Annotated in this window: 46 protein-coding genes, 1 tRNA gene and 1 CRISPR repeat array (2 of these 48 cut by a window edge); of the genes, 24 read left to right on the top strand and 23 right to left on the bottom strand. The window is 45.2% G+C overall.

All coding sequences use genetic code 11. The features are described from left to right. Window positions 1–664: the 3' portion of a 3-dehydroquinate synthase gene (aroB, locus tag BN3912_RS08900; protein WP_023983633.1), read on the top strand. 386 nt of this gene lie to the left of the window's left edge; only the last 664 of its 1050 coding nucleotides appear in the window; its start codon lies beyond the left edge, outside the window; the stop codon is at window positions 662–664. 168 nt (window positions 665–832) lie between these two features. Here aroB and BN3912_RS08895 read toward each other — a convergent pair whose 3' ends face one another. From BN3912_RS08895 to BN3912_RS08870, 6 genes are all read right to left on the bottom strand, one after another. Beyond that, window positions 833–1819 carry an AMP-binding protein gene (locus BN3912_RS08895; protein WP_023983634.1) on the bottom strand — a complete coding sequence of 329 codons (987 nt, stop codon included), beginning with the start codon at window positions 1817–1819 and terminating at the stop codon, window positions 833–835. Continuing rightward, a complete protein-coding gene (gene menC, locus BN3912_RS08890) occupies window positions 1798–2835 on the bottom strand; it encodes an o-succinylbenzoate synthase (RefSeq protein ID WP_023983635.1) in 1038 nt (345 codons plus the stop codon). The genes BN3912_RS08895 and menC overlap by 22 nt, the downstream gene beginning before the upstream one ends. Before the next feature lie 34 nt (window positions 2836–2869). Further along, a complete protein-coding gene (menB, locus tag BN3912_RS08885) occupies window positions 2870–3697 on the bottom strand; it encodes a 1,4-dihydroxy-2-naphthoyl-CoA synthase (RefSeq protein WP_023983636.1) in 828 nt (275 codons plus the stop codon). 74 nt (window positions 3698–3771) lie between these two features. Further along, window positions 3772–5418 carry a 2-succinyl-5-enolpyruvyl-6-hydroxy-3-cyclohexene-1-carboxylic-acid synthase gene (menD, locus tag BN3912_RS08880; RefSeq protein ID WP_023983637.1) on the bottom strand — a complete coding sequence of 549 codons (1647 nt, stop codon included), beginning with the start codon at window positions 5416–5418 and terminating at the stop codon, window positions 3772–3774. Beyond that, entirely contained in the window at window positions 5411–6457 is a 1047-nt protein-coding gene (locus tag BN3912_RS08875; protein ID WP_023983638.1) for a chorismate-binding protein, read from the bottom strand. The genes menD and BN3912_RS08875 overlap by 8 nt, the downstream gene beginning before the upstream one ends. Continuing rightward, complete coding sequence (locus BN3912_RS08870; RefSeq protein ID WP_004369857.1) at window positions 6450–6869, bottom strand: PaaI family thioesterase; 420 nt, start codon at window positions 6867–6869, stop codon at window positions 6450–6452. The genes BN3912_RS08875 and BN3912_RS08870 overlap by 8 nt, the downstream gene beginning before the upstream one ends. 324 nt (window positions 6870–7193) lie before the next feature. Between BN3912_RS08870 and BN3912_RS08865 the strand changes: the two genes are divergently transcribed. The 3 genes from BN3912_RS08865 (at window position 7194) to BN3912_RS08855 (ending at window position 10315) form a co-directional block, all read left to right on the top strand. Then, window positions 7194–8471, top strand: a complete 1278-nt coding sequence (locus BN3912_RS08865; RefSeq protein ID WP_036859043.1) for a BaiN/RdsA family NAD(P)/FAD-dependent oxidoreductase — start codon at window positions 7194–7196, stop codon at window positions 8469–8471. A gap of 154 nt (window positions 8472–8625) precedes the next feature. Further along, window positions 8626–9753, top strand: a complete 1128-nt coding sequence (locus BN3912_RS08860) for an AAA family ATPase (RefSeq protein ID WP_036859046.1) — start codon at window positions 8626–8628, stop codon at window positions 9751–9753. 19 nt (window positions 9754–9772) lie between these two features. Then, window positions 9773–10315, top strand: a complete 543-nt coding sequence (locus tag BN3912_RS08855; protein ID WP_023983641.1) for an NUDIX hydrolase — start codon at window positions 9773–9775, stop codon at window positions 10313–10315. 138 nt (window positions 10316–10453) lie between these two features. Here the strand turns inward: BN3912_RS08855 and BN3912_RS08850 are convergent, their stop codons facing one another. Continuing rightward, window positions 10454–11389 (bottom strand): DMT family transporter, encoded by a 936-nt coding sequence (locus tag BN3912_RS08850; RefSeq protein WP_023983642.1) that lies wholly within the window; start codon window positions 11387–11389, stop codon window positions 10454–10456. Between the two features lie 268 nt (window positions 11390–11657). Between BN3912_RS08850 and lysS the strand changes: the two genes are divergently transcribed. The 5 genes from lysS (at window position 11658) to BN3912_RS08825 (ending at window position 17809) form a co-directional block, all read left to right on the top strand. After that, the gene (lysS, locus tag BN3912_RS08845; RefSeq protein ID WP_023983643.1) at window positions 11658–13394 is read left to right on the top strand and encodes a lysine--tRNA ligase; all 1737 of its coding nucleotides are present in this window, start codon (window positions 11658–11660) and stop codon (window positions 13392–13394) included. 204 nt (window positions 13395–13598) lie between these two features. After that, window positions 13599–14594 (top strand): NAD(P)H-dependent glycerol-3-phosphate dehydrogenase, encoded by a 996-nt coding sequence (locus BN3912_RS08840; protein ID WP_004369849.1) that lies wholly within the window; start codon window positions 13599–13601, stop codon window positions 14592–14594. Window positions 14595–14654: 60 nt separating this feature from the next. Next, window positions 14655–16010 carry a glucose-6-phosphate isomerase gene (locus BN3912_RS08835; RefSeq protein ID WP_023983644.1) on the top strand — a complete coding sequence of 452 codons (1356 nt, stop codon included), beginning with the start codon at window positions 14655–14657 and terminating at the stop codon, window positions 16008–16010. 13 nt (window positions 16011–16023) lie between these two features. Beyond that, complete coding sequence (locus BN3912_RS08830; protein WP_004369847.1) at window positions 16024–16761, top strand: inorganic diphosphatase; 738 nt, start codon at window positions 16024–16026, stop codon at window positions 16759–16761. A gap of 193 nt (window positions 16762–16954) precedes the next feature. Next, on the top strand, window positions 16955–17809 hold the full coding sequence (locus BN3912_RS08825; RefSeq protein WP_064972301.1) for a GYF domain-containing protein: 855 nt from the start codon (window positions 16955–16957) through the stop codon (window positions 17807–17809). 58 nt (window positions 17810–17867) lie between these two features. Here the strand turns inward: BN3912_RS08825 and BN3912_RS08820 are convergent, their stop codons facing one another. Continuing rightward, window positions 17868–19163, bottom strand: a complete 1296-nt coding sequence (locus BN3912_RS08820; RefSeq protein WP_023983646.1) for a pepsin/retropepsin-like aspartic protease family protein — start codon at window positions 19161–19163, stop codon at window positions 17868–17870. Between the two features lie 253 nt (window positions 19164–19416). Between BN3912_RS08820 and BN3912_RS08815 the strand changes: the two genes are divergently transcribed. After that, a complete protein-coding gene (locus tag BN3912_RS08815) occupies window positions 19417–20244 on the top strand; it encodes a hypothetical protein (protein WP_023983647.1) in 828 nt (275 codons plus the stop codon). A gap of 215 nt (window positions 20245–20459) precedes the next feature. Here the strand turns inward: BN3912_RS08815 and BN3912_RS08810 are convergent, their stop codons facing one another. Beyond that, entirely contained in the window at window positions 20460–20777 is a 318-nt protein-coding gene (locus tag BN3912_RS08810) for a heavy metal-binding domain-containing protein (protein WP_016665240.1), read from the bottom strand. Window positions 20778–20878: 101 nt separating this feature from the next. On the opposite strand from BN3912_RS08810, the gene BN3912_RS08805 reads away from it, so the two are divergent. Continuing rightward, window positions 20879–21727, top strand: a complete 849-nt coding sequence (locus BN3912_RS08805) for a patatin-like phospholipase family protein (protein WP_023983648.1) — start codon at window positions 20879–20881, stop codon at window positions 21725–21727. Here BN3912_RS08805 and BN3912_RS08800 read toward each other — a convergent pair whose 3' ends face one another. Together BN3912_RS08800 and mnmA are read right to left on the bottom strand one after the other, a co-directional pair. After that, window positions 21728–22105 carry a rhodanese-like domain-containing protein gene (locus BN3912_RS08800; protein ID WP_004369841.1) on the bottom strand — a complete coding sequence of 126 codons (378 nt, stop codon included), beginning with the start codon at window positions 22103–22105 and terminating at the stop codon, window positions 21728–21730. It abuts the gene before it with no gap. Between the two features lie 104 nt (window positions 22106–22209). Next, complete coding sequence (gene mnmA / locus BN3912_RS08795; RefSeq protein ID WP_036859050.1) at window positions 22210–23289, bottom strand: tRNA 2-thiouridine(34) synthase MnmA; 1080 nt, start codon at window positions 23287–23289, stop codon at window positions 22210–22212. 538 nt (window positions 23290–23827) lie between these two features. Between mnmA and BN3912_RS08790 the strand changes: the two genes are divergently transcribed. Both BN3912_RS08790 and BN3912_RS08785 read left to right on the top strand, forming a co-directional pair. Next, window positions 23828–24754 (top strand): magnesium transporter CorA family protein, encoded by a 927-nt coding sequence (locus BN3912_RS08790; RefSeq protein ID WP_023983651.1) that lies wholly within the window; start codon window positions 23828–23830, stop codon window positions 24752–24754. A gap of 118 nt (window positions 24755–24872) precedes the next feature. Next, entirely contained in the window at window positions 24873–26741 is a 1869-nt protein-coding gene (locus tag BN3912_RS08785; protein WP_023983652.1) for a DUF349 domain-containing protein, read from the top strand. Between the two features lie 109 nt (window positions 26742–26850). Here BN3912_RS08785 and BN3912_RS08780 read toward each other — a convergent pair. Next, window positions 26851–26921 (bottom strand) — tRNA-Gln (locus BN3912_RS08780). Between the two features lie 174 nt (window positions 26922–27095). Between BN3912_RS08780 and rsfS the strand changes: the two genes are divergently transcribed. Genes rsfS through BN3912_RS08765 form a run of 3 tightly spaced genes read left to right on the top strand, consistent with a single transcriptional unit; the run spans window position 27096 to window position 30419 of the window. After that, complete coding sequence (gene rsfS / locus BN3912_RS08775; protein WP_023983653.1) at window positions 27096–27458, top strand: ribosome silencing factor; 363 nt, start codon at window positions 27096–27098, stop codon at window positions 27456–27458. 56 nt (window positions 27459–27514) lie between these two features. Further along, the gene (gene ftsH / locus BN3912_RS08770) at window positions 27515–29551 is read left to right on the top strand and encodes an ATP-dependent zinc metalloprotease FtsH (RefSeq protein ID WP_036859052.1); all 2037 of its coding nucleotides are present in this window, start codon (window positions 27515–27517) and stop codon (window positions 29549–29551) included. Window position 29552: 1 nt separating this feature from the next. Continuing rightward, entirely contained in the window at window positions 29553–30419 is an 867-nt protein-coding gene (locus BN3912_RS08765) for a phosphatidate cytidylyltransferase (RefSeq protein ID WP_023983655.1), read from the top strand. A gap of 73 nt (window positions 30420–30492) precedes the next feature. Here the strand turns inward: BN3912_RS08765 and BN3912_RS08760 are convergent, their stop codons facing one another. Both BN3912_RS08760 and BN3912_RS08755 read right to left on the bottom strand, forming a co-directional pair. After that, window positions 30493–32847 carry a TonB-dependent receptor gene (locus BN3912_RS08760; RefSeq protein WP_023983656.1) on the bottom strand — a complete coding sequence of 785 codons (2355 nt, stop codon included), beginning with the start codon at window positions 32845–32847 and terminating at the stop codon, window positions 30493–30495. A gap of 677 nt (window positions 32848–33524) precedes the next feature. Next, a complete protein-coding gene (locus tag BN3912_RS08755) occupies window positions 33525–33875 on the bottom strand; it encodes a MerR family transcriptional regulator (RefSeq protein WP_004369796.1) in 351 nt (116 codons plus the stop codon). A gap of 99 nt (window positions 33876–33974) precedes the next feature. On the opposite strand from BN3912_RS08755, the gene alaS reads away from it, so the two are divergent. Further along, window positions 33975–36596: an alanine--tRNA ligase gene (gene alaS, locus BN3912_RS08750; RefSeq protein ID WP_023983657.1), complete on the top strand. Its 2622-nt coding sequence runs from the start codon at window positions 33975–33977 to the stop codon at window positions 36594–36596. A gap of 269 nt (window positions 36597–36865) precedes the next feature. Here the strand turns inward: alaS and BN3912_RS08745 are convergent, their stop codons facing one another. The 3 genes from BN3912_RS08745 to rbr form a co-directional block, all read right to left on the bottom strand. Next, on the bottom strand, window positions 36866–38353 hold the full coding sequence (locus BN3912_RS08745; protein WP_036859214.1) for a subtype B tannase: 1488 nt from the start codon (window positions 38351–38353) through the stop codon (window positions 36866–36868). A gap of 503 nt (window positions 38354–38856) precedes the next feature. Continuing rightward, window positions 38857–39231, bottom strand: coding sequence for a hypothetical protein (locus BN3912_RS08740; protein ID WP_023983660.1), 375 nt, complete (start codon window positions 39229–39231; stop codon window positions 38857–38859). A gap of 571 nt (window positions 39232–39802) precedes the next feature. Further along, window positions 39803–40456 carry a rubrerythrin gene (gene rbr / locus BN3912_RS08735; protein WP_023983663.1) on the bottom strand — a complete coding sequence of 218 codons (654 nt, stop codon included), beginning with the start codon at window positions 40454–40456 and terminating at the stop codon, window positions 39803–39805. Between the two features lie 436 nt (window positions 40457–40892). Here rbr and BN3912_RS08730 point away from each other — a divergent pair, with 436 nt between their 5' ends. Next, a complete protein-coding gene (locus tag BN3912_RS08730; protein WP_023983664.1) occupies window positions 40893–41495 on the top strand; it encodes a glutathione peroxidase in 603 nt (200 codons plus the stop codon). 43 nt (window positions 41496–41538) lie between these two features. Here the strand turns inward: BN3912_RS08730 and BN3912_RS08725 are convergent, their stop codons facing one another. Next, entirely contained in the window at window positions 41539–42186 is a 648-nt protein-coding gene (locus BN3912_RS08725; protein WP_023983665.1) for a SprT-like domain-containing protein, read from the bottom strand. A gap of 217 nt (window positions 42187–42403) precedes the next feature. Here BN3912_RS08725 and cas9 point away from each other — a divergent pair, with 217 nt between their 5' ends. Genes cas9 through cas2 form a run of 3 tightly spaced genes read left to right on the top strand, consistent with a single transcriptional unit; the run spans window position 42404 to window position 47859 of the window. Then, window positions 42404–46579, top strand: a complete 4176-nt coding sequence (gene cas9, locus BN3912_RS08720; RefSeq protein ID WP_023983666.1) for a type II CRISPR RNA-guided endonuclease Cas9 — start codon at window positions 42404–42406, stop codon at window positions 46577–46579. Between the two features lie 12 nt (window positions 46580–46591). After that, a complete protein-coding gene (gene cas1 / locus BN3912_RS08715; RefSeq protein ID WP_023983667.1) occupies window positions 46592–47527 on the top strand; it encodes a type II CRISPR-associated endonuclease Cas1 in 936 nt (311 codons plus the stop codon). Beyond that, a complete protein-coding gene (cas2, locus tag BN3912_RS08710) occupies window positions 47527–47859 on the top strand; it encodes a CRISPR-associated endonuclease Cas2 (protein ID WP_023983668.1) in 333 nt (110 codons plus the stop codon). The genes cas1 and cas2 overlap by 1 nt, the downstream gene beginning before the upstream one ends. 111 nt (window positions 47860–47970) lie before the next feature. Further along, window positions 47971–51398: a CRISPR direct-repeat array (repeat unit 47 nt; unit sequence GATGTTTCCAATATTGCAAAGATACTAATTTTAAAGCAAATCACAAC). Window positions 51399–51423: 25 nt separating this feature from the next. Here cas2 and BN3912_RS08705 read toward each other — a convergent pair. After that, complete coding sequence (locus BN3912_RS08705) at window positions 51424–51627, bottom strand: hypothetical protein (protein ID WP_023983669.1); 204 nt, start codon at window positions 51625–51627, stop codon at window positions 51424–51426. Window positions 51628–51985: 358 nt separating this feature from the next. On the opposite strand from BN3912_RS08705, the gene BN3912_RS08700 reads away from it, so the two are divergent. Both BN3912_RS08700 and BN3912_RS12000 read left to right on the top strand, forming a co-directional pair. Further along, window positions 51986–52351, top strand: a complete 366-nt coding sequence (locus tag BN3912_RS08700; protein ID WP_154665152.1) for a hypothetical protein — start codon at window positions 51986–51988, stop codon at window positions 52349–52351. A 96-nt stretch (window positions 52352–52447) separates the two neighbouring features. Continuing rightward, window positions 52448–52759, top strand: a complete 312-nt coding sequence (locus tag BN3912_RS12000; protein ID WP_023983671.1) for a hypothetical protein — start codon at window positions 52448–52450, stop codon at window positions 52757–52759. A gap of 21 nt (window positions 52760–52780) precedes the next feature. Here the strand turns inward: BN3912_RS12000 and BN3912_RS08695 are convergent, their stop codons facing one another. Further along, the gene (locus BN3912_RS08695) at window positions 52781–53872 is read right to left on the bottom strand and encodes a metallophosphoesterase (RefSeq protein WP_023983672.1); all 1092 of its coding nucleotides are present in this window, start codon (window positions 53870–53872) and stop codon (window positions 52781–52783) included. A gap of 393 nt (window positions 53873–54265) precedes the next feature. On the opposite strand from BN3912_RS08695, the gene BN3912_RS08690 reads away from it, so the two are divergent. Continuing rightward, window positions 54266–54610: a DUF4357 domain-containing protein gene (locus tag BN3912_RS08690; protein ID WP_023983673.1), complete on the top strand. Its 345-nt coding sequence runs from the start codon at window positions 54266–54268 to the stop codon at window positions 54608–54610. A gap of 72 nt (window positions 54611–54682) precedes the next feature. Here the strand turns inward: BN3912_RS08690 and BN3912_RS08685 are convergent, their stop codons facing one another. The 3 genes in view from BN3912_RS08685 to BN3912_RS08675 are tightly spaced (at most 33 nt apart) and all read right to left on the bottom strand, a layout consistent with a single transcriptional unit that may run on beyond the window. Continuing rightward, a complete protein-coding gene (locus tag BN3912_RS08685; protein ID WP_023983674.1) occupies window positions 54683–56410 on the bottom strand; it encodes an acyl-CoA dehydrogenase family protein in 1728 nt (575 codons plus the stop codon). Between the two features lie 5 nt (window positions 56411–56415). Beyond that, window positions 56416–57438 carry an electron transfer flavoprotein subunit alpha/FixB family protein gene (locus BN3912_RS08680; RefSeq protein WP_023983675.1) on the bottom strand — a complete coding sequence of 341 codons (1023 nt, stop codon included), beginning with the start codon at window positions 57436–57438 and terminating at the stop codon, window positions 56416–56418. A gap of 33 nt (window positions 57439–57471) precedes the next feature. Next, on the bottom strand, window positions 57472–57671 hold the 3' portion of the coding sequence (locus BN3912_RS08675) for an electron transfer flavoprotein subunit beta/FixA family protein (RefSeq protein ID WP_023983676.1). It continues 670 nt past the right edge of the window; only the last 200 of its 870 coding nucleotides appear in the window; the start codon falls outside the window, past its right edge; its stop codon occupies window positions 57472–57474.

The following is a 57671-nucleotide window of genomic DNA, read 5'->3' as shown; positions in this document are numbered from 1 at the left end:
AAAAACAGGCATCAACTTCAACGGTCTGAAGAACGAAATCGGAACATTCTGCAATGCTCGCTTCGTTATTCTGAACACGAAATTCCTGCAAACACTCGATCATGAGAACATATACAGCGGATATGCCGAAATGATCAAGCACGGACTCATCAGCAATCGAGCCATGTGGGCGCAGCTGATAGACTTCGATATCGCCGACAGAAACCTCGGACAACTGCAACGGATGGTTGCCGAATCGGTAAAAATTAAGGAAACAATAGTAACAAAAGATCCGCTCGAAAAGGGTATCCGTAAGGCATTAAATCTCGGACATACCTTCGGACATGCCTTTGAGGCGTGGTCTCTCCATCGTAAACCTATACTCCACGGCTACGCGGTGGCCTACGGACTGGTTTGCGAGCTGTATCTAAGCGCTGTAAAAGCCGGCTTTCCCGCCGATAAAATGCGACAGACCGTTAATTTTATCAAGGAATATTACGACAAGTTAGACTTTACGTGCGACGACTATGCCGAACTTATCGAACTGATGCACCACGATAAGAAGAACACTACGGGCTCTATCAACTTCACACTGCTAAGCGATATCGGAAAAATAAAAATCGATCAAACGGCCACGGAAGACGAAATAAAAGAGACATTCGACTTCTATCGCGAAGGCGAATAGTGCACTTTCCTCAAACATTTCCCGCACAAAATTTCCGCAAACCATGCACCCGTTAAACCCAGACAGGCATTCCAACGGGCATAGATAAGCAATGTAAGAAAGGCATTTGCAATATCAGCCTTCCTCCAACTCCCTCTACAGGGGAGAGTTAGAGGAAGACCATCGTCCCTACTCCTCCCCTCGAGAGGCCATACATTCCGCTCGCGCACGGTCGAGCTTGCCCGTCTGTGTCATGGGAATGGCACTTACAGACAAGATACAGCGCGGCTGCCAGTATTTCGGAAGCGCCCTCCGGCATACCTCACGTACCTGTTCAACGTCGGCAGACTGCACAAGCAGCACCACCGCCTCGCCGAACTCGCCGTCATGCCGCTTGGTTATTAAATAAGGTTCCGGCATGTATGGGCGCAACAGACGTTCCACCTCTTCGGCTTGAATTTTGATGCCGCCGCTGTCGATCACGTTGTCTTTCCGTCCTATGATACGGAAATGTCGCCCGTCTTCGGCCATCTCGGCAACATCATTGGTCGTCAGAACGGCGTTACATACCCGTGGCGCATCTATCACCAAGCAATTATCTTTGTTCAAGCCCACCCTTACACTCTCGAAAGGCGTGTACCACAGGCTTGCCTCTGCACCGCTCAACCGTCGCAAGGCAATATGCGAAAGCGTTTCGGTCATACCGTACGTGCTCCATACAGCGTTCGGAAACGTGCGCAACTGCTGCTCCATAGCATCGTCTATCGCACCGCCTCCGATAATCAGATGGCGTATTGTCTGCAACAGTTTGCATTCCTCGGACACCTGCAAGCTATTATATACCTGCATAGGAACCATAGCTGCAAAGTCTATGTGCCGCCCCTTGCCGACCAAGCATGCCAGCGGATGGCCCGCAGGGGGTACTTCTATCAGCTCGAGCCCGCATGTCAAAGCACGCACAACCATCATCTTTCCGGCAATATAGTCTAACGGCAGGCACAACAGCGCCGTATCGTCGGGCTGCAATCCCAAGAAGTTACAGGTGATGCGCGCACTCTCTTCCATACGTTTCTTCTCCACCTGTATGAGCTTGGGCTTACCGGTGGAACCGCTTGTATGCACAAGCAATGTTGCCGAACGGCCGTTCCATTCGTCTAAGAACTCGCTGAGAACCATAATTTATCGCCTTTCATCGCAATCGGCATTTCTATATTGTCAGTAAAAAGCGCCCCTGTACCTAAGCCCTGCGGCAGGTCTATCGCCGGTCCATACAGCTTGGCGGCCAGATGGGCGACGGCATTAAGGCCGACATTGCTTTCGAGTGCGCTCGTTATCCATGAACCTATGCCTCGTTCCCTCGCCATTCTGATCCATTCTTCCGTACCGTACATACCTCCGTGAAGCGAGGGCTTCAACACGATGAAAGCCGGCCTGATGGTGTCGAGCAGTGCTTCTTTCATTGCCGGAAGGTTCACTCCGATGAGTTCTTCGTCCAAGGCAATAGGCAAAGGCGACTCTCTGCACAGCCTTGCCATGTCGTTCCACCGGTGCTGACGGATGGGTTGTTCGATGGAATGAATATCGTATCGGGCCAACAGTTCGAGCTTCTTCAAGGCCTCATCGGGTATAAAACCGCCGTTGGCATCCACACGCAATTCTATTTGCTCCTTAGTGTAACGCTCGCGTATGTGGCGGATAAGTGCCATTTCCTTATCGAATTCTATCGCTCCAATCTTCATTTTAATGCAACGGAAGCCCATCCGCAGCTTTTCTTCAATGCGTGCAAGCATCTCATCGTATGTGCCCATCCATACCAGACCGTTAATCGGAATGCCCTCCTCGCCGCGGCCGAAAGGGGTATCAAACAGTTTCGTGCCACCTGCATGCAGGCTCTGCCACGCCGTTTCCAGCCCGAAAAGCATCGAAGGATACGGGCGCAACATGTTTACGTCTATCTTTCCGGTCCGGCAAACCATCCTGCAGACATCTTTCAATATACGTTCATATTCCGGTATATCATCGCAACTCAACTGCGGAAGGGGCGCACATTCGCCGATACCTCTCACCTCCGGCAGCTGCGGAGAGGTCATCTTCAAGAACCAACTACGGCGTGTAGTGTACACACCCCGCGAGGTTCCCGCCGGTTGTTTGAAGTGAAACGTGCGTTCCGAAACGGATATATCGTAATTCATCGGCATTTCTATAAGCTCCGTACCAAATGTTTATCTATGGAAACTGCGGGTATTGATCGAAATCGGGCTTACGTTTTTCCAAGAAAGCCCTACCGCCTTCCTGTGCTTCGTCCATGGTATAATAAAGCATGGTGGCATCTCCGGCAAGCTCCTGTATGCCGGCTTGTCCGTCTAACTCGGCATTCAATCCGGCTTTGATCATACGCAGAGCGAGCGGACTCCGTTCGATCATCGTCTCTGCCCATGCCACGCATTCGTCTTCCAAGTCCTTATACGGCACCACTTTGTTAACCATACCCATACTCTCTGCCTCATGTGCCGTATATTGACGGCACATGAACCATATTTCCCTCGCCTTCTTTTGACCGACGATACGTGCCAGATACGACGCTCCGAAGCCTGCATCGAACGAACCCACCTTAGGTCCGGTCTGCCCGAAGACGGCATTTTCGCTCGCTATCGTAAGGTCGCACATCACGTGGAGCACGTGCCCGCCGCCGATAGCATAGCCGTTTACCATAGCTATAACGGGTTTCGGCAGGCGTCGTATCTGCATCTGTACGTCCAACACGTTCAGTCTGGGCACACCATCCGTACCCACATAGCCACCTCTACCTTTCACATGCATGTCGCCTCCGGCACAAAAAGCCTTGTTGCCGGCACCGGTCAGCAACACCACCCTTACATCCTGCGCCTCTCGGCAATACGAGAAAGCACGGCTCATCTCCCATGTCGTGAGCGGTGTAAAGGCATTGCGGTAACGTTCTCTGTTGATTGTAATCTTCGCAATACGGCCGTATTGCTCGAACAGGATTTCCTTAAAGTCGAAACCTTCTATCGGTTTCCATTCTCTATGTGCCATATCTGTTTCTATTATGCTGTATGTCTATTTACGTTATGCCATAGGCCTATCGGCGTTATACCATAAGTTTGTCTCTATCCGCCGAACGATATTTCCAACACGATCGGACGGTCTGCCGTCGGTTGCATGAATGTTTTCAGCGCCTCGTCCATCTCTTTGTAAGAGCCGGCCCGCAGGTATGTCACGTTATTTTGCATGCAAATGCCCTGCGCGGAGGTATGGTGAGCGCCGACAACATACGGCTCTTTCGCCGCACTTTCGTCCAAATGGGGCAATCGGTCGAATATTCCACCGCGGCCGTTGTTCAGCAATAACACGCGCAGGTTGCCCCTTAAATTGCCGTTCCACAGTGCATTTTGGTCGTAAAAGAAGCTCAAATCGCCGATTACACAGAACACAATCCGCCCTGATACCACCGACATACCGGCCGCAGTAGACAGGCTTCCCTCTATTCCGTTTACTCCCCGATTGCAACAAACGTGCTCCTCGGCAAACTCATTCACCAGTCTCACCGCCATGCTGTTGCCCGCCTGAAGTTCGTAGTCTATGGATGTATGCAGATAAAGTTCATCGAAGAAGCACTCTAAAGCGCCGCGTTCCGAGAACGGAGAGGCCGTGTTATGCGCATGGAGATAGGCTTTGTCCAAGACAGTCTTCCAACGTTCGAGAAATACTCTTTGTTCCTGATGGGGACAGATCGACTTATCCGACTGCAAGGCGGTACGGATAACGCTTAAAACCTCCCAAGATTTGCCTTCGATAACGCCCGTCTGCGCCATGAAAGAATCGTGTATGTCGCCGTCGGGCGATACCGCCCACACCTCCAGACCTCTGCCCTTGCGCAAGAAACTTTTCAGTCTGTTGCTGATGAGCGCATCGCCCATGTACAGAACAAAGTCGGGCAGATAGGGCTCTTCGTTGCCTTTTATCAAATCCAAAGCGCCTTCTATGTGCAGATCGAGCAACGAAGAAGAGGGCATTCCCAAGCATTCGTAAAGCACAGGCAGCAAGGATTGCAGTTCAACAAGCAACTCCTCGCAAGCATCGGCAGCCGCTCTGTCTTGCTGACCTATAACGATCATCGGGCGCAGAGCATGACTGAAAGCCCGAACAACATCGCCCATAGCGCCGGTATCCGCTACGCTTTCGATACGTTTTATTACCCTCTGTCGGGGTAATTCGGACGTTGTAAACTCGAACAAAGGCTTTCCGATGGGCACATTGATATGTACCGGCCCGCCTCCACGGTGCATCGAGGCGAGCAAGGCCTCGTTTACAAGCCTGTTACACAGCCATCTGTCATCGTTATTCTGCGGTTCCGGCAGCGATACAGCCTTGCACACAAAGCGCCCGAAGGCATCTTTTTGCGGCATAGTCTGCCCGTCAAGCTGGCCTATCCATGCCTCCGGACGGTCGGCAGAGATAACGATAAGGGGCAAATGCTGATAATATGCCTCGGCTACGGCAGGCGACAAATTGAGCAAGGCTGTACCCGAAGTAACGCAAACCGCCACGGGCATGGCCAGCGCCTGTGCCATACCGAGGGCATAGAAGCCCGCCGAACGTTCATCGGTAACGGCATAACAGGTTATCAGAGGGCACTCGTTCAGATTATGAACGATAGGCGCATTACGCGAACCCGGGCACACCACGGCCGTTCTGACGCCATGACAGGCGAGCAATGCCGTAAGTATATTTACGTTTTCCTTATTGCTATACATCGTTTTCCGTATTCTGTTCCGCACATAGGCAGCGCATCATCGTTTGCATTTTGGCCTCTGTTTCGTCCCATTCCTGCTGCTCTGTGCTGCTTGGAAGCAGTCCGCCGCCGGCATAGAGCCTGCATTTACGGCCGTCGATCTGCATACATCGCAGGGTTACATATAGCTGCGTGGTGCCGCAGACACCCGTTATACCGGCGAAACCACTATAATATTCACGCGCTACAGACTCGTTTGAAAGGATGAAACGGCGTGCCTTATCCTTCGGAAGTCCGCATACGGCGGGCGTAGGATGCAAGGCTTCGAGCAGACTTCCTATCGTCTGTCCGTCGTTCAGGCGGAAAGTAAAGTCGCTGCGCAGGTGCAACAGGTCTGCCGCCCGTACCGTCTGAGGCCCCTGCTCCGTAATATCTGCGGCGATACCTTTTAGACATTCGCGGATATAAGCTGCCACATACCCCTGTTCTTCGCGGTTCTTAAGGCTCCAATCCGCCGCATCCCGTTTGCCTTTCATGGTACCTGCAAGGGCGATGGTGCGGTATTCCATTCCTGCTGTTTCTACCAATATCTCCGGCGTTGCCATCAACCAAGTGCCGCTTTCGGGGGCAGATATCAATGCCACAAACATGGAAGGATAGAGATGACAGGCACGCATGAAAAGGGTTTCCGGCGATAACGAGACCGCTATTTCCACCTCGCAACACCGCGAGAGCACGAGCTTAGCGAAATTGCCTGCCGCTAATTCTCGATGAAAGCGGGTAAAGTCTGCGGCATACTGCCTGCGCCCGTCGTCACGGCATACTATCTCTGTCCGGCCTGCTTGGGGCATTTCAGCAGGCGGCAGCGGCAATGTAGAGATTTCATCTGTGGCAAACAACAGAACCGGATGCGCCTGCGAAGGAAAGAAAGGTGCAAAAACAAAGCCGCTCTTACCGCTCAATGCGCCCGCCGAATACAACTTTTCGGGCTCGTCGGCAGCCAGTCTGACGACGGAATACTCCGCAGCTTCGGGCAGTCGGAACATCACATAACTACTCATCTTTGTCTTGATGAATGACGTAATTGGTTACCTGAACGGTGGAAATCAGTTCGTCTTTGCTGTTTTTAATATCTATGTGCCATTCGTGGAGCGTATGTCCTTTGAACTGAAGTCTGCCATATGCCGTCACTGTATCGCCTTCCAGCACGGCTCTAACGTGCTTCCCGCTCACACTGATGCCCACGCAAATCTTGTCGGGACACAGCGACATGCTGCCTACACCTGCCAAATTCTCCGCCAAGGCCAGCGATGCACCGCCGCTAAGAAAGCCGAACGGCTGGCGATTACGTTCGTTCACCCGCATACGGGCCATACATGTATCGTCTTCAGGTGTCGAAATAAACTCCATACCGAGCGTGGTCGACAGTCCTTCCTGCCGTGTTATCAGATCGTTGATCCTATCTACATTCATAGTCTTTAAGTTAAATATCAGCGTCCTGCCACCCTATTACAGAGGGCCGAGGAGCCATCTATTTGTTGCAAAGATAGTATTTTATTTTAATATACATACCCTCTGCAAATCATTTTTATACCAGTTATTGCAGCACTTTTGCCATCCTATATGAGACATATATACCATTTGTCGTCCATAGACTGCAGATGTAAACGGCTTAAATTTACAATGTAAGGCGCTTACATTATATATCTATCTTACCGACTCTGTATACCCGATGTTTACAGCTACATGAAAAAGCAATAAAAAACAGTGCTTTCAGCCATAAATGTTTGTGTATTTATGGCTTTTTGCCTACATTTGCAGGAAAGATATTTCCAACAAATTCACTACTCATACATGCTCGATATCGCAATTATCGGTGGCGGCGCAGCAGGTTTCTTTGCTGCCATAACCGCCAAACGCAGACTGCCCGAAGCCCGTGTAACGGTATTCGAACGGACGAAGAAGGTACTTGCAAAGGTGGAAGTTTCGGGAGGTGGGCGCTGTAACCTTACCAACTCGTTTGCCGATGTTACCGACCTGAAGCAGGTATATCCGCGCGGTTTTAGGCTGATGAAGCGTCTCTTCAAGACATTCGACTATGTTTCGACCTACCAATGGTTCGAAGATAACGGCGTTGCACTGACCACACAAGAAGACCAATGCGTATTTCCGCGGTCGCAAGACTCGCACAGCGTAACCGACTGTCTTACCGCGCAAGCGCGACAATTAGGCGTAGAAATACGCATACAACACACGCTCACTGCACTTAAAAAGCTCGGGAACGGCGATTTCGAACTGCATTTCAAGGAGCAACAACCGCTGGTTTTCAACCGTATAGCCATCACTACGGGCGGTTCTCCGCGCCTCTCGAGTGTGCAATATCTGGCCGATATGGGGCACGAAATAGCAATGCCGATGCCCTCTTTGTTTACTTTCAACGTAACGGACAAGGCACTTCGCGGCCTCATGGGCACTGTTGTGGAGCACGCGGCGGTATCCATACCGTCGACAAAGATGCGCACTACGGGCGAACTTCTTATCACCCATTGGGGCATGAGCGGCCCCGCAATACTGAAACTCTCGTCGTATGCCGCGCGTATCATCAGTGAACGCGGCTATCGTTTCCCGCTTTCGGTGAACTGGATCGGCAGATATAACATGAACGAAATAGAAGAATATCTGCAGGAAACGGTCGTTAGAAATGCACAAAAACAACTGTCTTCCATCCGTCCTTTCGGCATCCCGTCGCGCTTGTGGCTACATCTGTTGGCACGAACCGCCATTGCTTCCGACAAAAGATGGGGCGAACTGGGCAAGAAAGACAACCACCGATTGATGGAAGCGCTTACAAACGACGTTTACGAAGTAACGGGCAAAGGCTCGTTCCGCGATGAGTTTGTGACGTGCGGCGGTATAAGTTTGAGCAATATAGATATGAACACGCTCGAAAGCAAACACTGTGCGCACCTATTCTTTGCAGGCGAAATCTTGGATATAGATGGCATTACGGGCGGCTTCAACCTGCAGGCAGCGTGGACAACCGGTTATGTCGTGGGGCAAAACATAGTGGTATAAGCCACTCGGGCAGGCAGCATATCGCCCAAGAAAATACTTTTTACTCCACCTTATTTACATATATAACCGTAACAAAACGAGAAAACAACGGGAATATTTGGTATTTTTAAAGAAATTGCGTAAATTGCGCAACGTAAATATACACCATGTTTGTATGAAAGAACTGAATAATCCGTTCGTGATATACGGCTACAAGGGCGCCGATTATTTCTGCGATCGTGTAGACGAAACCCAACGAATGATCGCGGCACTTTATAACGAAAGGAACGTTACACTTATCGCCCAGCGCCGCATGGGCAAGACCGGATTGATATTACATGCTTTCGATAAGATCGCCAAATCGCAACCTACCGCCCGTTGTTTTTATATAGACATCTTTTCAACCAAGAACCTAGGGCAGATGGTACAGCTGTTTGCGCGTACTATCTTGGGCAGACTCGACACGAATACGCAAGGGGCAATGCGGAAAATCACCGAGTTTTTCGGCAGTTGGAGGCCTGTTATCTCGTTCGATCAGCTAACTGGATTACCCTCGGTTTCACTGGATATCAAGCCTACAGAGGCTACCAAAACACTCAAACAGATATTTGAATACATGCAACTTTCAGGGAAAAGGTGCTACGTTGCTATCGATGAATTCCAACAGATACTCAATTATTCCGACCAAGGCATAGAGGCCGAGCTTCGTTCTTACATACAGTTTCTGCCGAATGTGTACTTTGTGTTTTCGGGAAGCATGCAGCATATCATGGAAGAAATGTTCACCTCGGCCAATCGTCCGTTCTTCCAAAGCTCGCAAATCATGCACCTCGACAGCGTCGACCGCACGGAATACCGCAGATTCGCCAACCGTTTTTTCCGCAAACAGCATAGGGATATCTCCGAAGAATGCTTTGCCTATCTATATAATAAGGTAGACGGAATTACGTGGTACGTGCAGTCTATCCTCAACAGAGCGTACCAATACGATAATGAAACGATAGACACAACGCTCGTAGATCGACTTATACGCGAGTTAACCGATGAACAAGAGAGCGTTTTCCAGAGCTTCTATGCCTCGTTGACGGAGCTCCAAGCCCTTTTGTTGCAGGCTATAGCCAAAGAAGAGTGCGTATATTCGCCCTTTGCACACGAGTTTATATCGAAATACAGGCTGCGGGCGGTGAGCTCAGTCAGAACGGCTTTGAAGGCTCTTACCGACAAACAGCTGGTTTATCATAAACCGGAAGGCTATATAGTTTATGACCGTTTCTTCGGTCTGTGGCTCAAAGAAAAGGCATAATCATTCAACATATCATCGCATGACTATTAAGAAATGGAAGACATTACAGTCGGATTATCTCATTAAACGGCCTTGGCTCACGGCACGACGCGACAAGGTAGAGCTGCCGAACGGCAAGGTTTTCGATGAATTTTACGTATTGGAATTCCCCGATTGGGTGAATGTAATTGCCGAAGACCGTGAGGGCAACATCCTTCTGGAGCATCAGTGGCGCCACGCGGCAGGCGAAGTATCGACAGAAATCTGTGCAGGTGTGATCGAAAGAGGTGAGGAACCGCTCGACGCGGCCAAACGTGAACTGCTCGAAGAGACGGGGTATAGCGGCGGTAAATGGACAAATATCATGACTATAATGCCCAATCCGGGCTTGATGACCAACCGTTGTCACTGCTTTCTTGCCACGGGTGTGGAACGCGTCTCGGGGCAACATCTCGACGAAAGCGAAGACATAGAGGTGATACCCACGCCACGCAGCGAGGTTCTTGCCATGCTGCAGGCCGGCGAGTTCCATCAGGCATTGATGGCAGCCCCACTGTGGAAGTACTTCGCCACAACAAAATAACGCTGCAAAACCGCACGGCAACGATCGGAAGATTATGTATAGAAACAGCATCTGGCATACGAGAAAAGCGCGAATTTCTGCAAACTATCCACGGTACAACCATTCCTCGCTAATCATTCATCCCTACTCTTTCGCTCTTTAAAGCAAGAAGAAAAGCGACACGCCCACCACTGAAATAACCGCACCTACTACACCTTTGAGTGTTATCTTCTGATGGAACATGTAATAAGAGGGCAGCAAAATAATGATAGGCGTGGTAGCCATGAGCGTGCTTGCTATGCCCGCAGCCGTATATTGCACCGCCATAAGCGAGAAACCCACACCAATGAGCGGCCCCGAAAGTACCGCTATGACAAGCGCAACCATAGCTTTACCGTTGGCACCCCCGCAGGCAAAACGCTTTGCATCGCCCTTCAAAATGAGCCAAAGACCGAAACAAACAAGGCCGGCTATGCAGCGTATGAGGTTTGCACCGAACGGCAAGATGTGTTCCACCTGCGGAAGAACGCCCACAGGCACATCGGCCGTATAATGATCGAGCCCTATCTTGCTCAACACCAAGCCCAGTCCTTGCCCGATACCTGCACCAATTCCGAACAATACACCTTTGGCCGGAAGCTGCAACGACATACGTTTACCCTCGCCACGACTAAGTATTGATATGGCAATTCCCAACAGTGTAACGGCCATAGCCACCATGCTTTCCGCATTCAGATGCTGCCCCAATAGGGCCCAAGCAGCAATGGCTGTGAACATCGGAGCAAGCGTCATGAAGAGCTGTCCGTACCGAGAACCGATGGTAAGATAACTGTTAAAGAGGCACCAGTCGCCGAAGAAATAGCCCACTACACCCGAAAGAAGCAGCCAAAACCATGCTTCCGACTGCGCATAAACGGGCATCGGCGAGCCCGTAACCCACCACATGAGACACATAGAAAGCACAAGTGCCAGCAGCATACGCCACACATTGGTTACCACAACGCCCAGCTTTCTGGCCGCAACCTCGCAGGATAGGGCGGCTATCGTCCACGAGAAAGCCACGCCCAAGGATATTATTTCGCCTAAATATGCCATATTTCGGGCTGCAAAGTTACGCGAACTCCACAAAATGACAAAATAAATATGCGGTTTATTTCATTGCCCTGCCGGTCTTGCATGGCACATCTATTTGCCTTACACCACAGACCTGTCCGGCTTAGACCGTTGCCCTATGCCCCTTACACCATAGGTCTGTCGGAACTCCTTGCCGGCGCTGTTCCTATAAAAATATGAAAATAATAGGCTTGTTCGGAATAATTTCGTAATTTTGCATCATCGATCAAGATAAATATACACAATAAATATGAACGTTTTAGAGCTTAGTGAGCAGGAGATAGGGCGCCGCCAAAGTCTCCAAGAATTACGCGCTATGGGCATCGATCCCTACCCCGCAGCCGAATATCCTACGAATGCATTCAGCACAGATATAAAGAACGAGTATAAAGAAGGCGACGAACGTGAGGTCGTGATAGCCGGAAGAATGATGACAAGACGTGTGATGGGCAAGGCTAGTTTTGCCGAATTGCAAGACTCGAAGGGCCGTATACAGGTGTATATCACGCGAGACGACATCTGTCCGGGCGACAACAAGGAGCTGTACAATACGGTTTTTAAGCGACTGCTCGATATTGGCGACTTCATCGGAGTGAAAGGATTCGTGTTCAAAACACAAACCGGAGAGATATCAGTGCATGCAAAAAGCCTTACTGTATTGAGCAAATCGCTCAAACCTTTGCCCATTGTAAAATATAAAGACGGTGTGGCTTACGACCGTTTCGACGATCCCGAGCTGCGATACAGGCAGCGTTATGTAGACTTAGTTGTAAACGATGGCGTAAAAGAAACGTTCCTCAAACGCGCTGTTATACTGCGTACAATGCGCCGAATACTTGATGATGCCGGCTATACAGAGGTAGAAACGCCCACGTTGCAGAACATTGCAGGCGGCGCAAGTGCACGGCCTTTCATCACTCATTTTAATGCCTTGAACGTGGATATGTACATGCGAATTGCCACGGAGCTTTATCTTAAACGCCTTATAGTGGGCGGATTTGAGGGCGTTTACGAGATTGGAAAGAACTTCCGCAACGAGGGTATGGACCGTACACATAACCCCGAGTTCACCTGTATCGAGCTCTATGTGCAATACAAGGACTATAATTGGATGATGGAGTTCACAGAGAAGATGCTCGAAACCATCTGCATCGCCGTGAATGGCAAACCTGAACAGATGATAGACGGGCAACTCGTGAGCTTTAAGGCGCCTTACCGACGGCTGCCGATACTCGATGCAATTAAAGAAAGAACCGGTTACGATCTTAACGGAAAGACCGAAGAGGAAATACGGAGTATCTGTAAAAAGCTCGAAATGGACGGCTTCGACGACACTATGGGCAAAGGGAAACTCATCGATGAGATATTCGGAGAGTTCTGCGAAGGTACGTTTATCCAGCCTACATTCATCACCGATTATCCCGTGGAGATGTCTCCGTTGACGAAGATGCACCGCTCTAAGCCCGGTCTTACCGAGAGATTTGAATTGATGGTGAACGGTAAAGAGCTGGCAAACGCATACTCTGAGCTGAACGATCCCATCGATCAGGAGGAACGTTTCATTGAACAGATGAAGCTGGCCGATAAGGGCGACGACGAAGCAATGGTGATCGATCAGGACTTCTTGCGGGCTCTACAGTACGGAATGCCACCGACTTCGGGCATCGGAATAGGCATCGACCGCCTCGTAATGCTCATGACAGGCAAGACAACCATACAGGAAGTGCTCTTCTTCCCGCAGATGAAGCCGGAGAAGAAGATACCCAAAAGCTCGGTAGAAGAATGGAAGGCCATCGGTATACCCGAGGAATGGGTGCCCGTTTTCAATAAGGCAGGCTACAATCTTGTATCGGATATTAAAGACGAAAAGGCGCAGAAACTCCAGATGGAGGTATGCGGAATTAACAAAAAATATAAGTTGGGCTACGATAACCCCAAGGTAGAAGAGTTCCAGACATGGATCGACAAGGCTATAGAGAAGGGGTGAAAAGGTAAAAAAGTAAAGAGGTAAAGAGATGAGATAAAAGGTTAAAGAGCAAAAAGATAGAAAAGTAAAAGAGTTTCAGAGGCGCTTTATCCTTAAAAGTTAATTGCTCTGTTCTTGGAAAAGATATGCAAAAACCTTTTTACCCCTTTGCCCTTTCACCTTTTTACCTTTAAGGTTCCACCCTTCTACCTTTAATAAAATAGGATGTTCGACATAGGTAAAATAGCGATAATCGGAGGAGGCAGCTGGGCTACAGCTATTGCCAAGATCGTGGTGAAGTACACTCATCACCTCGGATGGTATATGCGTCGCGACGATAGGATAGCCGACTTCAAGCGCTTGGGGCATAATCCGGCTTACCTGACAAGCGTGCATTTCAACATCGAAGAGTTGTTCATGTCGTCGGATATCAACAAGATAGTCGACGCATACCAAACGCTTGTATTCGTTACGCCGTCGCCCTATCTGAAAAACCACCTCAACAAACTAAAGACAGACCTGCACGATAAGTTCATCATAACGGCAATTAAGGGCATTGTACCTAATGAGAACCTCGTTTGTTCCGAGTATTTTCATCAGGTATACGACGTGCCTAACGACCATCTTGCCGTCATCGGAGGCCCTTCACACGCAGAAGAAGTGGCGCTCGAAAGACTCTCTTACCTTACCATAGGTTGCTCCGACGTGGAGAAGGCACAGGCTTTTTCAGACATACTTTCCTCGGATTTCATCAAAACAAAGACTTCCAGCGACGTTATCGGTATCGAATACGCCTCCGTATTGAAGAATGTATATGCCATAGCCGCGGGCATTTGCAGCGGTTTGAAGTACGGAGACAACTTTCAAGCAGTACTCATGTCGAATGCAGTTCAGGAGATGTCTCGCTTTCTTACGGCCATCCATCCCATCGAGAGGAGCGTTTATGACAGCGTATACCTTGGCGATTTACTCGTTACAGGCTACAGCAATTTCAGTCGTAACCGCACTTTCGGCACGATGATCGGCAAGGGTTACAGCGTTAAGAGTGCTCAAATCGAGATGGAGATGATAGCCGAAGGCTACTTCGGTACCAAGTGTATGAAGGAAATCAACCGCCACATGCACGTGAATATGCCCATCCTCGATGCGATATACAATATTCTTTACGAACGTATAAACCCCGAAATAGAGATTAAACTACTGACTGATTCTTTCCGATAAGGCCCGTATAACGGGAACAGGTATAAGAAGAACGTCAAACATTTTAAATAAACAACAACAATGAAAAGTATCAGCTTAGACATTACAAAGGCCGCACAATTCCTGAAAAAGGACACCGTGAAGGCTTATGCACCGCAGGTAAAAGCCGCACAAGAAGCACTTGAGAGGGGTACTTGCCCGGGTAACGACTTTTTGGGATGGCTTCATCTTCCGTCATCCGTTACACCCGCTTTCATCGAAGAGATAGAAGAATGCGCCAAAACATTGCGTGAAAAGTGCGAAGTGATAGTGGTTGCCGGCATCGGGGGCAGTTATCTCGGGGCACGTGCGGTAATAGAAGCGCTCGCAAATTCATTCTCTTGGCTCATTAACGATAAGAGAAACCCGACGATTATGTTCGCCGGAAACAACATAGGAGAGGACTATCTCGCCGAACTTACCGACTTCTTGAAAGACAAGAAGTTCGGTGTAATCAACATATCCAAGTCGGGTACCACCACTGAAACGGCTCTTACCTTCCGTTTATTGAAGAAACAATGCGAATTGCAACGCGGTAAAGCAGAAGCAAAGGATGTGATCGTAGCCATTACCGACGCCAAGAAAGGAGCCGCACGCACCTGTGCAGACAAAGAAGGCTATAAGAGTTTCGTTATTCCCGATAATGTCGGCGGTCGTTTCTCGGTGCTCACACCGGTGGGACTACTACCCATTGCCTGCGCCGGATATGATATCAAAGCCTTGATTACAGGCGCTGTAGACATGGAAAAAGCCACTTCGCCGGCCGTATCTTTCGAGGATAACATCGCTGCACAGTATGCCGCGGTGCGGAATGCACTCTATTCACAGGCGGGAAAGAAGATAGAAATCATGGTTAACTACCAGCCCAAGCTGCATTACATGAGCGAGTGGTGGAAGCAATTATATGGAGAGAGCGAAGGTAAAGACCATAAAGGAATCTTTCCGGCATCATGTGATTTCACGACAGACCTCCACTCTATGGGCCAATGGATACAGGAAGGAGAGCGTTCCATCTACGAAACAGTGATCAGCATAGAACGCCCTAACCGAAACATGTTGTTCCCCCACGACGACGAGAACTTAGACGGATTGAACTTCCTTGCAGGGAAACGCGTTGATGAAGTGAACAAAATGGCCGAATTGGGCACACGTCTTGCCCATGTAGACGGCGGTGTACCGAACATACGCATCAGTGTTCCCGAGCTTAACGAGTACTATATCGGGCAGTTGATCTACTTCTTTGAGATCGCATGCGGTATCAGCGGCAACGTTCTCGGCGTCAATCCGTTCAATCAGCCGGGCGTAGAAGCATACAAAAAGAATATGTTTGCACTGCTCGACAAGCCGGGATACGAGGCCGAAAGCAAGGCTATAAAAGAGCGACTTGCACAGGAATAATCCGTTATAACGCATGTATAACCGAGAAATAACTGCCTATTTAGAAAAGCACGACTACAAGACGTTTGCCCCAAAAGTCGTGCTTTTCGATATGGATGGTGTGCTCTACGACTCCATGCCCAACCATGCAACGGCGTGGGAGCAGGCAATGAAAGGCTACGGAATACGCATGTCGGCCCGCGAGGCATACGCCACGGAGGGCATGCGCGGCGTGGATACGATCCGTACACTCGTAAAACAGCAGCAGAACAAAGATATCGATGAAGCCGAAGCACAGCGCATGTACGATGAGAAAGCACGCGTGTTCGGCCTGCTGCCCACGGCACCTGTCATGCCCGGAGTAACGGAACTGATGCGCAAGATCAGGCAAAAAGGTCTGCAAATAGGCATCGTTACCGGCAGTGCACAGCACACTCTCATCAAACGGATGGCCCATGATTTCAAGGAATTTGTAAACGAGAACTGCATCGTAACGGCCTACGATGTGCAACAGGGCAAGCCTGCACCAGAACCATACCTAATGGGTTTGCAGAAAGCAGGCAACCTGCAGCCGTGGCAAGGCATAGTGGTAGAAAACGCACCTATGGGAGTTAGGGCCGGCGTATCGGCAAATATCTTCACCATAGCCGTAAACAGCGGTCCTTTACCCGATGCCTCGTTGACCGCAGAAGGTGCAAATCTCCTCTTTAAGAAGATGACCGACCTCAAAGAGGCATGGGACCTATTGGCCGCAAATTTCGATTTATCGTAGCTCTTCTCATGCCCTATCGCCGGCAGACGGCTTTCCATCAAACATATACTGCACATCTATCGGCCCTAAACGGCATACCTATCGGCCTTAAACGGCACATCTGTCTGGCACACTCGGCAGCCACGCCTGCTTTAAGGCATAGCTCCCCGTTCGTCGGAAACACCGCACGAAGCTACCATTCATAAATAACGACATGAAATATTTTATCATTGAAAACAACGAACAGCAAGGTCCGTTCTCGGTAGACGAACTGCGCGACAAGCATATACCCTCCGACACGCTGGTTTGGGCAGAGGGTATGACGGACTGGACTCCGGCATGGAAAGTAGACGAACTTAAGCAATTTCTCTACAATACCGCCCAAACAACCGTACCACCTCCCTATCGACCGCCCGTAGAACCACCGTCTGAGTTGCAAACCATGCCCATACAAGACACCAAGAAGCACCACAGACGCCACAGAAAAATAACAATTGCAGGCGTTTTATTAGGTATCTTACTGCTGATTTGCTTATTTACAAACCCGTCGAAGCAGACACATAAGGATATCATCAAGGAGCAATTGGTAAAGGTTATCGACCATCAAACAAGCGAAGACAGTGACATCTTCGCTGCCGGAATAGCCATGTTCAACAAGCTGATTGCAGGCGGAATGATAAAAACCGCCATGAATAACCTGCTCGAATACCACAACTATCTTGTTTGTTCTACTACTTCAATCCGATGGAACGGCCGTTCGTACACCACATCTTATGGCTTTATGGGACACGTGTTTACCGCCGATTCGGACGATATGATAGAACTGATGGAGAAACAGCAGGGTAATTTCTTCGGCAAAAGTACCCGTCAAGGCGCCACGAAAGGCAGCGGAAACGACTCGACCGATACGGAAACCGCCGATAAAGACAATGGCTTGGGCGACAAGATAGTAACCTCGGTGGACAAAATAGTGAAAGATAAGGTCGACGAACAGACCGACAGCACCACTTCGGAAGGCATCGGAAAAGTGATAGACGACATCATCGATTTTATCAAAGGCAACGACTGACACTCGTATCTTACACAAGGCGCATACCTGAAAGCTACAGGTATGCGTCTTATTTTGTTCAATATACCGACAAAAGCATATTCTTCAAGTCGAACACCACTTCGCGGTAGCAGCAGAAGAAATCCATCCCGAGCAAATTATCCGCTTCTTGTTCGAACACCGGAACCGCAGGGAACGTATGGCGCAGATACCCTAATTGCACATCGAACCCATGCAATACATACTCCATACCCTCTTTCATTCCGCCCAATCCGCCGTAAACAACATTCTTACGGCAACCGTATTCCAGCACATAATTGCGGTGACAATCCATGAAAGCACGCCCCCAAACGGTATGAGAAGCACCGAAATCGGGCACTGCCTCGAATGTATAATCGGCATGCTGCAGTCGGGTGTTCAACACGCGGGCCGACAATGAATAACACAGGTTGGGCTCCTCGTAGCGCAAGGGCTGCCATGCAGGCGAAACAATTACACGGTCTTTCAGCCGTACATGCACCGTGCCGAGCGCTTCCATCCACGGCATACCCAAGATAAACTGCAAATGAGCGAGGTTATAAGTACTCTCTGCATCCGATACAGGGGTATCGAACACATAGAACGGCACATTCCTAAGCACGATATTTCCCATCGACAAACTGTCGGCAAAGGCCATCCGTCCCTCTATTCTGCTTGCCCCATCCACCTTTACAGGCACATCCGTAAGGCGTAGATGCAACTGCCGTGCCAAACGGAGCGACAGCACATTTGCACTCGAACCCGTATCGAAGCACGCCGTAAGCAGCGTTCCGTTCAGTCGGGCGGGTATCATAAGGTCGACAGATGCATGCCCCGCGTTGCCTACAGAGTCTAACCGAAACGGGATAACCGCATCTCCGTGGCGCTTGAAGGTTTTCTGCGGACGGGCAGCATAGGCCTTATACAATGCCTCATAACGACGGTTATCGGCCACAGCCGATGAGTCTGCACCCGCTACTCCCTGCCTACAGTATCGCCGAAAAACCTTTGCAGCCTGCTTATCGCGCCCATCCCGATGGAGCACACAGGCCAGTTCCTGCACCAATCGCAGGTATGTATCGGGCGTCAACGCATCGGCTCGGTGCCTTAGCAAGTACCTGATAGCCCGACAAGCCGCCCGCCTGTTATCGAAAGCACTATACACCCACGCCTTTGCATAGTCTCTTAAAGGGGCGCTCATACTGTCTTTATGCGTATCGAAATGCCGTTTCAGCTCGAACCAACGGCCGTCTGCAATCAGTTCAGAGGCCGTTATGTCGGCATTCTGACTACATACATCGAGGCTCCATACCGTAAGCAACAACGCCAAAAGCAACCGATAACACTTCTTTACCATCTATAAACCCATGTTTTACACGCAGACCGTTGCAAAGATAAGTTATTTATTACACAATTAAACAATCCGTAGGAATAAATAACACCACGAATAAAAAATATTAACATCCGTAACCTATACGCAATAAAGATAATATCTAACTTTGCAGAAGATAGGCTGCACCTCAGCAATACGGAACAAGTTCCATTGCATTCGGTTTGCTCTACCATTGCAGAAGATAGGCTGCAGCCCAACAAAAGTTCATCCATTGAAGATGCATTGCTCAAAGTTATTTTACATTATTGCCACATTTTACCTGCCTGCATACTATGTGCAGGCGCAGGAAATCGACAAACAACGAAGACAGTTCCACACTGAAAATGGGAAAGCAGTACCATCCGAATACGATTCTACAGCCGTGGAATTCGACCGCGAGTATCAAGAATGGCTGAAGAACGAACCGCTCAAGATAGATGTTCCCGAGGTAAACTTCCACGATTATGCCATTCAACGGTTCGCACTTCCCAATCCTATGGAAGACAAAGCGCCGCCGCCCGCCTTTCACTTCGATGCCGAAGCGTTGAAAAATGAGTTGGGCGTTTACCATATAGCCCCCAACCTGAACCTTTCTACCGGCTCTTCGTACAACCAAGTGCTGGGGTTATCGCAAAATATAACGGCCAACTTCGACCTGATTTACCATAAAAGTAACCTCACACTCAGCGGAGGCGTTATGGTTGGGAAGTATCAGAATTTTATTTGGAACAGCAACGTAGCGGCATTCCATGCAGGTGCCGAGTATCAAATAAGTAACCGCATAGCCATCGGGGTGCAGGGTTCGTTCGTGCCGAACGTTAGGAATATCGGTCCTACATCGATATTTACGCCCACTAACAGTTACGGAGCGTACGCCAAGATACGCGTTAATTCGTGGTTTGCACTAATACCTATGATCAGTAGGTATTACGATCCTGTAATGCATAAATGGAACACATCGTTCTCCGTTATGCCGATTTTCGATTTCGGCAGGCTCTTTCATCTGCAATCGAGCAAAAAGATACGGCAGAAAGAACGGTTGAAAAAGGCTTTGGAGAACTACTGACAACGCTTTAAAATGTAGCATTCAACACGCTTCTCTCCATGCTCAGCACACCACGAATACCCGTTCTAAGACACACAGACCGTATACCTACGCCGGTTAGAGGTATCGCCTGTTAGACATAGACATACGGCATACTGCTACAAGGCATATCACACGTCTTGCAACATACATGCATATTGCAGAAAAAGGTTATCGGTACTGCACAGATACGAGCACTAAATAACAACGGCAGTACCGCTGACTGTTACCATCAGCATACTGCTATTGCTGCCCACGGTTTCATAATCAATATCGATACCCACCACGGCATTGGCACCCAACTGGGCCGCCCGTTCCTCCATTTCGTGTAACGAAGTATCCTTAGCCTCTCTCAATACCTTCTCATAAGAGGCACTCCGTCCGCCGATAATATCGCGTATACCTGCAAAAAAGTCCTTTATAACGTTGGCTCCTATTATGGTTTCGCCCGTTACAATGCCCTTGTATTCACGTATCTGCGAACCTTCAATGGTCGGTGTTGTAGTTAGTATCATACGCATTTGCTTTATTTAGTTGATGTTTAAACTTTGTTTAATCCGCACAAAACTACGAAAAATATCTTACTTTTGCCCCGAAAACAACTATAAAATAGAACATGAAAACCGGATTAGTACTCGAAGGAGGAGCATTGAGAGGGCTTTTTACGGCCGGCATTCTCGATGTATTGATGGAAAACAACGTGCAGACAGACGGTCTGATAGGCGTGTCGGCCGGCGCTGCATTCGGCTGTAATTACAAATCGAAGCAGCACGGAAGGGTGATAAGATATAACAAACGCTATGCTAAAGACTGGCGCTATTGCAGCTGGAAGTCGCTCTTGCTGACGGGAGACATGTTCGGAAAGCAGTTTTGTTACCATGATTTGCCCGATAAACTGGATGTATTCGACTCACAGACATTCGATGCAAACCCGATGGAGTTCTATGCAGTGTGCACAGACGTAACAACCGGCAAACCTATTTATAAGAAACTCATGCAACATACCTACGAATGTAACGAATGGATACGTGCTTCTGCATCGATGCCATTGGTATCGCATGTGGTCGAAATAAGGGGTATAAAACTTTTAGACGGCGGAGTTGCCGACTCCATACCGCTCGAATTCTTCCAACACATAGGTTACGAACGCAACATAGTAGTGCTGACTCAGCCCGACGGATATGTAAAAAAGCGGAGCTCTCTGCTGTGGCTGATGAAGATATTGTTGCGAAAGTATCCCGCTTTTCTGCGGGCTATGGCCGACAGACCGGCCATGTACAACCGAGAATTGGCCTACGTAAAACAGCAGGAACGGGCAGGCAACACCTTAGTAATACGCCCCCAAAGCAAGATAAAGATATCGCATACCAGCCACGATCCTACGGAAATGCAGCGGGTATACGACGAGGGAAGACGGATAGCCACCGAGAATATGCCGGCTATCCGCAAATTCCTGAGCCGATAGTCAGGGGTTCTTGCTCTGCCATTCCATAATTCCGCCGGCAAGATTTACCACCTTGAAGCCCTTTGCCGTGAGCTGTCGTGCGGCATTCATGCTGCGTTTACCGGAACGACAATACACATATACCTTCTTTGTTTTGACAAATAGCGGCAATACACGGTCCAAGAAGTCGGGTTGCATTACGTCTGCATTTACGGCATATTCAATTCTACCGGCGTTATATTCCCCTTCAGTGCGCACATCCAGTAGTTGTACGTGCTCTGCACGTATGGCCTTGGCAAAGGTTTCGGCATCTACAGACTCGATATTGCCATGATGCGTGCACGCTCCGAAGAGCAAACTCAAGATTCCCATAAGCAGTGTTTTTAAGCTTTTGTTCATTTTTATCTTCGATTTGTTGATATAATAATACCGGTAAAATTCCGGTTATTCTCCCATCCACAGGTAAACAAGCATCCGCAGACAGCTCGTTTTCCGTTTCTGCCCTACAGCGTTATTTCGCCCGAACCGAAACAACGGTGGTGCTGTTCGTCGTAAACAACGCAGAATTGTCCGGGGGCTACGCCTTGTATCTGCTCGGTCGAATGAACCGTATAGGCCCTTTCGGCGGTCTTCTCAAGCAGAGCCGAATGGTATTCAGGGGTATGGCGTATCTTGAAAGTGACATGTTTCATGTCGACAGGTTCGGTAAGAAAGTGGAAATCATGTACCTTGAAATCCTGCTGAAAAGCCGTCTGCGGCTCATATCCCTTACTTACGTAAAGCACGTTCTGCGCCACATCTTTCTTTACAGCATACCACGGACCGCCGCCGAAGCCCAGTCCGTGGCGCTGGCCTATGGTGTGGAACCATAATCCGCGGTGCATCCCGATCTTACGTCCGGTCTCTAATTCGATGACATCCCCCGGATTTTCGCCGAGAAAACGGCGTATGTAATCGTTATAGTTTATCTTCCCAAGGAAGCAAATGCCTTGAGAATCTTTGCGTTTAGCATTGATTAAATGCTCACGTTCGGCAATCTCGCGCACCTCATCCTTCATGTAATGCCCAATCGGAAATAACGCCTTTCGCAATTGCCAGTTATATATTTGCGCTAAAAAGTCGGTCTGATCTTTCACCGGATCGGGGCTTGTAACGAGCCATTTCTTGCCTCCGATCATCTCGGTTTGTGCATAATGCCCCGTTGCAATGAAGTCGTAACGGTGCCCCACCTTCTCATCAAAGGCGCCGAACTTAATAAGTCGGTTGCACATTACATCGGGATTAGGCGTAAATCCGGCGCGAACTTTATCCATAGTGTAACGGGTTACCTCACTCCAATACTCCTTATGACAGTCCACGATCTCCAAACGACAGCCGTATCTTGCCGCTACAGCGGTGGCCATCTCGAGGTCTTCTTCCGATGAACAGTCCCACTGTTCCTGTTCTTCGGGCCCTATTTTGATGTAAAAGCAATCGGGAAGCAGCCCTAACCGTACTAATTCGTACACTACAACGGAGCTATCGACACCGCCGGAAAGCAATACAGCGATCTTTTTCCCCTTGAGTTCCTCTGTATTCAACACGTTTCGTCCTTTCTTGATTTACCTTATATCTGCGCTTTGTGCCCCTTCCATGGGGCATAAACACGGTACAAAGTTACGAAATCTTTCGCAATATCGCCCCTCGTTCCACAGAGTTTAACGGATCGGATATACTACCTAAGCGGTTTACATGGCATGTCTACGCCACTTACACAGTATGCCTGAAAGGTTCAAACATTACTTCTATCAGAACCATATTGCGCAACTTTACGTGTAAAAATGTTCGTATAGCTCCGATTTCGGGCGTAAGTCGCAACACCACGACATAGGAGCAGACAAGACAGCCAATTCGACCATTTTACACAGATAGCATGAAAAAAATTATCGGCAATAAGAAAAAACATACTTATTGCCGATGTTTTTTAATAAAAAATGTTTACTTTTGCACCACAAAACATAAAGCATAACGAATTTATGGACGATTATCACGCGGAAAATAAGAACTGATTGATGGAGGCGGTATTCTCATGTAACTGGCCTTCATGCCCTATTTTTATTCATTTGGAAGGTCAAGATCATTATGAGAACATACTGGAATATCAACGGAAACCTTAAGGCTATCAACGAATGGGAGCCTAACTGCTGGATACAAGTTACATGTCCTACTGAAGAAGATCAGCAGGAATTGGAAGATAAATTCGCCATACCGGATTACTTTCTATCGGACATAAGCGATACGGACGAGCGTGCCCGCTACGAATATGATGACGGATGGATGCTCATTATCTTACGTATTCCTTACGTAAAGGAGATACGCAGCCGCACTCCTTATACTACCGTGCCGATCGGTATTATTCATAAACGCGACGTAACCATCACGGTTTGCTACTACGAAACCAATATGATGATAGACTTTGTAAGCTATCAACAGAAACGAGGCGTGGGCTTTACCGACTATGTGGATATGATTTTCCGCCTCTTCCTGTCGTCTGCAGTATGGTATCTGAAACGGTTGAAACAGATTAACAACCTGATAGAAAAAGCCAAGCATAACCTTGATCACGAAGTAAATAATGAGAGTTTGATCGGATTGAGCCGTCTGCAAGACTCGCTCACCTACTTTATAACCTCTATCCGCGGTAATGAGAATCTGCTTGCCAAGCTGAAATTCAAGCTGCAGGTGGACGAACTCGATGCCGATATGATAGAGGATGTGAACATCGAAATGACGCAGGCACGCGAGACAACCAGTATCTATTCCGACATTTTAGAGTCTACCATGGATACTTATTCGAGCATTATTAACAACAATATGAATACGGTTATGCGTACTCTGACGTCGGTCAGTATCATCATGATGTTCCCTACACTCATCGCATCCCTATTCGGTATGAATCTTATCAACGGCATGGAGCACAGCCGCTTCGGCTTTATAATGGCGTTGGTAATATCGTTTGTCGTCTCCGGAGTTTCATGGTGGATATTAAGATCGAAAAGACTACTTTAATCATCCGGACATTAAAAAAAACGTATTTAATTAGGTAATTACGTTTTTTTTATTTAAGTTTGCAGTCTATAATATATCTTTTGGAAAAACCCAAATCATAAACTTAAACGGCAAAACAATGGACTTTCAAGAGAATGCCTTAGAAGAAGAGGTAAGAAAAGATGATGATAAGCAGGTTGAAGCTGTAGCAAATGCTGTGCCTATACAGGAAGAACAATCTACCGACATACCGTCTGAAGAGCCTGAAAACGGCGGTGAGGACAAGTCGGCTGCTGTTTCTAAGGCGTACAAGACCAAACAAGAGGTAATAGAGCGCCTGAAAGAAATCGTTAGAAACGATGAAAATCCCAAAAAGGATGAATTGGATCTGTTGAAAACTACTTTCTATAAACTGCATATAGCCGAACGAGACGCCAAACAGAAAGAATATCTTGATGCTGGCGGAGATCCGGATAAGTACCAAATCATGCCCGATGAAGACGAAGAAGTGTTCAAGGCAGAGATGGGACTCATTAAAGAAAAACGTGCCAAACTGTTCCTTCAACAGGAAGAGGAGAAGAAAGAAAACCTGAAAAAGAAACTCGAAATCATCGAAAAAATTAAATCTATTGCCACTTCTCCCGATGAAGCAAACAAGTCTTTCCAAGAGTTTAAGGCATTGCAACAGGAATGGAAAGAGATAAAGAACGTGCCGGCAGACAAGGCGAACGAACTGTGGAGAAACTATCAGCTGTATGTAGAGCAGTTCTATGATTTGCTGAAACTTAACAGTGAAGCACGTGAATACGACTTCAAGAAGAACTTCGAAATGAAGACGAAGCTCTGTGAAGCAGCCGAAAAACTTGCCGATGAGAGCGATATCATTAGTGCCTTCCACCAATTACAGGAGCTCCACCAGCAATATCGTGAGATTGGACCGGTGGCAAAAGACCTTCGTGAGCAGATATGGGCACGCTTTAAAGCCGCTTCTACCGTTATCAACAAGAAACATCAGCAGCATTTTGAGCAACTACGCTCACAGGAAGAAGAAAATCTTTCTAAGAAAACTGCACTTTGCGAGCAAGTAGAAACCATTGCAAAGGAAGAAAATAAAGGTACAGGCGATTGGGAAAAACATACTAAAGCCATTATTGAACTACAGGCACAATGGAAGACTATCGGCTTTGCACCACAAAAAATGAACGTAAAGATATTCGAACGTTTCCGCGCAGCATGCGATGATTTTTTCACTCGGAAAGCCGAATACTTCAAACAGATGAAGGAGAAATTCGCGGAAAATGCAGAAAAGAAGAAAGCTCTTATAGAGAAAGCCCGTGCTTTGAAAGACAGTACAGACTGGAAATCTACCACAGATAAATTGATTGCCTTGCAGAAAGAATGGAAAACTATCGGTATTGTACCGAAAAAACAAGGCGACCAATTGTGGAACGATTTCCTCGAAGCATGCAATTATTTCTTCAATGCACGCAATGCAGCCAATGCAGGTACCCGCGACGAAGAGCGAAATAACTTGGAAACCAAGCGCAGTATTATCGAACAACTGAAAGCATTAGCGGAGAATGCCGCAGATGATATCCAAGAGAGAGTGCAGGCCTTGGTTGAAGAATATAATAAGGTAGGGCACGTTCCTTTTAAGGACAAAGATAAAATATATAAAGAATATCACGATATTCTCGACAAGCTATACGACGTACTGCATATCTCCATCTCTCGTAAACGACTCGACGACTTTAAAAATAACTTAAAGAATGTAGTAAAACGCGGTGAAGATGCACTCGACAACGAGCGTGGGAAACTGATGCGCAGATACGAACAGCTCAAACAAGAAATACAGACTTACGAGAATAACCTCGGTTTCTTGAATGCCTCAAGCAAGAAAGGAAACAGCCTAATCGATGAAATGAATCATAAAGTTCAGAAATTGAAAGACGACTTGGAATTGGTAAAACAAAAAATAAAAGCAATCGACAGGCAAAATGCAGAATGAGTATATTATAAGAAAGGTGTTAATACGGAATTCACACCTTTTCTTTTTATACCGGTTATCATATACACAAAAGAGGTCTCCATGCCTTAGGAAACCTCTTTATCTTTAGTTGGGATACTCGGACTCGAACCAAGAATGACAGGACCAGAATCTGTAGTGTTACCATTACACCATATCCCAATTAAGAACAAATCCTTCTGATTTGCAGTGCAAAGTTAGCTCTTTTTTTTGAACTGGCAATGGTTTTCTCTACTTTTTTACCCCAAAAAATGCAAATAAGGGATAGCTTTTCGCGAAATTCCGATAATTAACTGTAACTTTGTAGCATATTAATATGTAGATCATTAAAAATCAATGGAGCAAATAAAGCTATTGGTTAAGACAATTACCAAGGGGATACAAGAGAAGAAGGGACAAGATATAACCATCGTAGACCTACAAGGTATCGATGGCACCATTGCCAACTATTTTATTATTTGTCAGGGAAACTCGCCTACACAAGTAGAGGCCATTACCGAATCAGTAGGCGACACGGTAAGACAGGACACCGGAGAAAAACCGGTAAATGTGGCAGGTCTGGGCAATAACCAGTGGGTAGCCTTAGACTATGTAGATGTACTTGTGCACATATTTCAACCGGAAGTCCGTACTTTTTATGATTTGGAGAACCTTTGGCAAGACGCCAAACTGACGAGAATTCCTAATTCTGAGGAATAAAAGAATAATTGGCATAGCTTTTGAATGTAAGCCATAATAAACATTTTTATCGAATTATGGACAAAAACAACAATCATTTTAACAATAACGAAGAGCAACCTAAAATGCCTCGGTTCAACATGAACTGGTTTTATGGCATCGCAATTGTCATCGCCCTTGTTCTCTTTTACATGGGAAATGGCGACTCCTTGGCCGGCGGAGGCGGCAGTCAGATAGCCACCTACACCAAGTTTAAGCAATACGTAGCCAAGGGATATGCCAAGAGTGTCGTCATTAATAAGAACGATAGTAAACTGAAATTGTACATTAAAGAGAAGAATATACAGGATGTTTTCCACATGAATGCCAAACAGGTGGGGCAAAATCCCTACGTCAGTGTTGAGTTCGGTTCCGTTGATGAACTGGAACGATACCTCACTTCAGCGCAACAACAGGGCAAACTTGTAGACTTCAGCTATGATAACAAAGATAGCAGTGTCATGACGCATTTGCTGTTTAACGTGTTACCTTGGGTATTCCTTCTGTTTCTCACATTGTGGTTTCTGCGACGTATGGGCGGTGGAGCCACAGGAGGCGGCGTATTCAGCGTAGGCAAGAGTAAGGCGAGAATGTACGAAAAGGGCAACGATCTTGGCATAACATTTAAAGACGTTGCCGGACAAGCCGGTGCCAAACAGGAGGTTCAAGAGATTGTAGAGTTCCTGAAAAACCCGAAGAAATACACTGAGTTGGGAGGAAAGATCCCCAAGGGAGCCCTCTTGGTTGGCCCTCCGGGAACAGGTAAGACACTTCTTGCCAAGGCCGTTGCGGGCGAAGCAGGCGTTCCGTTCTTCTCAATGAGCGGTTCCGACTTTGTTGAAATGTTTGTCGGTGTGGGCGCAAGCCGCGTCAGAGATGTATTCCATCAAGCAAAAGAAAAAGCTCCGTGTATTATTTTCATCGACGAGATCGATGCCGTAGGCCGTGCACGTAGTAAAAATCCATCAATGGGAGGCAATGATGAGCGTGAAAACACGCTAAATGCATTGCTTACAGAAATGGATGGTTTCGGTACCAACAGCGGTGTAATCGTGCTCGCAGCCACCAATAGAGCCGATATGTTAGATAAGGCTTTATTGCGTGCAGGGCGCTTCGATCGCCAGATTAATGTAGACCTACCCGACTTGCAAGAACGAAAAGAAATTTTCCAAGTACATCTGAAGCCCGTCAAAACCGACAATTCATTGGATATAGATTTCTTAGCTCGTCAGACTCCCGGGTTCTCCGGAGCAGATATAGCCAATGTATGTAACGAGGCTGCACTTATCGCTGCACGGCACGATAGCAAGACGGTAAGCAAGCAAGACTTTTTAGATGCCGTAGACAGAATTATCGGCGGTCTCGAAAAGAAGACGAAAGTAATGACGGCAACCGAGAAACGTACCATCGCTATTCATGAAGCCGGGCACGCTACAATCTCTTGGTTCTGCGAACATGCCAACCCTCTTGTCAAGGTATCCATAGTACCTCGCGGGCAAGCACTTGGCGCCGCGTGGTATTTACCCGAAGAACGACAGATAACAACCAAGGAACAAATGCTCGACGAGATGTGTGCCTTACTTGGCGGTCGTGCAGCAGAAGAACTCTTCACAGGCCATATTTCGACCGGTGCAATGAACGATCTCGAACGTGCTACCAAAAGTGCATTCGGCATGATCGCATATGCGGGCATGAGTGATAAGTTGCCCAACATCTGTTATTACAATAATCAGGAATACCAATTCCAACGTCCTTATTCCGAAACAACGGCGAAAATCATGGATGATGAGGTGCTAAAAATGATCAATGAGCAGTATGATCGTGCAAAAAGAATACTTACCGAACACCAAAAGGGGCACGAAGAACTTGCCAATTTGCTGATTACTCGTGAGGTTATCTTTGCCGAAGATGTGGAACGTATCTTCGGAAAGCGCCCTTGGGTGAGCCGTTCACAGGAAATATTCGACGACAATGCCAAACTTAGAGATGATAAAGTGAAAGAACTTCCGGAAGTGAAAGAGGCTATGGAGGCTCACGACAAGATGAAAAAAGAAAACGAAAACAAAGAAAATTAATATGTCGGATAAACTGAAGAACCTGATTACGCGAACGATAAGCGGTGTCATCTTCGTAGCCATCATGGTTACAGGCATCTCGTTCCGTCCCGAAGTAATGATGCTTTTGTTTGCGGCCATCACGGGTATGACCATTTGGGAGTACACCGGTTTGATAAACCAATTACCGGATGTTACCGTAAATCGCTTCATTACCACTGCGGCCGGCGTGTATTTTTTCCTTGCCGTAGCAGGTTATTGCAGTGGGATTATTCCTTCTGCTGGTTTCATTCCTTACCTTCTTACGGTAGTTTATCTGTTTATCAGCGAGCTATATACCAAAAACAAGAATGCCATTCACGACTGGGCCTACACCATGCTTTCGCAGATGTACATAGCCCTTCCGTTATCTATGATTAACGTATTGGCGTTCCGTTCGCAAGCAACAGGCACGGTACATTACGATTTCGTACTGCCGTTGAGCGTGTTCATCTTTCTTTGGACGAACGACACCGGCGCCTATTGTGCCGGTTCGCTTTTCGGCAAGCATAAACTTTTCCCCCGTATATCGCCCGGGAAAAGCTGGGAGGGCTCCATCGGAGGCGGCATTACGGTACTGATAGTTGCAGCAGTTGTTGGATATATCGCAAACAGCGGTGGAAACACACACGCACTCAACATAATCCAATGGCTGGGACTCGGCCTTGTTGTCGTATTCTTCGGTACATGGGGCGACCTTGTAGAGTCGCTTTTCAAACGTACACTCGGCATTAAAGACAGTGGGAACATACTACCCGGTCACGGCGGTATGCTCGACCGTTTCGACTCTTCGCTAATGGCAATCCCCGCTGCCGTTATTTATATCTACACAATTACATTGTTCCGATAAGATCATATATAACAATAAGGTGGGCAATCCTATAAGATTGCCCACCTTATTGTTTTCTACCGTCCTGCTTAAATCAATAAGATAATTTTAGTCCGAGGAAATAGCAGCGCGGTAATCCGGGCCCATAAATATAAGCAGAGTCGCGTCCCCATCCTCTATCAAAGTCTTTCTGATAAGCGTTGGTTACGTTTTGGATGCCGCCATTCAGCTGCATTTTTACGTAGTTCGTTATAGGTATATCGTATGCCAGCTTCATATTCAGCGACAAGAACGAAGGAGTATTCACGGCAATTGGCGATATATCCGTGCCATTTTCCAATGTATGGGCGGCATGTCCTACAAGCATGCTTCCTGTATAGTTACCCGTAAGGGACGCAGAGAAACTTCTAACAGGCGTAAACGAAGCTGTAAAATACCCATATGTATCCGGCGTGCGCAGTATTCTCCTCTCCTTGGGGGCCTTATCGTTCCATTCTTCGGGCTGATCGTACCTACTTTTCTGCAAAGTGATACCGGCTTGCAACGAGAACCACGACGTAAGAGCGGCACGAGCTTCCATGTTCAATCCAAATACTTTGGCACCCCCGCTGTTATAACGTTCCTGTATATCGTTGCCTTCCGCGTCTTTACGATCGAGTGTACGGAGCGCGAATTTGTCTGTAAGCAATGTGTAAAAGGCTTCGAAGAGGAAATTAGTCTGCACAGAACCAAAGTTTCTGTACATATCTGCCGAAACACTGAAGCTATGAGAGCGTTCCTCTTTCAGATTGGAGGCCAGTTGAGTAACGATACGTTCACCGCCTGCGAAGCCTACATGTAGATCCTCGTCAAATGCCTGCGGTGCACGAAATCCTCCGGAGTAGCTTGCACGTAAATTAACATTATCCGACGGGTTCCACCGCACATTCACTCGTGGACTGAAGATAACATGCCCGATCAGATTATGCTTATCGAAGCGTCCGCCAAGAAGAAAACTCCATCGCCGGTTTTTCCACTCGTTTTGAAAATAACCGCTGGCAACACGCACCTTTTGATCGAGCAGATGATTGTAACCCACAATCAGGTCATGCAACCCATCATAACTATATTCCGCCCCTATAGTGAGATCCGACGGCATCATGAGCAGTTTGTCGAAGCTATGCACATACTGCGAACCAAAGATATACGTAAAATCTTTCGTACGACCGTATGCCTTGCGGGCCGTCTCCACATCATCTGGAGTACCCTTACCTATACCGCCGTAATAACTCTTGCGCAACGTATTCGAAAACGAGAAATAAGCCTTGAGTCGATCTTTTGCATCATGCGAAATAAAATCGTAGGCCAAGTTTCCGCTATTTACCTCGTGGTCGCCCTGTTCAGCTATATTAGCCTCGTGCGGAGCAAGTTCGAGGCGATTGCCTCCCCTGCGGAATTCGCTTGTATTATGATACTGCAATGTGAGTTTCGAATAGGAACTGAATTTATAGAAAGAGCTAAAACCAACCGTCTGATTACGTAGGTTCGGCAGCTCAGTATAGCCATCTCCGTCGTGATCGTAGCCCGGTCGATAATGATGCTGCCCGTAAACATAAAAGCCCACTTTACCGTCTTCTGTCACCAAAGATGCATTGGCGGTGGTATTGTTCTCATAGCCACCCTTGCCGTTAATAGAGGTTATCGTATGTGCAAGTTCAGCCGAATTGCGCAACGGCTCCTTGGTAATCACATTGATAGTACCGCCAATCGCCGATGCCCCATAGAGAGCCGAACCTCCGCCACGTACCACTTCTACGCGATCTATCATGTTTGCCGGAATTTGTTCTAAGCCATATATACCGTTGAGCGAACTGAAAACAGGTCGAGAATCTATCAATATCTGCGAATAATGGCCGTCTAATCCATTGATGCGTACCTGTGAAAAACCGCAATTCTGGCAGTTATCCTCCGTTCTTACGCCCGGCTGAAAGTTGAGTCCGTGCGACAGACAAGCAGAATTCGTAACCTCGAAAGTTTTCGTATCCACCACATTCACCAGTGCAGGGGCCTCTCTGCGCAATGTTTGCGAACGGTTTGCCGTGGTTACAACCTCATCGAGCGATATTGCATCGGCAGTCAGTTCGAAGTTAAGCTCTAAGGTTTTACCCGCAACTGTCGTTATTTCGCGCTTTGAAGTACGGTAACCCAGCAGTTTCACCTCAATGGTACACGTACCAATCGGCAGGTGTTTCAGAAAATAATGCCCCGTCGCATCGGTCGATGTTTCAAGTGTAGTGCCGTTCACCGCCACATATACGTAAGGCAGATGTTCATTTGTTTTGGCATCCACCACATGCCCGAATACATTGGCATCGGTACCTGTGTCGGTCGTATTGTCGTCTGCCGCCCATAGGGTCCCCGGCAAACACAAGAATAATGATAATAAAATGTAAAAAGTAGATTTATTCATATATAAAAATTAAGTAAATTAATTACTGCCTATGAGGGCTTTCACACATGCAAAGTTACACACTGTGGATTGTTCCCGCAATACCTAAAAGCCATGATTTGGAAAAATAAGAACGTCAAAAGACAATTTTGACAAACAAAAATGGTATTTGCAAAAACCATATTTCTATGTCTTACAGACTATTACCTTTACAACACGCTTTACAAACCGCCATTCTGTCAGTTTTACAAACTACCCATAAGTAGGCATGTAAAGCAACACAGATCATACGAACGCCTCCCCTATCTGTATTACACATGCTGCCTACGCCCACCGGACATATCATCTAACCCTTTTGGAACCACTATCTATATCGAATAAATATATGCCTCAACTAAATCGGCACACACGTTTCATATAGATAAAGGCATCTTGCGACATGCCCGTATGCATGAATATCGACAGAAATTCGCGCAACAATGCAATAATAAGAATAAATAATTAAACAGACGATCAAATGCACGAAAAGACAAGAATACCCTTATATCATCATACAAATGATATTTATATCCTATTAGCGAACAGCATTTTACAAGAATACAGGCAAACGACAGTAAAAAAATACAACTTGTCAGGTATTACAATAAATACCATCCGAATAATATCCGGTAACGAGAGAACATCCAGTATACGATACTCTATACAAGCCCATCCAGATGTATTTTCAAATCTTGCAATTGATCTCTTACAGATATCAACGTTTCCAAAACCTCGGAACTCTTATCTACACCCTGCCGATTTTCGTTAAGCATTTTTCTTGCAGCAGCAAGTTTAAAGCCGCGCACCTTCACCAAATTGTAGATAAGTCTTATTTGTTCAATATCTTTTTCGGTATATTGACGGATTTTATTCTGGACAGATGTCTTCGGCTTGAGTTGTGGGAATTCCGTTTCCCAATACCTAAGCGTGCTCTCGTTAATATCGAACTTTCGAGCCACCTCGCGTATCGAGTAATACAACTTCGTATTTTTATTTGCATTTAACGCCATAGACAGTAGCTTTTTATTGATTTATTTGCAAAAATAACGAAAACAAAGTATCTTTGCAACACTTTTAGATGAAATTTAAATATTAAAGCAGAAATAAAGATGATGACAGCGAACGAAATCCGTGATTCGTACAAGAAGTTCTTCGAATCGAAAGGACACGTTATCGTACCATCGGCACCTATGGTGATTAAAGACGATCCCACGCTGATGTTTACGAACGCAGGTATGAATCAATGGAAAGATATTATCCTCGGAACCAAGCAGCCCGAACCGCGTCGGCGCACCGACTCGCAGAAGTGTCTGCGCGTAAGTGGAAAGCATAACGATCTGGAAGAAGTAGGACACGACACATACCATCACACCATGTTCGAAATGCTTGGCAACTGGAGTTTCGGCGACTATTTCAAAGAGGGGGCCATCGATTACGCTTGGGAATATCTTGTAGAAGTGCTGCATCTCGATCCGAAAGACTTATATGTAACGATTTTCGAGGGTTCTCCCGAAGAAAATATTCCGCGCGACGATGAGGCAGCCCGATATTGGGCAAAACATTTGCCGGCCGATCATATCATAGAGGGAAACAAACACGATAACTTTTGGGAAATGGGTGATACAGGCCCCTGCGGTCCATGTACTGAAATCCATGTAGATTCGCGTACTCCGGAAGAGAAAGCAAAGGTGCCCGGAAGGGAACTTGTGAATAAAGACAATCCGCAGGTGATAGAGATATGGAACGTGGTTTTTATGCAGTTCAACCGCAAGGCAGACGGCTCTCTTGAACCGCTTCCCATGCATGTCATCGATACCGGCATGGGCTTCGAGCGGTTGGTGCGCATGCTTCAGGGCAAACATTCCAATTACGACACAGATATTTTCCAGCCCATCATTCGGGAGATATCGCGCCTGTCGGGCAAGGAATATGGCGAGCGCGAAGATATCGATGTGGCCATGCGCGTGGTGGCCGACCATCTGCGTGCAGTAGCGTTCTCCATTGCCGACGGTCAGTTACCGAGCAATGCCAAAGCCGGATATGTTATTCGCCGCATTCTCCGCCGTGCCGTGCGCTATGCCTACACATTCCTCGACCAGAAAGAGGCATTCATGTATAAGTTATTGCCCGTGCTGGTTCGTGAAATGGGTGCCGCCTATCCTGAACTTTCGGCACAGCAAGAACTAATTGCACGGGTGATGAAAGAGGAAGAAGACAGCTTCCTGCGCACCTTGGAGAAGGGTATCAACCTACTGAATGCAGCCATGAACGAGTTGAAAGCGGCAGGGAAAAACCGCCTTGATGGTGTACAGGCTTTCCGTCTGTTCGATACCTATGGCTTTCCGCTCGACCTTACCGAACTCATTTGTCGTGAAAACGGTTTCACTGTAGATGAGAAACAGTTCGATGAGGAGATGGAAAAACAGAAAGCACGTGCACGTAATGCCGCCGTCGTCGAGAACGGAGATTGGGTTGTGTTACGCAAAGGAGAACAGCAATTCGTAGGGTACGATTATACAGAACACGAGTGCCATATTCTTCGTTACCGTCAGGTGACGCAGAAAAAGAATACGTTTTTCGAACTTGTACTCGACTATACACCGTTCTATGGCGAAATGGGAGGACAGGTAGGCGACCAAGGTGTGCTGGTGAACGAGAACGAGAAAGTGGAGATTATCGATACCAAACGGGAGAATAACCAAAGCATTCATATCGTCAAACAATTGCCCAAGGAGCCCTCGGCAGACTTCATGGCATGTGTAGACACCGAAAAACGTGATGCCAGTGCAGCCAACCATACCGCAACGCACCTGTTGGATTATGCCTTAAAGCAGGTGCTTGGCGATCATGTAGAGCAGAAAGGTTCGTATGTTTCACCTGATACATTGCGCTTCGATTTTTCGCATTTCCAAAAAGTTACGGATGAAGAAATACGACAGGTAGAACGGATGGTCAACGAAATGATCCGTCAGGACTTCCCTCTTGATGAGCACCGAGACACTCCGGTGGAGGAAGCAAAGAAGATGGGGGCGGTAGCTCTCTTCGGAGAGAAGTATGGCGACAAAGTTCGAGTAGTGCGTTTCGGCCCGTCGTGCGAGTTCTGTGGAGGCATTCATGCCAAGAGCACGGGGCGCATAGGTATGTTCAAAATTATCTCTGAAAGCAGTGTTGCTGCGGGCATCCGGCGCTTCGAAGCTATGACAGGCAAGATGTGTGAGGAGACTTACTACGCACTGGAAGATACGTTGAAAGACATCCGTACGCTGTTCAACAATGCTAAAGACCTGCGAGGCGTTATTGGTAAGTATATCGAAGAGCACGATTTGATGAAGAAAGATATAGAAAAATTCCACGCACAGACTGTGGAACGTACTAAAGATGAGGTTATCAAGCGGGCTACGATAGTCAACGGAACCACGGTAGTAAGGTCTATTCTACCCATTGAACCATCGTCTGCCAAGGATTTGGTATTCAAAATTCGCGAGGCAATCCCGCAAAATCTCGTCTGTGTAATAGGCTCTACGGCTAACGATAAACCGCTGCTAAGCGTCATGCTCAGCAATGATATGGTAAAAGAACATCACCTGAATGCCGGACAGATGATCCGCGAAGCCGCCAAACTCATACAAGGCGGCGGTGGCGGACAGCCTCACTATGCGCAGGCTGGCGGCAAGAATATCGACGGAATCAATGCTGCTGTCGATAAGGTAATAGCATTGGCGAACTTATAAACAAGTGATCTGTCAAAACAAATCGGTCGCATCTTCTCGATGAGATGCGGCCGATTTGTTATTTCAATATGGTTTCAATGAACAGCAAGAAGCCTTTCATAAAATCGAATTTTATCTGAGAAATACCATTAAGGTATGTATTTGACATAAATTGTTATGGCAATCTTTTTCTCATCAAGCCTTAGGAAGTGAAAGTATACAGGGGTATAATACAAATTAATATAATAATCTTATTGTTTCCCTCCTTGGAAAAAGAAAGAAAGACTCACCTATTTAACAAGTTTGTTCAACCACTCAAAGAGCTCGTTAAGTGCGTAGTCGCCGCTGTGAGGGCGGTTCCAAGGAAGTTTGAAATTTACATCTTTCCCCACATTCTGCAACTTCATCGCCAAATTGATAGGCACGGAAAAGGCGGTATCTCGGTCTCTCGCACCATGACGGATATACCAATGTTGCGCCACGGTCGACCGGTCGTCGCCGATGAAGTTCATAGGGTTCAGCAGTCTCGCGTTCTCTTTCACATTCTCAGAAATGGCTTTTCCCGTTTTAGAAGCCGCAAACTCCGTAAAATTAGCATTACTCCCGCTGGCATCTCCGAACTCGCCGTTCTCGCCACTTGCAGCAGCTCCGCCCACCATATAGCTGTCGAATGCTGGCACTCCCTTCAATGCAGTAACATTAGACACATAATTCAAGTACTTCGACATATCTAAATCGGTGATATACTCTCCTACTTGTTTCTTCCGTCCGGCCGACATCTTATTCCCTTTCATAGGCAAACTGGGCATTACACCACCGTTGAGCGGAGGCGTCCAACCGGCTTCATTGCTGAAACGGAAGCCGATACTGTCGGGAATATCCGCCCCTGCATCCTTGGCAAATTGCGCACTCTCAATAAGCAACTGTTTGATGTATGCGAGATAGTTGTCGGCCGTAAGCGGCGTACCATCGGGCTTATGCAGGGTAAGACTATTGACATAAGCGGGAAACAGCGCGGAAAGCTCCGCTGAAATCTGCTTTGCAATGATATTGGTAAGTGCTTGTCGGCTTGACGTGTTCCCATAAAGCCACTCATAAGCCATATCGGCATGCTCTAAATCCGTAATCGGACAAAAGCACACACTGGCAAACACATCGTCTCGAACCGGCGCCGCACCCATTTCAGCAAGATACTTTTCGTATGCCGGATTGTTGCCCGTGGCGCCTAACAGTGCCGACATAGCGCCGCCGGCGCTTGTGCCATCGGTAATTATCTTCTCGGCATCGCCCGGAATTTCTTTATCGAAATATCTCAAATACCTTACTGCCGCCTTCAGATCGAGCAATGCCTTCGGTGCACGCCCCGTATAAACGGTCTTCTTACCCCGCTTTACAGTGGAGTTACGCCCGCGACTTCCGGGTATTACAACCACATAACCCTCCTGCAAAGCCCGCCCCGTGGCATCGCCAGCCTGCGGATATCCTGCCTCGGAAGCCATATAACCGCCCACATAGGTGCGCATGAAAATGGGAGAAGACTGGGTGGCTCCCTCAGGTACGAAGATGTTGAGATACTGATAGGTGGAGTCTTCTACTTGGGTAACAAAATAGAGTTTCGTGTATGCGGTGTACTTCAACTGCTGCCCTTGCGGCATGGTAAGCTCTCCGGACAGCCCTTTACCGGCATCGAACGTCAACTTCGGTGCAACTTTCTTTGCTGTTACGGCACCCGATATGCACGCTGCAGCAACGACAAACATAATAATTCTTTTCTTCATATTTCCACTATATATAATTTCACCTTGCGGAACAATGTTTACGGCACCCGGATGCAATTTACATATCAGTACTGTTTTAGAACTTCACAGCGCGGATGATTCCACCATAACTTCTGTGAATAAGACGGCAAGAGCCCCTATTCGTTTAATGGTTAAGCCCTTATTTTAACATCTTTTTCTTATATTCAGATCACATGGTAAAAAGGTATTATTATACTGTATTGGGGACAGAAAATAAAATAATGGGAATTCAACGAACTATAGATATTTGTAAATTTAAGGATTAAAGGTAAATTGTAGTGTCGAGTTACAAAGAAATATAAACGGGAACCGCTCTGTTCACAGAATATAAAATAAACGGGAATTTGATGGATTCCCGTTTATTTAGTTTCGTTTTCAGCTCTGTTACAGACCTTTAATCCAGTCTTTTCAAAGTTTGAAAGACCATTCTTTCCTTTTATATAGAACTTAATAAGACACAAATTCGATGCACTTACGTTAAGTTAATATTGCACCACCTTAATATCTGCGAAATGGTCATTAACCCATACATATACATAAAGCGTACGTCTTTTCCCTGTATGATTGGGAGTGGCCATTAGTTCTAATTGTGTATCAATATATTTTCTACATTTCACAGTTAACCATTCATAAGCCACTTTCACTACTGAAGTGTCTATACCTGCTTCATCTCCGACGCCTTTACCGTTATAATCAGCGATTTCTATACCATAGTAACTGCTTGTTCCTGAACAAATTTTAGTTCCTCCTTCCCTTCCAAATGTCACTTTAGAAGGATAACCGAAATTATTTTCAGTATCACATGAAGCCAGCAGAAGCGGAACTAATAAAAACGCAATTAATATATTTCTTTTCATAATAATAATTGTTATATCGGTTTGGCATATCTTATTATACGCACATGATGGTTATATTTTATCTTTTCCTTGCCCATCCAAGGGTAATCGTTATCGTCAATCATCAGGGAAGTTAGCTACATATATCACATTGTCTACATCATTTGTCGCAGCTGTACGTGTAGCAATACAACTTCGTCATCTGAACTTTGACAAGCATTTACCCCCATCAACATTACCATCACGAACGATAGATTAAATAACGATTTTGTTTGCATAATAATATTTTATTAAAAAGGTAGAAATATCATTCGTTGCTACAAAAATAGAAAAATGTTCTTATAATCTTCAAAAATATTATAAAAAATTATACATATAAAAACGGATATCCGCAAATATTAACACAGCCTATTGGCGGAATTTATTCGGTGCATGCTTGACCTTCCCAACGAGTTTGCCATTAATAAAATGAATATATTGCAGCATTGTAAATGCATTAACTTTTTTATTCCGCCAACGGGTAGAAATAAAAAAAGAGAAAGACCGAAGCCTTTCTCTCATTATATTTTGCTTTGAATGCCTATAGAACCGCTTAATAATTCTGGGCTTCTATCTGGAAGAAGCTCTGCGGATGGTTACAAACGGGGCATACTTCAGGCGCTTTCTTGCCCACAACGATATGTCCGCAGTTGCGACATTGCCAGATACAAGAACCATCACGGGCAAAAACAACGGCGTCTTCGATGTTTTTCAGCAGTTTGCGATAGCGCTCTTCGTGGTGTTTCTCGATGGCACTCACGGTACGGAATTTCACAGCAAGCTCCGGAAATCCCTCTTCCATGGCATCTTTCGCCATCTGATCGTACATATCCGTCCACTCGTAGTTCTCACCATTGGCAGCTTCGAGCAGGCATCCGGGCGTAGAAGGTATATCGCCTTCGTGCAGAAACTTGAACCATAACTTGGCATGTTCTTTCTCGTTATGCGCCGTTTCCATAAAGATGTCGGCAATTTGTTCATAGCCTTCTTTCTTTGCTTTCGAGGCAAAGAACTGATACTTGGTGTGAGCTTGACTCTCGCCTGCAAAGGCTGTCTGAAGATTTTTCTCCGTCTTGGTTCCCTTCAACGCCTTCGGATCGAAAATCTTGAACTTGTCTGATTTAGCATGGCATACCGGACATTCTGCCGGAGCCTCCGTTCCATCGTAGATGTACCCACATACGGTACAGATAAATTTTCTTTTCATAATGCTTTGTATAAATTAAATAAAATCTCTGATATCCTTTCTTAATCCGGCAGTCGGGGATATTCACATATCCCTGTCCGTGCATTCGTAATACGCTCTGCCATAGTTTTACAAAGATAGGTATTTTAAGAAGAAATGCAAAATATATTTGTAATTATTTTCAAAACGGTAAGGTAATACCTTTTTTATATCAATTTCGGTATATTGCAAGGATATGTATATGGTACCACACCATACGCCATCTGCAAATTGAAATACTATCTATTACTATCAAACGATATTCCTACCGACTTTACACAGTATGCCTATCTGCGACAGATACGCCGTTTGCCTGCAACTGTCATCACAATGCCCTCCGACATTTTTCTCCAATATTCGCCGTATCGGAAAAAAGTTGTATCTTTACAGCCGCATAACAGTTTAACAAAATTATATGATGAAACGAATTATTCTGATGCTTACGGCCGCACTGATCGTGGCCGGAGCGACCGCACAGAGCAGTATTTACGACATAAAAGTAAAAGATGCCGACAACAAAGAGGTAAGTTTGAAACAATACGAGGGCAAGGTGTTGCTCATTGTGAACACGGCCACCAAGTGCGGATTTACGCCGCAATACAAAGAACTCGAGGCTCTATACGAGAAATATGGCGACCGCGGGTTGGTAATCCTCGACTTTCCCTGCAATCAGTTCGGCAATCAGGCACCCGGAACCTACAGGGAAATCCACCAATTCTGCACGGCTAATTTCGACATACAGTTTCCGCAGTTCCAGAAAATCGACGTCAACGGCCCCGAGGAGTCGCCTCTATACACGTTGCTCAAACAGAAACAGGGCTTTAAAGGGTTCGGCAATGGCCCGAAAGCGCAAGGCATGCACCGGATGTTGCTCGGTCAAGACAAGGATTATGCAACGAAGAGCAGCATTAAATGGAACTTCACCAAGTTCTTGGTAGACCGTAAAGGCAACGTAGTGCAGCGTTTCGAGCCTACGGAAAGCATTTCGGAAATAGAGAAAGCCGTCGAAAAACTGCTCTGACAATTACAACATTACGCTCTTATGGCATATACAATGACGCTGTTTAAAAACTGAACGGCGTCATTGTGTGTATCTTTTCGTTGTATAAATCGGCCGTTACGAGCTTCCCGCGCAGACTTCTTACCTGCGGGAAACCGAAAAAATAGTCATCCTGCGTGGTGTACCAACCGTAGTGTTTCAGTTCGGCTATACTGCGTATTCGGCGGTTCAGCACATTTACATAGCGCGGATTTACCACCGAAAGCATACTCCTGCCGTCGGTCAGAGCAATGGCCAGCACAAGATATCGCTTGGGCTTTCGTGCCTGTTCGGCCACCTGTTTGCCTTGCATCCGTGTGCTGACGCTGATATTCCACCCGTGTTTTCGATTCAGCGCCTCCATCATGCCGCGAAACACGGTGCCGTGGGGCGATGTATCGCGCAATCCGGTGTAGGCAATCGAGTAATGTATCATCTCATGAAGCAGCACATTCTGGTAATCGCGCTCGCTCATGTCGTAGTAATTGCTTAGGTGTATGGCGTAATCATAGAAGCGTTTGCGCCCGAAAGAAAATTGTCTTTTGCACGTCATGGAGCCTAGTCGGGTGCGTGAACGCGACAGAGAAAGGCGCGGCACGGGCAATCCGCCGCCAAAATACTCTCGGTTGAACTCCGCGAACCACCGCTCCATCCACTCTACGGTTATCTGCATAAATATCTTGTTGGTTTTATATTTATCCCACAAACAGAGTTTACAAAAAAGTCCACCGTTAAGGACGATGGACAAACCTAATGTTTTCACAACGGAATAATCCTTATTGTGATTTGCTAAAATTAGTAATACAAAAATACAGTTTTATTTGTATATCGGCAAAACATTTCCGAATATTTTTCATATTTTTGTAAAATAATACTAATATTATACCATCATGAAAAAAATACTCGGCCTTGATCTTGGCACCACAAGCATTGGGTGGGCTCTCGTCAATGAAAAAGAAAACAATGAAGAACAGTCGTCTATTATTCGTTTAGGTGTAAGGGTAAACCCTCTGACGGTAGATGAAAAGTCGAATTTCGAAAAGGGAAAAGATATTACTACCAATGCCGACCGCACGAAATGCCGCAGTGCACGGCGAAATCTGCAACGGTTTAAACTGCGGAGAGAGGCACTTGCCGACTGCCTGAAACGGCATGGACTGATGACAGACGAAACTCCTTTGTGCGAAACAAATAACAGCATAATATTTAAAACTTATAGTAACAGGGCCAAAGCCGTATGCGAGAAGATAGCTTTGGACGACTTTGTACGCGTGCTGTTCATGATCAATAAGAAGCGCGGATATAAGAGCAGTCGCAAATTGAATACGGATGACGAAGGCACACTGGTAGACGGTATGGACGTGGCCAAACTTCTCTATAACGAACAGATAACCCCGGGAGAGTATCTGCTGCGACTGTTCAAGAAAGGGAAAAAGACTCGTCCGGACTTCTACCTATCCGACTTGAAAGCCGAATTGGAACGCATTTGGGATTTTCAGCGCACATTCTATCCGGAAATTCTATGCGATGCATTGAAAGAAGACCTGAAAGGTAAGAGCCGCACACAGTCGTCGGCTATCTTTTATGCAAAGTATAAGGTGTCGACAGCCAAAATAGCCGGCAAAGACAAGCGCCTGCAGGAACTTACATGGCGCACGGATGCACTGCGCAAACAACTTACGATAGACGAAGTTGCATATGTAATCTGCAGCATCAATGGCGAGATAAACGGTTCGAGTCAACGCCTAAGCATGATCAGCGATCGCAGCAAATTGTTGTATTTCAACCATCAGACAATCGGGCAATATCTGATGCAGAGATTAGAAGAAAACCCGAATGCCGGACTCAAAAATATCATATTCTATCGACAAGACTACGAAGACGAATTCAATGATATATGGAATAGTCAGGCTACGTACCATAAAGAGCTGACACCGGAACTGAAAAAAGAACTAAAAGACATTATCTTTTACCAACGCGGGCTGAAGAGTTGTAAATGGCTTATTAACTATTGCGAGCTGGAACATGAGGAAATCGAGGTGAAGACACCCGAAGGAAAACTGCGCAAAATAACCATCGGAAGCAAAACATGCCCCAAATCTTCGCCGCTGTTTCAGGAGTTCAAGATATGGCAGGTATTGAATAATCTGCAAGTGAGTCCGCTGAATAGCCGAAGGAAAGCCAAAAGGAAAAAAGATGAGGAGCCGTCGTTGTTCTCGGATGAAGATATGAACACGGCGTGCAGATACCTGAACGAGGAAGAGAAACTGACGCTTTTTAAAGAGTTAAGCATCAAAAAAGAGCTCAAAAAGAAAGACGCTTTGAAACTCTTGTTTGAGAATTATAAAGAGTTAGACCTTAATTATAAAGTCATCAGCGGCAACGTTACAATGGCAAGTCTTTATAGGGCGTTTCAAGATATTATCAGTTTGACCGGAAACGGAGAGTTCGACTTCCAAGCCATGCCGGCAGAAGAAGCAGAGAAAACCGTAGAAGAAATTTTCGGTGGGCTTGGCTACAAGACGGCTTTCCTGCACTTCGATGCGAGCCTGCATGGTAAAGAATTCGAGAGGCAACCTGCTTATCGTTTGTGGCATTTGCTCTATTCGTATGCGGGAGACCAATCGAAAACCGGCATCGAAGCATTGGTAAAGAGAATTCAAGAGCTGTGCGGTTTCGAACCGGAATATGCCCGCATACTGGCCAATATATCGTTTATACCCGATTACGGTAACCTAAGTTCGAAAGCAATGCGCAAAATTCTTCCTTACATGCAGGACGGATATGAATACAGCGAAGCGTGTAGCAAGGCGGGATATAGACATTCTGCAAGTTCTCTGACGAAAGAAGAAATCAATAAGAAGACCTATAAGACACATTTAGACGAAATAAAACGTAACAGTTTGCGTAATCCGATTGTCGAAAAGATATTGAACCAAATGGTAAATGTCGTAAACTCTGTTATCGACACTTATGGCAGCATAGACGAAATAAGAATAGAAATGGCGCGCGAACTCAAAAAGAGCAAACCCGAAAGAGAAGATATGTCGTTTGCCATCAACAAAGCAACGAAAGAGACAGAACGCATAAAGGGAATACTCGAACAAGAGTTTAAAATACAACATGTTACGCGGAACGACATCATTCGTTACCGACTTTACGAAGAATTAAAGCCCAACGGATATAAGACTTTATACTCTAATACTTACATTCCACGTGAGGATTTATTCAGTAAAAAGTTCGATATCGAGCATATCATCCCCAAGGCAAGACTGTTCGACGATTCGTATTCAAACAAAACACTCGAACTTCGAGACATCAATATCGAGAAAGGTAACCAGACGGCATATGATTTTGTATTGTCGAAATATGGAGAAGAAGGTCTTTATAAGTATGAACAACGTGTAGAAGAGTTTAAGAAAAACAATGAACAAGCGGGCTCCAAATGCAGAAAGTTGCTTATGCGGGAAGCGGATATCCCGTCTGACTTTCTTAATAGAGACTTGAACGATTCGCAATATATCGCCAAAAAGGCACACGAGCTGTTGCGGGAAATCGTTCCTACAGTAACTGCTACTACCGGCTCTATCACCAACAGACTGCGCGAAGACTGGAAACTGGTGAATGTTATGAAAGAACTTAATTGGGAAAAATATGATAAATTAGGTTTGACAGAAGAATATAAAGACAAAGACGGGAATACTGTACGGCACATCAAAGATTGGACAAAACGAAACGATCATCGGCATCATGCTATGGATGCACTCACTATAGCATTTACCAAACCGAGCTTTATTCAGTATTTGAATAATCTGAATGCGCGGAGTAACAAAGGTGGTTCGATCTACGGAATAGAACAAAAAGAACTGGAAAGAGAGAACAACAAGCTTGTTTTTATTCCTCCTATCGATCCCAAGATATTCAGGAAACAGGCAAAAGAGCATTTAAGTAATATTCTTATTTCTATTAAAGCAAAAAATAAGGTCGTTACAAAGAATGTAAATAAGACGAAATCTAAGAGTGGTACCAATAGAAAAGTACAGCTCACTCCACGTGGGCAATTGCATCTTGAAACTGTATACGGCAAGATAAGAACCTACAAGACAGAAGAGATAAAAGTCGGCACAAAACTGACAGAAGAACTCATTGCGAAAGTTGCCGACAAGAAAATCAGGGAAGCGTTGATGCAAAGACTGTCCGAATACGGAGGCAATATAAAGAAAGCATTCCAAAATATATCGAAACACCCTATATGGTTGAATAGTTCGCATACAAAACATGTGCCCGAGAAAGTGAAAATCGTGTTCTTTGAAGATGTATTTACAATCAGAAAAGCTATCACACCGGATATTAAGATAGATAAGGTTATCAACTCTAAAATACGCAATATTCTTCAAGAAAGATTAAATGAATTCGGCGGTGAGGCAGCGAAAGCATTCTCCAATCTTGATCAAAATCCGATATGGTTCAATAAAGATAAAGGAATTGCAATTAAGAGTGTTAAGATACGAGGTATTGCAAATGGAACGGCGATCAGGGTGAAAAAGGATATTCATGGTAACACTATTATCGGAAATAATGGCTATCCTATACCGAACGATTATGTGAACACCGGTAATAATCATCATGTTGCTATCTTCCGAGATAGAGACGGAAATCTACAGGAACATATCGTTTCGTTTTATGAAGCAACGGCAAGAGCAATTCAAAACCTGCCGATTGTGGATAGAAATTATAACTCTGAAAAAGATTGGGAGTTTTTATTCTCTATGAAACAGAATGAATATTTTGTATTCCCTAACCCGAATACGGGGTTCAATCCACTTGAAATCGACCTTAGAAACGAAGAGAATTATGCATTGATAAGCCCAAATTTGTTTAGAGTTCAGAAGCTCAGTCATTATTATTATGTCTTTAGACATCATCTTGAAACGAATGTTGATACAAACCTTCAACTTAAAGATATAACGTGGAAACGTATAAAAGCAATAAATAATCTGACAGGTGTGGTTAAGGTACGTATCGATCATTTGGGAAGAATTGTAGATGTTGGCGAATATAAATAAATCTATTTCAGTATGATAAAGAAGACATTGTATTTCGGTAACCCTGCTTATCTGTCGTTACGAGATTCACAATTGATCATCAAGTTCCCCGAAATTGTGAGACCGGAGAATATTGCGGAAACGATAAAAACAGAATCTATCGTATCAAGACCTATAGAAGATATCGGTATTTTGGTGCTCGACAACAAACAGATAACGGTAACATCCGGCGTATTAGAAGCATTATTAGAGAATAACAGTGCAGTAATTACATGTGATTCTCGCTCTATGCCAGTAGGACTTTTGCTCCCTTTGTACGGAAACACGACGCAAAATGAACGATTTCGCCAACAACTTGAGGCTTCTTTACCGCTGAAGAAGCAGCTTTGGCAGCAAACCGTACAGTACAAAATCAATAATCAAGCGGCTATATTGGCACAGTGTACGGGACATATTCATAAGAATATGAGGGCTTGGATCAACGAAGTAAGAAGCGGGGATCCTGATAATATGGAAGCCAGAGCGGCAGCATATTATTGGAAAATTCTATTTGCAGACATAGAAGACTTTACCCGTGATCGCGACGGAATTCCTCCCAATAATTTTCTTAATTACGGATATGCCATTCTTAGAGCAACAATTGCACGCTCTTTAGTGGCAAGCGGCTTGCTGCCAACCTTAGGTATTCATCATCATAACCGATACAATGCCTATTGTTTGGCTGATGATATCATGGAACCTTATCGTCCATATGTTGACAAATTAGTCTATGATATTTTTCATGAGACGGGGAAAGAGGAATTAACAAAAGACATCAAATCAGGATTACTTACAATTCCTACACTGGATGTTGTTATTGGCAGAAAAAGAAGTCCGCTTATGATTGCTGCCGGTCAAACTGCAGCTTCGCTTAATAAATGCTTCAACGGAGAACTTCGTAAGATTTCTTATCCTGAAATAACACCATAATGGATAGACTTAGCGAATATAGAGTTATGTGGTTACTTGTTCTTTTTGATTTGCCGACAGATACAAAGAAAGACCTTCGGGCTTACACGCTTTTCAGGAAGAATCTAATAAAAGATGGCTTTACTATGTTTCAGTTCTCTATCTATGTGCGTCACTGTGCAAGTATGGAAAATGCAGAAGTACATAAAAAACGAGTAAAGTCATTCCTGCCTGAGTTTGGAAAAGTCGGCATAGTGTGCCTCACCGACAAACAATTCGGTAATATTGAATTATTTTTTGGCAGTAAGCCAATGCCTCCAAATGCCCCCGGTCAGCAACTGGAACTCTTTTAATACAAAAGCGAATTCCATATTTTAAATGGAATTCGCTCTCTAAGAAACATCACTTTTTCTTTTTCTAATATCGTTATAAAACATTGGACCACAAAATATTATGCATCTCCTGATGTTTCCAATATTGCAAAGATACTAATTTTAAAGCAAATCACAACCATCTATTTCTCGTATTGATACTATTGATGATGTTTCCAATATTGCAAAGATACTAATTTTAAAGCAAATCACAACAGAGTATAAGCAGTCTTTTGATAAAGTGTTGATGTTTCCAATATTGCAAAGATACTAATTTTAAAGCAAATCACAACCTTCTGTTGATGTACCTTATATATTATCTAGATGTTTCCAATATTGCAAAGATACTAATTTTAAAGCAAATCACAACACTGTTCATTTTGATCAGTTGTTGAAATCTGATGTTTCCAATATTGCAAAGATACTAATTTTAAAGCAAATCACAACGGCTAATGGTTTATGGTTGTATGCCTGACAGATGTTTCCAATATTGCAAAGATACTAATTTTAAAGCAAATCACAACTACAGTAGATAGATTATTTAAACAAGCATAGATGTTTCCAATATTGCAAAGATACTAATTTTAAAGCAAATCACAACAATTCACTTAAGGACGAGGAAAAATATATTGATGTTTCCAATATTGCAAAGATACTAATTTTAAAGCAAATCACAACTTCCTTCGCGTTATATTTCATCTCCTGAAGGATGTTTCCAATATTGCAAAGATACTAATTTTAAAGCAAATCACAACCAAACGTCGTGTCTTTGTCAACGCCGCTGAGATGTTTCCAATATTGCAAAGATACTAATTTTAAAGCAAATCACAACATAATCTCATCGGGCGACTTATTGAGTTCGGATGTTTCCAATATTGCAAAGATACTAATTTTAAAGCAAATCACAACTTAAGAGCTACAAAAGGCCCAACAAGATTCGATGTTTCCAATATTGCAAAGATACTAATTTTAAAGCAAATCACAACTTATTTTTATTAAATAATATGCGCCAAGTGGATGTTTCCAATATTGCAAAGATACTAATTTTAAAGCAAATCACAACACTGGTCATCCAGATAAGAATGGATATTTAGATGTTTCCAATATTGCAAAGATACTAATTTTAAAGCAAATCACAACTCTAAAGCCTTTAATAACGCCGTTCGGAATGATGTTTCCAATATTGCAAAGATACTAATTTTAAAGCAAATCACAACCAATGTATCTCTTGATGAATATGTTTGTTTGATGTTTCCAATATTGCAAAGATACTAATTTTAAAGCAAATCACAACTAATAAGGAGGATTAATTAAGCAAATCTTCGATGTTTCCAATATTGCAAAGATACTAATTTTAAAGCAAATCACAACTGTTAGCCAACTTGTAAGAGAAGAACAGTAGATGTTTCCAATATTGCAAAGATACTAATTTTAAAGCAAATCACAACTCGACAGGCTTACACTTGTCTGTCATAAAGATGTTTCCAATATTGCAAAGATACTAATTTTAAAGCAAATCACAACATTCCCCAAAATAAACATCACCATGCCGAAGATGTTTCCAATATTGCAAAGATACTAATTTTAAAGCAAATCACAACCAAGAATAATTATTTTATAATTTTATATTTGATGTTTCCAATATTGCAAAGATACTAATTTTAAAGCAAATCACAACCACTTTGTTTGTGCATACTTGATGTTGCTCGATGTTTCCAATATTGCAAAGATACTAATTTTAAAGCAAATCACAACGGTCAGTACAGCGGGGCAAGCTGTGTTTTTGATGTTTCCAATATTGCAAAGATACTAATTTTAAAGCAAATCACAACACACCGGGATAAATACCACGAAGTTCGTAAGATGTTTCCAATATTGCAAAGATACTAATTTTAAAGCAAATCACAACTGCTGATTTTCAATGGTTTTTTGCTGTGCGGATGTTTCCAATATTGCAAAGATACTAATTTTAAAGCAAATCACAACTGCGAGCTGTAATAAGCAGAATAAAAAGTAGATGTTTCCAATATTGCAAAGATACTAATTTTAAAGCAAATCACAACTGGTTTGAGTACTACTAATATGGCAGATGCGATGTTTCCAATATTGCAAAGATACTAATTTTAAAGCAAATCACAACTCCTCTATCGACGACATCTTCAGTAAAGCCGATGTTTCCAATATTGCAAAGATACTAATTTTAAAGCAAATCACAACTGTGCCGATTTAGCGGCTTTTTCGCCCTCTGATGTTTCCAATATTGCAAAGATACTAATTTTAAAGCAAATCACAACTCAGAAACACCGTATCTCCTTTTACATACCGATGTTTCCAATATTGCAAAGATACTAATTTTAAAGCAAATCACAACCCTGTTGTCTCGTTCTTTGGCAATGTTTCGATGTTTCCAATATTGCAAAGATACTAATTTTAAAGCAAATCACAACAAGTCACTATTTGCTATCATAGGTACATGTGATGTTTCCAATATTGCAAAGATACTAATTTTAAAGCAAATCACAACCCTGTTGTCTCGTTCTTTGGCAATGTTTCGATGTTTCCAATATTGCAAAGATACTAATTTTAAAGCAAATCACAACTGCCTTCGCGGCGGTTTACGTGGGAGGAGAGATGTTTCCAATATTGCAAAGATACTAATTTTAAAGCAAATCACAACTACGCCGGCTGCCAAGGCGTACATCTTCTGGATGTTTCCAATATTGCAAAGATACTAATTTTAAAGCAAATCACAACGAATTTCGTCAAATTGTCCCTTTGTTAATGATGTTTCCAATATTGCAAAGATACTAATTTTAAAGCAAATCACAACTGTCACATTGGAGGATATCGAGAACAAAATGATGTTTCCAATATTGCAAAGATACTAATTTTAAAGCAAATCACAACTTGTCTATGATGGTAACATAATTCGTACCAGATGTTTCCAATATTGCAAAGATACTAATTTTAAAGCAAATCACAACAACGCATCGACAAAGACTTTTTTCAGTCCTGATGTTTCCAATATTGCAAAGATACTAATTTTAAAGCAAATCACAACTGGTTACTTGTCGGGTATTCAAAATAGACAGATGTTTCCAATATTGCAAAGATACTAATTTTAAAGCAAATCACAACTTAAATGATTTGCGGTATTTCCATAATTGAGATGTTTCCAATATTGCAAAGATACTAATTTTAAAGCAAATCACAACACCTACACCCTTTACGGCATCGACAATTAGATGTTTCCAATATTGCAAAGATACTAATTTTAAAGCAAATCACAACCATATTTCAAAGTTTATTTATATCTTTGTTGATGTTTCCAATATTGCAAAGATACTAATTTTAAAGCAAATCACAACTGCTGGTGATAAATGTTACTTAGAAATTCGATGTTTCCAATATTGCAAAGATACTAATTTTAAAGCAAATCACAACTATGGAGCACATCGGCACCTCTCCTCTATGGATGTTTCCAATATTGCAAAGATACTAATTTTAAAGCAAATCACAACTAAAAAGGCAAGAAAAACAATGAGATTATTTCCGAATATTATGCAAATAGGTATCATTATCAGGATTGCCACAGGTCATCAAAAAGATATTCCAGCTAATAAGAGCTGCAACATACATCCATGCAGCAGTATCACCCCATTTTATAATTGCAAAGATAACAAGAAATATAGTAGATAGTAAAGATACCATCAACGCCATAAGTGCTAATATATCTTTAAACTTCTTCATAAACAGAATCTCTTTGTGTATACTACGAATATACAAATATAAAATTGGTATAAACAAATAATTTCGGCAAAAAATGTCCAAAGGCGTAAAATTTAACATAAAACTGAATATTGACGGAAAAGAGCAAGTTGTAACAGCCTCTACAAATGTCTAGAAGTTTGCCGAAGAGTTAGAACTGGCTCGTACGAAATCAACACGCCTTAGGAATGACTTATTGAAAAGTACCCAAGTCGGCGCTTCTTTTCAAAATGCATTCACTGAACTTCAACAGCTGACGGGAATAATGCAAAACTATACGGCCGCGAACGCCGAACAGGTACAGGCTGAAACGAAACTCGCCACTGTGATGCGGCAGCGTATGTCAGCAACAGATGCAGAAGTTGAGTCCGTAAAGAAACTCGCCAGCGCCCAGCAAGAATTGGGCGTCATAGGGGATGAGGTGCAGCTTGCTGGCGTGCAGCAACTTGCCACGTTCCTAAATCAAAAGGCCAGCATAGATACTCTATTGTCTGCAATGAATAACCTACTCGCGCAGCAAAAGGGACTTTCAGCCACGGGAGAAGATGCCGTTACGATTGGCAACTTGATGGGAAAAGCCATGCAAGGGCAGGCTTCGGCATTAAAGCGTGGCGGAATTACGTTCACAGATGCGCAGGAAAAAATCCTAAAATACGGCACAGAAAGCCAGCGTGCGGCTATGCTTGCCGCAGATAATCACCAATAATATTGGCTACATGAATGCCGGATCAGCCAAGACAGATGCTAAGAAAGCTAAGCAGACAGCAAATGCAATTGGTGATTTAAAGGAGCTACTGCAGAGATGAAAAAGGCCGAGACCGCAATGAGAGACTCCGCCACGGCCAATAACACCGAGACGGAGTCCGTTAAACAGGCAAGGGCTGCGCTTGAAATCAATATCGCTAAGTTAAAGGATTTCCACGGCACAAAACAGCAGGAGAAGAAAATCGTCGAGGAAATGAACGACATCTACGGCAAGACGATGGGATACTTTTCAAAGGTATCCGACCGGTACAATGCGCTTATCAAAAACAGCAAGGCATATTGTCGGCAGATGATTGCAGAGGCAAAAGCCCGTAATTTGGCAAATCAAATAGCACAAAAAGAGCAATAACAGCTTTACTTTTTAAAGATTTCATTCATTTCTGAGCAATGCCACAAGGTATTCCGACTGCGTACCGATACGGAACTTACCGCCCCAAATGCCTATGCCGCTCGTCACGAAATATTGCGTCCGCCCCTTTTGTAACGATCCATAAGCGTCTTCGTATATAGCATCTTCGATCCACGAGATGGGCCACACCTGCCCATAGTGCGTATGCCCGCTCAACTGAAAATCTGCACCTTGTCGCTCGGCATCCTCCAAATGATAAGGCTGATGGTCGAGCACGATAGTGTAACGTGAGCGGTCTACGGCTGCCATGAGGTCTTTTAACGATTTACGATGCACGTTGGTACGATCGTCGCGCCCCACGATATTAATGCCGTTAACCACAACCACACTGTCTACAAGCAGATGAATGCCAGCATCGTGATAGAACTTCTGTGCCTGTGTATTTCCCGCATAATACTCGTGATTGCCCAAGCAGGCGTAAACAGGTGCATTGAGCCGATGAAACTCTTGCGCCACATTCTCTTCTATGAGCGGGCGCATGTAACGGTCGATAATATCGCCCCCTATCAATATAAGGTCGGCATGTTCGGCATTAACCATATCAACCCACCGCATAAACTCCGCCCTGCGATTGTGATACCCGAGGTGCAGATCGCTCATCATCACTATCTTCATGGGTTTCGGCAGCGCTTTCTCTGTTTTCAGTACAATGGGCATGCGCACTTTATTACGATAATTAAGATTGCCGTACACGAAGATAATCGTGATGAGTACACCCACGAAAATGCTTCCGTGTACGCTGTTATGCAAGAACGAGGACGGCACAAGATGCACAAGCCGCCCCAAATCGAGCAGCAGAAACAGCATGACCATGTAAAAAAGGATAAAAAGCGACGACGTGCCCACCTCATATACGAAAGTGGCAACAGATATGTGCCAATTCTCGATATTGGCCAAAAATGAGACGAAAAGCAGTGCTACCGACAGCAGCATTACCCCCACAATCGTTACTTTATAAGGTATTGTCAACGGCAACAAGTGCCACACATGCCACAAAACATACGCTACCCCGACAAGAGGCAGTAGAAAAAACAGAATAGCCCAAATTTTCATAAGCGCAAAGTTACAGAGAATTTATTAAATAATCCTTGTTTCATACTCATTTAATTCATAAACCGTTATCGGAAAGTACCGCTATATAGTCGAACACTTACGCAGAACTCCTCCGTCAGTCATGCGGCAAAAGTACAATGAATAATCCCCACACCGACTAATCATTTTACAGATTATATGAATAGAATTACAGTTTAAGTCCGTCAGGCTGTCTGTTTGACGGTAACAGGAATGCCCAATAACAACGATACACATACCGAATAATACCGAGGCACCGACAATATAGTCTAATTACTTTTTAAGGAATCGACAATCGTACTACTTTCAAAAGAAACATTGCCGAAATCTATTTTTACATTAAAAACTCCGGAAAGTTTGACTCATTCTTAAACTTTGGGTATTTTTGCAAACAAGATACGTTTGCCCCGTTTAGCGTTTATTAACCTAACTCTTCGTAGATTGAATGCCAAGGCAGTGCTCGATAAAGCCGATAATCCTGTTACCGTGCTGAAAGAAAGCATAATCAGCAAAGAAACAACTCCCAGTTTTAAGAATAAAGACAAACGCTCGAAATTACTAAATATACACGCGGAAAAACGAAACGATGCACTTGTTTTGAAAACGGATGTGAGGTTTAACACCCCGAGCAGAGCGGCCGACTTCTGTTTAGAAAGAGCAGTAAACGGGAAGACGGAATGGCACGATAAAGACAAGCGTCTGCTATCGGTTTATCTGTAGGATAAATAAATAATAAAAGGTACATCCCTTTTCGGAGATGCACCTTTGACCTATTCTGTCTGAACAAAGTTCTTATTCTGCAGTTTCAACCTCTGCAGCACGGAAGTTTACAAGGTCTTCAGCGCAGAGGTTCTTGATATATGCATAATGACCTGTCACCTCTTCTTCGGCATGCCGCACAAACACGTTGGCACTCTTGGCAAAGAGTTCGGGCGAACGGGTTGCATCATCGAGAATAAGCAGCGACATTATGATGTCTGCCGTCATGTTGAACAGCCGACGGGCAACGAAGTCTTGCTTCTCCTGATTACCTTCTTCCTTCACTTCATTAAGCACTTCCTCGTACTGTTCTGCGAGTTTTGCCACGCGAGTCTGCAACGGTTTGAGGCTTTCTGCCACTTCATTGCCAAGCATTTCGCGGATGATACCGAGGTAAGTGCCATTGGTAATGTAGCGTATGGCGGCCACTACTTGCAGCTGCGTAGTACCCTCGTAGATAGAGAAGATACGCGCATCGCGGTAAAGACGCTGGCTCTTGTACTCCATGATGAAGCCTGAACCGCCGTGAATGGAGATGGCATCGTAGGCTGCCTGCGACGCATACTCGGAGTTCATACCCTTGGCAAGCGGCGTAAAAGCGTCGGCAAGACGGGTATATTTCTTGAGTTCGTCGCGTTCTTCGGCAGTGAGTTTGGTATCGCGCTGTATATCTTCGAGCGCTTTATAGATGTCTACGTAGCGTGCAGTCTGATAAAGAAGCGAACGACCAGCATCAAGTTTCGCCTTCATACGCGAGAGCATGTCGTAAACGGCGGGGAAGTTAATGATCTTCTGCCCGAACTGTGCGCGCTCTTTTGCATAAGCCAAAGCCTCGTTGTATGCCTCTTGTTCCACGCCAACGCTCTGTGCTGCAATGCCCAGACGGGCACCGTTCATGAGTGCCATCACGTATTTAATAAGCCCGAGGCGGGTATTTCCGCAGAGTTCAGCCTTGGCATTCTTATAGACAAGCTCGCAAGTAGGCGAGCCGTGGATACCGAGTTTATTCTCTATATGACGCACATCTACACCACCGTTACGCTTATCGTAGATGAACATCGACAGTCCACGCCCATCGTGCGTACCCTCTTCCGAACGTGCCAGCACAAGATGGATATCAGAGTCGCCGTTGGTAATAAAGCGCTTCACACCGTTCAGTCGCCAACAATTCTCTTTTTCGTCGAACGTTGCCTTTAACATAACGCGCTGCAAGTCCGATCCGGCATCGGGTTCTGTAAGGTCCATCGACATCGTTTCGCCTGCACAGATACGCGGAATATATTTCTGACGCTGTTCTTCATTGCCGAATTCGTAAAGCGTGTCGATGCACGATTGCAACGACCAGATATTCTGAAAACCCGAATCGGCGGCTGAAATCACCTCGGAAAGCATAGAGAACGTCGTATTAGGTAGGTTCAGGCCGCCATAACGGCGCGGCATCGAGATACCCCACAGCCCTGCCTTTCGCGTTGCGTCGAGGTTCTCAAATGTTTTTGAGGCATAAATCATGCGGTTATTCTCAAGGTGCGGTCCTTCCAGATCTACACTCTCCGAGTTGGGTTCTACTATGTTAGCAGCGATATCTCCCGCAATATCGAGGATGCGCTTATAGTTTTCGATGGCGTCCTCATAACTCACGGGAGCATCCTCAAACTTGTCTTTGTCAGCATAGTTGCGCTCTTTGAGGTCGACTATGCGTTTCATCAGCGGATGATTCAAATGAAATCCAATCTCCGGATGGTCTGTATAATAATTTGACATGATGTTTACTTGCTATTCTGTTTATAATATTTTATTAGCTTCGGTACCACCTCTTCCACCGTTCCGGTAATGATATAGTCGGCAATTTGGTTGATCGGAGCATCGGGATCGCTATTTACTGAGATGATAATACCCGCATCCTGCATGCCTGCGATGTGCTGAATTTGTCCGGAAATACCACAGGCGATGTAGACTTTCGGATGAACTGTTACGCCTGTCTGCCCGATCTGTCGGTCATGGTCTATCCAACCGGCATCCACGGCAGCACGGCTTGCACCCACTTCACCATGAAGTTCCTTCGCCAACTGGAAAAGTTGATCGAAACCTTCCTTACTCCCGACGCCATAACCGCCGGCAACAACAATGGCTGCACCCTTCAGATTGTTCTTTGCGGCCTCCACATGACGATCGATAACCTTCACTACATAGTCCACTGTAGGCACATACTTGGCCACTTCGGGATAGAGTACTTCACCTTTATAATTCTCGTCGATCACCTCACGCTGCATCACACCGCTGCGCACAGTAGCCATCTGCGGACGATGATCGGGGTTTACAATCGTTGCAACAATGTTACCTCCGAATGCCGGACGAATTTGATAAAGCAGATTTTCATAGTGTTTTCCTGCTTTCTTATCGTCATAGTCGCCAATTTCGAGCTGCGTACAGTCGGCTGTAAGACCGCTGGTAAGCGAAGAAGACACACGCGGTCCGAGGTCTCGACCGATAACCGTTGCCCCCATCAGGGCAATCTGCGGCTGCTCTTCCTTGAAGAGATTGACCAAGATATCCGTGTGAGGAGCTGATGTATAAGGGAAAAGTCCCTCGCCATCAAACACAAACAATTTGTCTACACCATAGGGAAGAATTTGCTTCTCAACCTTTCCTTTTATGCCGGTTCCTGCCACTACGGCATGAAGTTGCACTCCGAGTTGGTTGGCGAGCTTACGTCCTTTGGTGAGCAATTCCTGAGATACTTCGGCCACCTGTGTGCCTTCGATCTCGCAATATACAAATACGTTATTCATATTTCTAATGAGCAATGGGGCAACAAATGTCCCCTACCCTATAATCTTTTCATCCAACAATTCTTTTACCATACTCTCCACATCGGCATCAGAGCTTGTAAGCGTCTTGCTTTCCTTGGCTTGAAACACGATGTTCTGCACTGTTTTCACCTTTGTCGGTGAACCCGACAGTCCGCATTGTGCCGGATCGCCGTCTACATCTGCCACGCTCCACTGATTTAGCGTAAGATACG

Origin of the sequence: Prevotella phocaeensis, assembly GCF_900065875.1 — a bacterium.
Lineage (GTDB): Bacteria > Bacteroidota > Bacteroidia > Bacteroidales > Bacteroidaceae > Prevotella > Prevotella phocaeensis.
This window is presented reverse-complemented; position numbering and strand designations above follow the sequence as displayed.

Bases quoted from the DNA above. Each gene is read 5' to 3' on its own strand.
- BN3912_RS08895 (WP_023983634.1), bottom strand. From the start codon at position 1,819: ATGGTTCTCAGCGAGTTCTTAGACGAATGGAACGGCCGTTCGGCAACA.
- menC (WP_023983635.1), bottom strand. From the start codon at position 2,835: ATGAATTACGATATATCCGTTTCGGAACGCACGTTTCACTTCAAACAA.
- menB (WP_023983636.1), bottom strand. From the start codon at position 3,697: ATGGCACATAGAGAATGGAAACCGATAGAAGGTTTCGACTTTAAGGAA.
- menD (WP_023983637.1), bottom strand. From the start codon at position 5,418: ATGTATAGCAATAAGGAAAACGTAAATATACTTACGGCATTGCTCGCC.
- BN3912_RS08875 (WP_023983638.1), bottom strand. From the start codon at position 6,457: ATGAGTAGTTATGTGATGTTCCGACTGCCCGAAGCTGCGGAGTATTCC.
- BN3912_RS08870 (WP_004369857.1), bottom strand. From the start codon at position 6,869: ATGAATGTAGATAGGATCAACGATCTGATAACACGGCAGGAAGGACTG.
- BN3912_RS08865 (WP_036859043.1), top strand. From the start codon at position 7,194: ATGGCTTTTTGCCTACATTTGCAGGAAAGATATTTCCAACAAATTCAC.
- BN3912_RS08860 (WP_036859046.1), top strand. From the start codon at position 8,626: ATGAAAGAACTGAATAATCCGTTCGTGATATACGGCTACAAGGGCGCC.
- BN3912_RS08855 (WP_023983641.1), top strand. From the start codon at position 9,773: ATGACTATTAAGAAATGGAAGACATTACAGTCGGATTATCTCATTAAA.
- BN3912_RS08850 (WP_023983642.1), bottom strand. From the start codon at position 11,389: ATGGCATATTTAGGCGAAATAATATCCTTGGGCGTGGCTTTCTCGTGG.
- lysS (WP_023983643.1), top strand. From the start codon at position 11,658: ATGAACGTTTTAGAGCTTAGTGAGCAGGAGATAGGGCGCCGCCAAAGT.
- BN3912_RS08840 (WP_004369849.1), top strand. From the start codon at position 13,599: ATGTTCGACATAGGTAAAATAGCGATAATCGGAGGAGGCAGCTGGGCT.
- BN3912_RS08835 (WP_023983644.1), top strand. From the start codon at position 14,655: ATGAAAAGTATCAGCTTAGACATTACAAAGGCCGCACAATTCCTGAAA.
- BN3912_RS08830 (WP_004369847.1), top strand. From the start codon at position 16,024: ATGTATAACCGAGAAATAACTGCCTATTTAGAAAAGCACGACTACAAG.
- BN3912_RS08825 (WP_064972301.1), top strand. From the start codon at position 16,955: ATGAAATATTTTATCATTGAAAACAACGAACAGCAAGGTCCGTTCTCG.
- BN3912_RS08820 (WP_023983646.1), bottom strand. From the start codon at position 19,163: ATGGTAAAGAAGTGTTATCGGTTGCTTTTGGCGTTGTTGCTTACGGTA.
- BN3912_RS08815 (WP_023983647.1), top strand. From the start codon at position 19,417: ATGCATTGCTCAAAGTTATTTTACATTATTGCCACATTTTACCTGCCT.
- BN3912_RS08810 (WP_016665240.1), bottom strand. From the start codon at position 20,777: ATGATACTAACTACAACACCGACCATTGAAGGTTCGCAGATACGTGAA.
- BN3912_RS08805 (WP_023983648.1), top strand. From the start codon at position 20,879: ATGAAAACCGGATTAGTACTCGAAGGAGGAGCATTGAGAGGGCTTTTT.
- BN3912_RS08800 (WP_004369841.1), bottom strand. From the start codon at position 22,105: ATGAACAAAAGCTTAAAAACACTGCTTATGGGAATCTTGAGTTTGCTC.
- BN3912_RS08790 (WP_023983651.1), top strand. From the start codon at position 23,828: ATGAGAACATACTGGAATATCAACGGAAACCTTAAGGCTATCAACGAA.
- BN3912_RS08785 (WP_023983652.1), top strand. From the start codon at position 24,873: ATGGACTTTCAAGAGAATGCCTTAGAAGAAGAGGTAAGAAAAGATGAT.
- rsfS (WP_023983653.1), top strand. From the start codon at position 27,096: ATGGAGCAAATAAAGCTATTGGTTAAGACAATTACCAAGGGGATACAA.
- ftsH (WP_036859052.1), top strand. From the start codon at position 27,515: ATGGACAAAAACAACAATCATTTTAACAATAACGAAGAGCAACCTAAA.
- BN3912_RS08765 (WP_023983655.1), top strand. From the start codon at position 29,553: ATGTCGGATAAACTGAAGAACCTGATTACGCGAACGATAAGCGGTGTC.
- BN3912_RS08760 (WP_023983656.1), bottom strand. From the start codon at position 32,847: ATGAATAAATCTACTTTTTACATTTTATTATCATTATTCTTGTGTTTG.
- BN3912_RS08755 (WP_004369796.1), bottom strand. From the start codon at position 33,875: ATGGCGTTAAATGCAAATAAAAATACGAAGTTGTATTACTCGATACGC.
- alaS (WP_023983657.1), top strand. From the start codon at position 33,975: ATGATGACAGCGAACGAAATCCGTGATTCGTACAAGAAGTTCTTCGAA.
- BN3912_RS08745 (WP_036859214.1), bottom strand. From the start codon at position 38,353: ATGAAGAAAAGAATTATTATGTTTGTCGTTGCTGCAGCGTGCATATCG.
- BN3912_RS08740 (WP_023983660.1), bottom strand. From the start codon at position 39,231: ATGAAAAGAAATATATTAATTGCGTTTTTATTAGTTCCGCTTCTGCTG.
- rbr (WP_023983663.1), bottom strand. From the start codon at position 40,456: ATGAAAAGAAAATTTATCTGTACCGTATGTGGGTACATCTACGATGGA.
- BN3912_RS08730 (WP_023983664.1), top strand. From the start codon at position 40,893: ATGAAACGAATTATTCTGATGCTTACGGCCGCACTGATCGTGGCCGGA.
- BN3912_RS08725 (WP_023983665.1), bottom strand. From the start codon at position 42,186: ATGCAGATAACCGTAGAGTGGATGGAGCGGTGGTTCGCGGAGTTCAAC.
- cas9 (WP_023983666.1), top strand. From the start codon at position 42,404: ATGAAAAAAATACTCGGCCTTGATCTTGGCACCACAAGCATTGGGTGG.
- cas1 (WP_023983667.1), top strand. From the start codon at position 46,592: ATGATAAAGAAGACATTGTATTTCGGTAACCCTGCTTATCTGTCGTTA.
- cas2 (WP_023983668.1), top strand. From the start codon at position 47,527: ATGGATAGACTTAGCGAATATAGAGTTATGTGGTTACTTGTTCTTTTT.
- BN3912_RS08705 (WP_023983669.1), bottom strand. From the start codon at position 51,627: ATGAAGAAGTTTAAAGATATATTAGCACTTATGGCGTTGATGGTATCT.
- BN3912_RS08700 (WP_154665152.1), top strand. From the start codon at position 51,986: ATGTCAGCAACAGATGCAGAAGTTGAGTCCGTAAAGAAACTCGCCAGC.
- BN3912_RS12000 (WP_023983671.1), top strand. From the start codon at position 52,448: ATGAAAAAGGCCGAGACCGCAATGAGAGACTCCGCCACGGCCAATAAC.
- BN3912_RS08695 (WP_023983672.1), bottom strand. From the start codon at position 53,872: ATGAAAATTTGGGCTATTCTGTTTTTTCTACTGCCTCTTGTCGGGGTA.
- BN3912_RS08685 (WP_023983674.1), bottom strand. From the start codon at position 56,410: ATGTCAAATTATTATACAGACCATCCGGAGATTGGATTTCATTTGAAT.
- BN3912_RS08680 (WP_023983675.1), bottom strand. From the start codon at position 57,438: ATGAATAACGTATTTGTATATTGCGAGATCGAAGGCACACAGGTGGCC.